Raw genomic sequence first — 56,748 nt, 5'->3', positions numbered from 1 at the left:
CCCGAGCTGGATCGAGACGTCCTTCAGATACGGAATCAGCAGCTCGGTCTCGGCCGGAGAGCCTGCGGTGACATAGAGCGCGATTGCCGCGGCAAAGCCCGCGACGGTCTGCCAGAGATACTTCCAGCGCGCCGCCAATCCGCGCGGGTTGCGCAGCACCAGCTTCTTGTAGTCGTCCACCAGACCGACCAGGCCGAACGCAAGCGTGGTCAGGAGCACGATCCAGACATAGCGGTTGTCCAGATCGGCCCACAACAGCGTGCTGACCGCGACCGCGACGAGGATGAGCGCACCGCCCATGGTCGGCGTACCGGCCTTGGACAGATGGCTCTGCGGGCCGTCGTCGCGTACCATCTGGCCGACCTTGTAGGCGCGCAGACGGGTGATCATCGGTCGGCCGACAAGCAAAGCGATCGCGAGCGCCGTGAGCACGCCCATGATGGCGCGCAGGGTCAGATACCGGAAGACGTTGAATCCGGTTTGAAACTGCGACAGCCATTCGGCGAGGTAAAGCAGCACCTAACTCTCTCCTACGGCGCACAGCGCCTCGACAACCTGTTCCATCCGGGCGGAGCGCGAGCCCTTGACCAGGATACGGTCACCTGCGGACAGCTCGGTCCGGAGCGCGCGCACGAGATCCCCCTGGTCGGCAAAGTGGCGTGCGCCGTCGCCGAAGGCGGACGCCGCCGACGTGCTCAGGATGCCCACGCTGAAAAGACGCTCGATACCGGCGTCGCGCGCGCGCGCGCCGATCTCGCGGTGCAGTGCATCGGCCTCCGGACCCAGCTCGGCAAGATCTCCCAAGACCAGCCAGCGCCGCCCCGACAGGCCCGCGAGGACTTGAATCGCTGCGGCGATCGAGTCCGGGTTGGCGTTGTAGGTGTCGTCGATGACACCGATCTCACCACACCGACGGGGACACAGACGACCCTTCACGGGCATCAGCGTCGCGAGGCCGGCCTGGATCGCGCCCGGCGCGATGCCGAGCGCCAGCGCCGTCGCAGCCGCGGCCAAGGCGTTGCGGGCGTTGTGCTCGCCGGCCAGACGCAGGTCGATCGGGATCGCCTTGCCGTCGTGATGAGCGACGACATGGGTGCCGAAACCCGCCTCGGTCCACTCGACCCGGATCGCCGAGCGATCCGCCCGGAGATCCGCACTACCCTCGAGTGCGAAGGTCAGGACATGGCGATCCTCGGCCAGCTCGCGCCAGAGACCGGCGTAAGGGGAGTCGCCTGCGAAGACGAAAACCCCGTCGGTCGGCACTCCGCGGGCGATCTCGCCTTTCGCGCGGGCGACACCGTCGACGCTGCCGAAGCCTTCCAGGTGAGCGCGTCCGGCATTGGTGATGAGTGCGACATCGGGACGCGCGATATCGGTCATGTAGCCGATCTCGCCGTGATGATTGGCACCCATTTCGAGGACGAGAAAGGTCTCGTCCCGGGCGCTCAAAAGGGTCAGGGGCATCCCGATATCGTTGTTCAGATTGCCGCGGGTCGCGCGGACGCTGCCGACCTGCGCGAGGATGGCGGCGACCATCTCCTTGACCGTGGTCTTGCCGTTGCTCCCCGTGATGGCGACGATCCGCCCGGGGAAGACGTCGCGCCAAGCCGCGGCGAGTGCCCCGAGCCCGGAGCGTGTGTCTTCGACGATCCACTGCGGCAGGTCCACCGGGAGCGGGTGATCAACCATCGCCGCGACGGCACCCGCGGCGCGCGCGGCGGCGACATGGTCATGCCCGTCGAAGCGCTCGCCGCGCAGGGCGACAAAGAGCTGGCCGCTGCAATCGACACGGCTGTCGGTGCCGACCGAGACGAAGCGGCGATCTTCTCCTTCGAGACGGCCACCGGCGCGCGCAACGGCTTGAGCAAGGGACCACATCATCGACAACCCTCCTGCCATTCGCGCAGGGCCTCGACGACCTGGGCACGGTCGCTGAAGCGCACCTTAAGCTCACCCATCTCCTGGATCGTCTCGTGACCTTTGCCGGCCACGAGCACGGCATCCCCGATGCCGGCCAGGGCGATCGCGGTGCGGATCGCGAGACCGCGTCGGCGTTGCACCCGCACGCGGCTCGGATCGAGGACGCCGGCGAGGATATCCGCGATGATCCTCTCGGCACACTCGCCACGCGGGTTGTCGTCGGCGAGGATCAGCTCGTCGCTCAGACGCTCGGCAATGGACCCCATGACGGGGCGTATGCCGGGATCACGCCCGCCGCCGCAGCCGAAGACCGTGAAGATGCGCCGCGGGCCGTGTTTGCGCAGGTTCACGAGCGCCGTCTCGAGTCCGGCCGGTGTCCGGGCCTCGTCGACCACCACGAGTGGCGTATGCTCGCCGCCGAAGCACTCCATCCGGCCCGGCACGCACTGGATGCGACTCGACACCCGTGCAGCGCGCTCGAGCGGAAGGCCCCGCGCAAGCAGTACGGCCATGACGGCGAGAAGATTGGCCACGTTGAAGGCGCCGATCAAACCGAGGGCAAGCTCCGCCTCGGCACAGGCATCCCGCGTTTCGCAGGCAACGCGCAGACCCAGGCCTCTCGGCATCGGGGCGATCGATCGGGCGCGAATGCAGATGTCGCATGCAGCCAGGACGGCATCATCGAGCGGCTCCGCGGTCGGATCCGCGACGAACCCCGCAACCCCCACCCCGACGGGAAGCACGCTCAGGATCGTTTTCGAAAAGGGATCGCACAGATTCAGGACGGCCCATTTCAGACCCGGAGACCTGAAGAGGCGCAGGACGGCCTCGGCGATGGCCGGCGACTCGCCCGCTTCGCTAGGATCGACGCCGCCGAGACCGGTGAAGAGCGCATGGCTGAAGTGAAGATCCTCTGCTCGGGAGCGCGCGAGTGCGTCGAAGGAGACCTCGATCGCGACGGCCCGGGCACCGCGGGAGCAGAGCCCCTCGAGCATCGCCTCGAGGTCGCCTAGGTCGCGTTCGCCTGTCGCCTTGAGGTCGCCGGGAAACCCATGACCGACCGTGGCGATGACACCGCAAGGCCACTCGACGGCCAACACCTGCGCAAGCGCGTGGGCGACACTGGTTTTGCCGCGCGCCCCGGTGATCGCAAAGATCTCCGAGTCTGGGTTCGGCGAGCCGAGGACGCGATCCGCCATCATGGCTTGACCTCGCGTCGCGCCAGAAGCATCGAGGGCTGCGGATCGTCCGGCGGGACATTGAACAGACGCAGGGCGCCTTCCATCACCTTCTGGAAGACGGGCGCGGCGACGAGCCCGCCGTAGTAGGACTTGCCCTTCGGCTCGTCGATCATCACGGCGATCACCAGGCGCGGCGAGCCTGCCGGAGCAAAACCGGCGAACACCGCTTGATAGCGCCCGCCGCCGTAGCCGGCGCGCCCTGCCGATTTTTTGGCCGTCCCGGTCTTGCCGGCGACCCGATAGCCGGTGATGGCGGCACGTTTCGCCGTGCCTTGATCCGAGACCACCGTCTCCATCATCGCCCGCACCTTGCGCGCCGTTTCGGCGCCGAGGACACGCGTCTCCTCGCCCGCAGGCACGGGCGACGCGGGATCCCGCCGCAACAGGGACACAGGTCGCTTGACGCCGTCGGCGGCCAACACGCCGTAGGCTTGCGCCAGTTGCAGTGCCGTGACCGACAATCCGTATCCGAAGGACTGGGTGGCATGCTCGAAGACGCGCCACGTCGAATGATGTCGCAGCACGCCCCGGCTCTCGCCCGGCACCCCGACAGCGGTCGCGTGCCCGAAGCCGAGCTGATCGTAAAGACCCCAAAGATCGCCGTAGCTCATCATCTGTGCGATCTTCACGACGCCGACGTTGCTCGACTTGGTGATGACCCCGGTCACATCGAGGTTGCCGTAATTGCGCACGTCCTTGACGGTATTGCGCCCGACCGCCATCGACCCGCCCCGCGTCGCAATCGTCGTCGTCGGCTTGATCAAGCCCCGCTCCAGTGCGGCAGCCACGACGAACGGCTTGATCGTCGAGCCCGGCTCCATGACGTCGGTCACGGCACGATTGCGGCGACGCTCGCTGCTGCCGCCGCGCTGTGCATTCGGGTTGTAGCCCGGCTGATTGACCATCGCGAGGATCTCGCCGGTCTCGACATCCAAGGCCACCAGCGTCCCGCCGACCGCCTTGTGCTCGGCCACGGCGGCCTTGAGCTCGCGGTAGGCGAGGAACTGGAGGCGTCGGTCGAGACTGAGCGCGAGATCCGCACCCTGGCGTGGTGCACGGACCTGCTCGATCTCCTGGACGATCTGCTGTCGACCGTCGCGAATCACCCGGCGCAAGCCGGGCTCGGATTTCAGCCAGGAATCGTACGTGAGCTCGATACCCTCCTGTCCCTTGTCGTCGATGTCGGTAAAGCCGAGGACGTGCCCGAAGACCTCGACACCCGGATAGAAGCGACGGTACTCGGTCTCGAAGTCCACGCCCGCGAGATCGTGATCGGCGATGACCTGCCGTACCGCGCGGGCTTCCTCGAAGCTGACGCGCCGCTTGAGATAGAGAAATCCGCGCTCGGAGGTGGCGTCGAGCCGTTCCTGCAGCGCCTTCGGCTCGAGCCCCAGCGCAATGGCCAACGGCGGGATCGCATCGCGTCGCTCGGCCAGCTTGCGCGGCTCGCCCCAGACCGTCTCCACCGGGGTGCTCACCGCCAGCGGCTCGCCGTTGCGGTCTGTGATCATGCCCCGCCGCGCGGCAATCTCGCCCACGCGCAGATAGCGGCGCTCGCCCTCGCTGCGCAGATAGTCGGTCTCGACGACTTGACGATAGAAAACCGCCGCCGAGAGGACGACGAAGGCGCTCGACAGGAGACCGACCAACAGACGGCGACGCAGCGCGAGATCCGGCTTGGCGCGCCGCGGCTCGGGACGTCGAGCACGGCGATTACGGGTAGACACGGCCGACCTCCTCGATCATCAAGACATCCTCGAACCTTGGATTGAACATGCCGAGCTGGTCCCTGGCCTTGCGCTCGACCCGCACGTGCGTCGAGAGTGCAGCCTCCTCGAGACGGAGCCGATTCCACTCCACGTCGACGGCGTCGCGTTGGGCGCGCAGCTCCTGCAATTGGCCGAAATGGATTCGCGTCTGGTACTTGGTGTACACCACGGCGATCGCCGACAGGGTCACGGCCAAGACCAGTCCGACCAAAATCCAAAGCGGGCGGGCACTCATGCGAGGCGCTCCGCGACGCGCATGATGGCGCTGCGTGCTCGTGGATTGGACGCGACCTCGGCGGGCGAAGGCCGCACCGGCTTGCCGAGGATGCGCAAGCGCCCGCGCGATTCCTCGGCGGTCACCGGGAGGCCCTTGGGCAGGAGGGGACCGCGCGACTCCGTGCGCATGAAGCGCTTGACGATACGATCCTCCAGAGAGTGAAAACTGATGACGACCAGCCGTCCTGCATGGGCCAAGAGGTCACAGGATTGGCGCAGGCAATCCTGGATCTCCTCGAGCTCGTCGTTGATCCGGATGCGCAGGGCCTGGAAGGTCCGTGTTGCCGGGTGCTTGCCGGGCTCGCGCGTCGGAACCGACCGCGCAACCAGTGCGGCGAGCTGGGTCGTCGTCGTCAAGGGGCTCTCGCTGCGCTGCGCGACGATATTGCGCGCGATACGCTTGGCGAAACGCTCCTCGCCGAAGTCGAACAGGACCTGGACGATCTCGGCATCGGACGCATGCGCCAGCCATTGCGCCGCCGATTCGCCGCGGGTAGGGTCCATCCTCAGATCAAGCGGACCTTCGGAAGAAAAACTGAAACCGCGCTCCGCCGTGTCGAGCTGAGGCGAGGAGACCCCGAAATCCAGCAGCAGCCCGCAGAGGTTGCCTTGGACGCCGATGCGCGCGAGCAGCTCGGTGATCGAGCCGAAGCGCCCGGACACCATCGTGAATCGCCGATCGGCACGCGCAAGCTCGCCCCCCACGGAAACCGCCTCGGGATCGCGATCGATCGCGATCAGTCGACCGGCCTCGCCGAGGCGCGCCAGAACGGCACGACTGTGCCCGCCACGCCCGAAGGTGCCGTCGACATAGATACCGTTCGGATCCACGACCAAGGCGTGCACGCTCTCCTCCAGCAGAACCGGCAGATGTTGTTGCTCAATCAAAGGAATACTCTAAAGCGTCAAGGAACCGAGCCCGGCTGCTGTCGCCAGCTCTCCGATGCCCGCATCGCCGAGCGCCGCTTCGTTGCGCGCATTCCATGCAGGCTCGTCCCAAAGCTCGAACTTCGAGCCCTGGCCGACGAAGGCGACACGCTTGTCCAGCGAGGCGAAATCACGTAGGTACTGCGGCAGCAGGATTCGGCCCTGGGCGTCCATCTCAACCTCCTGTGCGTTGCCGATATAGAGGCGCTGGATCGCACGGGCCGTGTTGTCGAACGCGGGAAGTGCAGAGAGCTTTGCCTCGATCGACTCCCACTCGGGCTCCGGGTAGAGCAAGAGGCAGCGGTCGCGGTCGACGGTGACGACAAGTCGGGAGTTGCACGACATCTGCAGGCGCTCGCGGTACTTTGCAGGAACCGCAAGACGCCCTTTGACGTCGAGATTGACGATGAAGACCCCCCGAAACACGGCCGCCCCCCGTGGTGACTTGCGCCAGGCGACTCCTTCCCCAATTCCCCACTTTCCCCCACTTCAGTCTCATCTTAGAGCTGCCCAAGAGGATCGTCAAGCTGATGCGCAGTTTTAATTCTTCACTGACAGCAACTTAGAAGCGCCGCCATCAGCACAGCATAACCTCTGCGTAAAACATTTTTTTTCATGCAACTAACAGGAAAAGCTGAAGCGGTTCTTCAGGAGAGTCTCAAGCCACGGGGATGCGGCAGCGCGGCTGCCGTCGGTCGGATCCGGGAAGGATCCGGGGAAGGGTCCGGGAGCCGGCCTGTAAGCCGGGTTCTGTCGGGGACAGTCATTCATCTGGGACGTACGTCACCGTACGCCTCGAGCGACCTACCCGGGAGCACGCGCGGGCCGCGCGCTGCAGCTCGGGGCTGCATGCCCCCCTATTTGGTCTTGCTCCGGGTGGGGTTTACCCTGCCGCTGCTGTTGCCACCAGCGCGGTGCGCTCTTACCGCACCATTTCACCCTTACCTCCCGTCACGAAGACGGGGTCGGCGGTATCTTTTCTGTGGCACTTTCCGTGGACTCGCGCCCCCCAGGCGTTACCTGGCACCCTGCCCTATGGAGCCCGGACTTTCCTCCCTCGCCATGAAAGGCGAGCGCGACTGTCCGGCCGACTCCCAGTCAAACAGTATAACGCCAAGCGAGGCTTCCGGTCTCGATCGATCGCAAACGCTTGCCGCACCGGCACGCCTTACGCCTGGTTGTCGGTCGCGACGACGTCGTCCACGCCGTGACCCAAATCCAGCTCGAGGCCGAGGCGGTAGAGCGCATTCTTCTTGATGCCGGTCAGGCGCGCCGCAATCGCCACCGCCTGAGCCAACGGCAGGGTCTCGCCGAGGATACGCAGGACCCGCTCCGCCTCCGCCCGATCCGGATCGCGCGTATCGGCGCTCCCCTCGATCAGGACGACCAACTCGCCGAGGCGCTGCTCGGCGTCTTCCTCGAGACGCTGAGCCAACTCGGACGCGGTGCCGACGAGGAAGGTCTCGAAGTGCTTTGTCAGCTCGCGCGCCAGGACCAGGCGCCGCGTCTCCCCCAGCGCTTCGCCGAGATCACGCAGTGTGGCGAGGATCCGCTTGCCGCTCTCGTAGAGGATCAGCGTGCCACGCTCGCCCTCGAGCTCGCCGAGCCAGGCCAGGCGGTGCGACCGGGTGCGCGGGGGAAATCCGACGAACAAGAAGCGATCGCTCGGCAAACCCGCCGCCGAGAGGGCGCAGATGGCGGCATTGGCGCCCGGCACCGGCACGACGGCCAAACCCCGTTCACGCGCCGCGGCGACAAGGCTGAACCCGGGATCGCTGATCAGGGGCGTACCCGCATCGGAGACGAGTGCGATGCTCCGGCCGGCTTCGATCTCGGCCAAAAGCCGAGGCGCAACGTTGGCCTCGTTGTGATCGTGATAGGCCACGAGCTTGGACGAGATGCCGAAATGCGTCAGCAGCCGAAGCGTCTGGCGGGTATCCTCCGCCGCGATCAAATCGACCTCGCTCAACACCTTACGTGCCCGATCGGTCATATCCCCGAGATTGCCGATCGGCGTGGCGACCACGTATAGTACCCCTGTTGACTGCTGCACCCTGCCTCCCAACGTCTCGAACCGGAACGGATCATGCTCAAGAATCGCGTTGACCACCGTCCCCTGTCCACTCCGATCACAGTCGTCGCTCTCCTCGTTGCCGTTTCACTCGTTGCCCTTTCACTGGCCGGATGCGCGATCGATCCAGCCCGGGACGAGGCGCGCCTGCTGGCGCCGGTCGCGGGGGAGCCGCTGAGACAGGCCGATGCGCTCGCCGCGCAAGGACAGGCGGACGCGGCGGCCAAGATGTATCTGGACATCGCAAATGGAACAACGCCACCGGCGCGCGGGCAACTCCAATTGAAGGCGGCACGCGCCTACCTCGCAGCCGGCGACACGCGGCAGGCACAGCAGACCATCGGCGAGATTTCGCGCCCGGCGCTCACGATCAGGCAGCGCGAGCAGCTCTTGCTGATCGAGGCGGATCTCGCCCTCTTGGACCGACGCCCCAAGGATGCGATCGCGCGACTCCGGGCCGTGCAGGTCCAAACCTTGCCGAAGGATCTGAAGATTCAACGGCTCGGCACACTCGCCGCCGCCCAGCGTCTCGCCAATGATCCCGTCGCCTCGGCCGAGTCGTTGATCGCGCTCGATCGGCTGCTCGACAACGAGGATGCACGTCTGCTGAATCAGGTCTCTCTGGTCACGACCTTGAGCGCACTGAACACCGAGCAACTGCGCAAGCTCTCACGCAGCGCAGGCGGAGCCATGAAAGGCTGGGCGGAGATCGCGCTCCTGGCACGCGACGCAGGCGCGGATCCTGCGACATTTCAGACCCGCTATCGCCAAGAGCACGCCAAACGACTCGGCCATCCGGCCCATCCGGGATTGGCCGAGGCGTACGTCAAGATCCTGTCGGGGGGGTACGCCTCGGGCGACAGCCTGACGGTCATGCTCCCGCGCGGGGGACGCTTCGCGGGCGCCGCCACATCGGTGAAGGACGGCATCGAGGCGGCCAGCCGAGCCGACAGCAGCGGCAACCGACCGGCGCTCGACTTCATCGACAGCACCCAAACGACGCGTGCCCGCGCCATTCACGCGAAGGCCGTGGCGGGCGGCGCGGATTATGTGATCGGCCCGCTCGAGAAGGAATCGGTGGACAGCCTCGCGGCCGGGCCCGCGCTCGCGGTGCCGACGCTGGCCCTGAACCAGACGACCCGCGACAGCCAGCCCGCCGCGAACCTCTTTCAGTTCTCGCTCTCGCCCGAGAACGAGGCGGCGGAGGTTGCCGACAAGGCCGCCGCGATGGGTCTGAAACGCGCTGCAGTGCTGTATCCGGAAGGGCCGTGGGGAGCGCGTCTAGCCAGTGCATTCCGCAACCAATGGCGCCGACTAGGCGGAACGCTGGAGGCCGAAGCCGTCTACAACCCGACAGCGCGCAGCTTCGAGAAGACGGTGACCGCCCTGCTCGGCGACTCGAAGGCGGATGTCGTCTTCCTGGTCGCGACCAACGAGCTCGCACACAATCTGTATCCGCAGATCCGGCTGAGCAGATCGTCGGTGACGGTCATGTCCACGTCGCACGTCTACTCGGGCGTCTTCGATCCGAATCGAGACCGGGTCCTGTCGGGGCTGTATTTCGTCGATATCCCCTGGATGCTGAACAGTCGCGGAGAGGGTGCTCTGTCGCGGAGACGCCTGAGCGGATCCTCGTTCGAGGTCGCCAATCCGCTGGCCCGTCTGTACGCGATGGGGATCGACGCCTACCGCATCGCCCCGCGACTGCCCGCGCTGGCCAAAAGCCCGGGCGCCTTTTATCCGGGACAAACCGGCGGTCTTTCAATCGACGCGCTGGGCCGCATCCAGCGCCAGCTCGCACTCGGACGCTTCGGCGACACAGGCGTGCTCGAGGCGGGTGAGCCGTCCGATACGCCAGCCTCGGAGACCCCTTGAGCGGCGACACGCGTCGCCCGTCCTCGGGGACGACCGACGCAGCAGTCGGAACCCGGGGTGTCGGCGACGCCAAGGAACGGCTCGCCGAGGATTATCTGAAACGCCGCCATCTGCAACCCATCGCGCGCAATCACCGCTGCCGCTTCGGCGAGATCGACCTGGTGATGCGCGACGGCGCGACCCTGGTCTTCGTCGAGGTCAGATACCGACGCTCGGAGCGATTCGGGACGCCGGCCGAGACGGTCGACCGACGCAAGCAACAGCGTCTGACGGCGGCCGCGAGCCATTATCTTCAAGCTCACCCGACCATGTTACCCTGTCGATTCGACGTGGTCGCGGTCAGTGGCGAAGACCGAATCGAGTGGATCAAGAATGCCTTTTCCGTTGAATGATAGAACTCCCTTCGGCCTCTTCACGCGGATGCGACTCGGTCGAATCGGCGTGCTCATGGCGACGATCACCCGCCAACGGCGCGTCGCAGCGGCCCTGCTGCTGCTCGCTGCGACACTCCTGTCCGGCTGCGCGCCGATGCTCTTCGGTGCAGCGGCTGTCGGCACCGCCGCAACGGTCCACGACCGACGCCCGGCGAACGTGATCCTCGACGATCAGCAGATCGAGCTCGAGGCGATGAGCGCCTTGTTCGGCAATGCCGAGATCAGGGGCCGCTCCCAAATCGCGGTCACCAGCTACAACCGCACCCTCTTGCTCACCGGCACCGCCGACACGACCGAGGTGGCACGAGAGGCCACGACGCTGCTGAGCCGCATCGGAAAGGTGCAGCGGGTCGTCGACGAAATCGGGGTCGGTCCCCGCCTCGATCTGACCCGACAAGCCCAAGACACCTACATCACGGGTCGCGTGAAGACGGACCTGATCGGCGTGCGGCTGCCGGGATTCGACCCGACCCGGGTCAAGGTGGTCACCAACAACGGCGTGGTCTTTCTGATGGGTCTCGTGAGCCCCGCGGAGGCCGATGCCGCGGCCGAGAAGGCCAGTTACGTGCCCGGTGTCGAGCGTGTGGTGAAGCTCTTCGAGTATGTCGACGACAACAACACCTGAGTTGTCTTCCGGATTCCTGAAGAGTCTTGCGCGGATCGCCGGCGCGGGACGCTTACTCACGGATCCGGCCGATTGCTGGCCCTATGGGTACGACAACAGCAGACTCCACGCACTGCCCAGAGGCGTCGTCTTCGCCGCCGACGAGGCGCAGGTCACGGCTCTGGTCATGCTCTGCCGCGACGCAGGCGTCCCGCTCGTCGCGCGGGGGCGCGGGACCGGTACGACCGGTGCGACTGTTCCGGACCACGGCGGCATCGTGCTCTCCTTCGAGCGCATGGACGCCATCCTGCGCATCGCTCCGGAGGATCGCCTCGCCGTCGTGCAGCCCGGGGTGCTCAATGAGCAGCTCCAACAAGCGGTCGGCGCCTTCGGGTTCTTCTGGCCACCCGATCCCACCAGTGCAGCGAGCTGCACGATCGGCGGAAATCTCGCCTACAACTCGGCGGGACCGAGGGCGGTCAAATACGGAACGCCGCGCGAGAATACGCTCGGACTCACCGCGATCGACGGTCGCGCCGAGCGACTGCGTACGGGCGTGCTCACCACCAAAGGCGTGGTCGGCTACGACCTCACCCGGCTCATCATCGGCTCGGAGGGCACACTCGCCCTCATCACCGAAGCCACGCTGAAGCTCACCCCGCTACCCGAGGCCAAGCGCACGCTGCGCGCCGCCTATGCGGACATCCACGCGGCCGCGGCCGCCGTGTCGGCGATCATGGCGCAGCCCGTGATCCCCTGCGCCTTGGAGATCATGGACGCCGCGGCGATCCGCACCGTCCGGCGCCATGCGGGGCTCGACCTGCCCGAGGGCGTCGGCGCGCTGCTGATGATCGAGGTCGACGGACCTGCCGCCTGCATCGATCAGTCCGTCACCGCCGTCGCTGCAGCCGCGCAACACCCAGGTCTGATCGAGCTGCGTCGTGCCGAGTCGGCCGCGGAGGTCACCGCGCTCTGGAAGACCCGCAAGGCGCTCTCCCCGGCCTTGCGCCATATCGCGCCGAAAAAGATCAACGAGGATGTCGTGGTCCCGGTCTCGCGCATGGCCGAGCTCATCGATGGCCTGGAGTGGCTATCGCAGGAGAGCGGCGTGCGGATCGTGAACTTCGGTCATGCGGGAAACGGCAACATCCATGTGAATCTCTTGATCGACCCGGACGACCCGGTTGCCGTCGAGAGCGCGCATCGGTGTCTGGACGCCGTGTTTTCGCTCGTACTACAACTCGGCGGAACGCTTTCGGGCGAGCACGGCGTCGGGATTGCCAAGCGCGACTTCGTCGACCGCGAGATCGAGGCACCCGTGCTCACGCTCATGCGCGACATCAAGCGTCAATTCGATCCGGCCGGGATCCTCAATCCCGGGAAAGGCTTTCCGAAGAACGCCCGGGAACCTGAAACGAATCGCTGAACCGAAGCCAAAGGTTTCGGTATCGGCTACTTGCCCGGTCGCACCAAGCCGCCGAGCCCGACCGCCTCGAGCGCATCCAGAAGCAGGCGTCGTACCGACGCCGCATCCTCGCATTGCAGGGCCACCTTGAGCACCTCGCGGGCCCTTGCACGACTGATGCTGCGGATCACGCGCTTCACGCGCAGCAGACTTCCGGCGCCCATACTCAGGCTATGCACGCCCATCCCGAGCAGGAGGAAGGTCGCGAGCGGATCCCCCGCCATCTCCCCGCACACGCTCACCTCGCGGCCATGGACACGGGCGCCCGCGAGGATCTGCAGCAACGCGCGCAAGACCGCCGGATGAAACTCGTCGTAGAGCTTCGCGACGTGGGCATTGTTGCGATCGACCGCGAGTAGATACTGAGTGAGATCGTTGGTCCCGACGGACAGGAAATCGACCCGTCGCGCCAGCGCCTCGCACTGATAGACGGCAGCCGGGACCTCGATCATCACGCCGATCGGCGGCAATCGGACCTGATAGCCCTCCTCGAGCAACTCCTCGTGCGCGCGATGGATGAGCAGCAGTGCCTCGTCGACCTCGCCGACCGTGCTGATCATCGGCAACAGGATCTGCAGGTTATCCAGCCCGATGGACGCGCGCAGAATGGCGCGAACCTGGGTCAAGAAGATATCGGGCTGATCCAGCGTGATGCGGATGCCGCGCCAGCCCAGGAATGGATTGGCCTCGTGCATCGGAAAATAGGGCAACGGCTTGTCACCGCCGATGTCCAGTGTGCGGATGGTCACCGGCCGAGGCGCGAACAGCTCGAGCACCTGTCGATAGTTCGACATCTGCGCGGCCTCGCCGGGGAAGGTATCGCGCACGATGAAGGGTAGCTCGGTGCGGTAAAGCCCGACACCCGCGGACTCCTCGATGCCCAGCGGGCGCGCCTCGGAGACCAGACCCGTATTCAGATAGAGCGGCACCAGATAGCCGTCCGTGGTTTCGGCCGGGAGATGGCGCAACGCCTGCAGCTCGTTGGTCAGGGCCGCGTCGTCTTCGGCGAGACGCTGATACTCGGCACGAACGGCCGGGCCGGGTGCGACGTAGACCCGCCCGCGATAACCGTCCACCACCAGCTCGCGTCCCTCGACACGCCCGACCGGCAGGTCGGCGACGGCCATCGCCGCCGGCACGCCCATACCCCGCGCCAGGATGCCCACATGCGAGGAGCCCGAGCCGGTGGTCGAGACGATCCCCGCGAGCATCTCGCGCGGGACGTCGGCGATCTGCATCGCGCTGATCTCGTCGCCGACCAGGATGGTGTTGGGGACGTAATGGATCGGCGCCGCAGCCAGCTTCTGAAGATGGGTCAGGATGCAGCGACCGAGATCACGCACGTCCGATGCGCGTTCGCGCAGATAGGCATCGTCCATGTCGTCGAACACCTTGGCGTGCTCGGCGATGGTCTCGCGCAGCGCCCCGGGAGCCCAATTGCCGGCGCGGATGCGTGACAAGGTTCCGTCGATCAGTGTGTCGCTCTCGAGCATCAGACGCCAAGCGTCGAACAGGGCCATGTCTTCGGTACTGAGGTGCGCTTGGGTCCGGGCCGCGAAGCGATCGAGATCCTCGGCCACATGCTCCACGGCACCGAGAAAATCCTTGGCCTCGTTGTCCGCATTCTCCGCACGCCGATCCGGAACGGCGTTGAGATCGGCCGGCGGGTAAACCACCACGGCGGTCCCGATGCCGATACCGGGCGAGGCCGGCAAGCCGGGCAAAAAGCGCTGCGGGATCCCGTCGTCCTGCAGACGCGCGAGCTCGCCGTTGGTGCGTGCAAAGGTGATGGCGCCGGCCAGCTGCGATGCGAGGGTCACCACGAAGGTCACCTCGTCGTCGCCGAAATGGCGTTTTTCGCGTTGTCGCAGGACCAGCACACCCAAGACCTTGCGATTCTGGATGATGGGAGCGCCGAGGAAACCGTGATACTGCTCTTCGCCGGTATCCGTGATGCGCTGGTAGCGCGGATGGCTGACTGCATCGTCCAGGTTGATCGGCTCGGCGCGCTCGCTGACCAACCCGATCAGCCCCCGCCCCAGCTCCAACCGCACCCGACCGACCGCCTTGGCGCGCAGTCCGTCGGTGGCATGCAGGACATGCCGACGGTTGTCGAAATCGTTGAGATAGACCGAGCAGACGTCGGCCCCGACGGCCTGTTTGACCCGCTGAACGATGATGGTGAGCGCGCGCTCGAGGTCGGGGGCGTTGTTGACCTCCTGCACGATGCGACGCAGCGATTCGAGCATCGGCAAGCGTTGGCTCGCAGCCGCCGAGGATCCGGCAGTCGACACGCCGCTGTCGAGCCCGACCGACCCTCGCTCGAGGTGCTCCGCGGCGAGACCTGTCATCGTCCGCGCTGATGCATCAAGCCGACCACCCGGGACTGGGCGTCCTCACGGGCGGGCGGACCCTCCGGGTACAGGCTCGGGGCGAGCTCTTCGAGCGCCTGCATGTAGACACGGCGCTTGAAGTAGACCACCTCGTGCAGCGGCTGCCAGTAGCGCACCCAGCGCCAGGCATCGAATTCGGGCTTGTCGGTCCGATCCAGACAGAAGGAGTCCTCGCCGCAATCCACCCGCAACATGAACCACACCTGCTTCTGACCGATGCAGGTCGGACCGCAATGCCGGCGGATGTAGCGTTTGGGAAGGTGATATCTGAGCCAACCGCGGGTGCAGCCGAGGATGGTAACCTGCCGGGGCTGAAGCCCGACCTCCTCCTCGAGCTCGCGATACATGGCCTGCTCGGGCGTCTCGTCGGAATGAATCCCACCCTGCGGAAACTGCCAGGCGTTTTGGCCGACGCGACGACCCCAAAATAGACGCCGGTCCTGATTGCTCAGGATAATGCCGACGTTGGGTCTGAAACCGTCGTGATCGATCAAGGAAACGAGTCCGTGAGGCCATATTGCCTCATTCTTCCACATCCGGCGCATGACCGGCAAGCAGACACCTGCATAAGCGATTGCCACTCAACGGCTTTCGCATGCCCTCGGAAACGGTCTCGAGGCTCCGTCGTCGGGTACCGAGCGAAGGCACCCGCCACGGCTTGAAACCCCGGTATGATTCCGCGACCATCCGACGAGACGACGCACCACGCCGGCATCCGATCAGGACGCCGATGCGCACCGCACCGCGAGACATCAACCGAAGGAAACGACATGGCGCTGGCGATCTTCGATCTGGACAACACCCTCCTGGCAGGCGACTCCGATTATCTGTGGGGCCGATTCCTGGCCGCCGCGGGGATCGTCGATGCAGATGATTACGAGAGCCAGAACGAGCGCTTCTATCGCGAATACAAGGACGGAACCCTGGATATCGCGGAATTCTTGAGATTCTCGCTGCGCCCCCTGCGCGAGCACCCGCGCGCGCATCTCGAAGCACTGCGCGAGCGGTTCGTCGCCGAGCTGATCGAGCCCATCATGCTCCCGGCCGCCAGAGACCTCGTCGAGTCGCACCGCGAGGCCGGAGACACACTCATGATCATCACCGCGACGAACGCCTTCGTCACGGCGCCGATCGCGCAGCGTTTCGGAATCGCCCATCTGATCGCGACGCTGCCGGCCGAGGAGAACGGGCGCTTCACCGGCGAGCCCGCCGGCCAACCGGCATTCCGGGAGGGCAAGGTCGAGCGTCTGCAGACCTGGCTGCGCGAGCATCGGGAGACGCTCGGCGGGAGCAGCTTCTACAGCGACTCGCACAACGATCTTCCCCTCCTGGAACGCGTCGACCGGCCGGTCGCGGTCGACCCCGATCCGCAGCTTCGCGAGACCGCCCGATCGCGCGGGTGGCCCGTCATCTCGCTGAGACCCTGAGGCCGGGTCGCAACGCCGCCCCGCCACTCACCGCGGCGTTCGAGTCGACGTTCACGGCGGCGTCACGCAGCCCACATACGCCCGCAATACTCCGTATCTATGATCGCCCTCTACGCAAAGGTTCTTTTTTCGAGGGCATGCAATGGTTGCGACTGCGTCTGGGTTGATCGCCAAGCGCGAGGAACGCCTCTTCGTCGAGCTCGCCGCGTCCGAGTCGGAGATCCGCGAGGCCCAAGCCCTCAGATATCGGGTCTTCGGCGAGGAGTTGGGCGCAAAGCTGAAGACGGGCTCGAGCGGACTGGACGTAGACGATCTCGATGCCTACTGCCAGCACCTCCTGGTGCGCGATACGCGCACCGGCGAGGTCGTCGGCTGCACGCGGATCCTGACGGACCGCAACGCCGCGCGTATCGGTCGCTTCTACTCCGAGAGCGAATTCGACTTGGGAGCGATCCCCCGGCTTAAGGGCCGTCTCCTGGAGGTCGGCCGGACCTGCATCTCGCCCGAGTTTCGACAAGGCCCGGCGATCGCCGTGCTCTGGTCCGGCCTGGCCGGCTTCATCCAGCTTCACGGCTTCGACTATCTGTTCGGCTGCGCCAGCATGCCGCTCGGCGAAGACGACATCCAGGCCGCGGCCATCATGAACCGCTTGCGCCGACACGCCATGGTCTCGCCCGATTTAAGGGTCGTCCCGCGGGTGCCGCTGCGCACCGCACAGGTGCCCGACGATGTCCTGGATGCACCGCTGCCGGCCTTGCTGCGCACCTACGTGAGGCTGGGCGCAAAGGTCTGCGGAGAGCCCTGTCGCGACCCTGATTTCGGCGTTGCGGATGTGCTCATGCTGCTCGATGTGGATGCGCTGAATCCGACCTACTCGCGACACTTTTTCGATCGTACCGCGAGTCTGTGACGCGATGCGGCACGCGCGATCGATCCGCAGGCTTGCACTCATCCTCGCTCACTTGAGCAAAGGTGCAACGCTCGCACTCTACATCGGTCTGCTTTCGCGACTCGGCCGACGGCCGCCGCCGGTCGCGGCCATGACCCGGCGCTGGCAACGACGGCTCTGCGAGATTCTGGGCATCCGGATTCGCGTCTACGGCCGCGCGCAGCCCGGATGCCTCTTGATCGGCAACCACATCTCCTGGCTCGACATCCCCGTGGTCGGCGCACAAGGCGAGATCGCGTTCCTCTCCAAGGCCGAGGTGCGCGATTGGCCCCTGATCGGCTGGCTGGCGCAGACCGCGGGCACCTTGTTCGTCGAGCGCGGCGCCATCCGCATCGACGAGATTGCCGGGATGCTCCGCAAGATCGGCTGCGAGCAGACCTTGATGCTCTTTCCCGAGGGCACGACGAGCGACGGGGCAGGCGTGCTGCGGTTCCACCCGCGTCTCTTCGCGCTTGCGCAGGAGACCGGGCTGAGGATTCAACCGGTGGCCATCGCCTACCGCGGCCACGCAGAGGAGGTGCCGGACACCGTTGCGCCCTTCATCGGCGACGACACCCTCTTGGCGCATCTGCTGCGGGTGATTCGCCACCCCGGGCTCACCGCGGAGGTCCATTTCCTCCCGCCGGTGGCAATCGACGACGACAACAACACCCGACGTCTCCTCGCCGAGCGCACCCGCACCGCGATCGTCGAGGCCCTCGGCATGCAACCGGATGCCGTGCCGCAACGCTCTCCCGGAGCGCGTCCGGAACCGACCCCGGGCGCGATTGCAGACCCGACGCCGGGCCGCCCGGAATCCATACCGTCGGGTGGAATGGCCCATGTCGTCTGACATCATCCCGCGGGACACCGATAGGTTTTCCGGGCGTCTGCGCATCGCGATCGTCACCGAGACCTATCCGCCCGAGATCAACGGAGTTGCCCACACCATGCGGCATCTCGCCGAGGGCTTGGCCGAACGCGGACACGACATCCAGCTGATCCGGCCTCGCCAGCACGGCGAGCAACGCGACACGGCTGCACCGACGCTCGGCCGAATCGGCGTGCACCTCGTCCCCGGCCTGCCGATCCCCGGTTACCGAGGTCTGCGATTCGGACTGCCCGTTTACTGGCGGCTGCGCCGCCTCTGGGGCGGCGCCGCGCCGGATCTCGTCTATATCGCCACCCAGGGCCCACTCGGCCACGCCGCGCTCTCCGCCGCGCACCGTCGCGGGATCCCGACGGTGACCGGATTTCACACCCAGTTTCAGCAGTACAGTCAACATTACGGTCTCGGCCTCTTCACCCATCAGATCGCCGAGACGCTGCGCCATTTCCACAACCGATCGGATGCGACCCTGGTCCCCACCGCCGAGCTCAAGGCGGAACTCTCACGCGAGGGATTCCATGATGTCCACGTCTTCGGGCGCGGCGTGGACGTCGATCTCTTCTCCCCCGCCTGGCGAGACGAGGCGCTGAGGCGCAGTTGGGGCTGCGACGAGGACACCTTGGCCGTACTCTACGTCGGGCGGATTGCACCGGAGAAGAATCTCGATCTCGCGCGGGACGCCTTTCAGGCGATTCAATCGGCTCGACCGAAGGCGCGTTTCATCCTGGTCGGGGAGGGGCCTGCACGCGAGCATATCCAACGCGAGAGCCCCGAGCTCATCTGTCCGGGGGCCAAAATCGGCGTCGAGCTCTCGAAGTATTACGCCTCGGGCGATCTCTTCCTCTTTCCGAGCCTGACCGAGACCTTCGGCAACGTGGTGCTCGAGGCGATGGCCAGCGGTCTACCGGTCGTCGCTTTCGATTATGCCGCGGCACGATCTCTGATTGATCCCGGGCGGAACGGGGTTACATTACCGTCAGGAGATCGTGAAGCGTTCATCGCTGCGGGATGCGAGCTGGCTCGCGACCTGCCGCGCGTCCGAAAGCTCGGAGAACAGGCCCGCCGCGCGGCCGAGGAGATCAGTTGGGACCGCGTCATCCGGAGCGTCGAGGACCGTCTCTTTCAGGTCATCCACCGACAACGTGGAACGGAGGCTTGCCATGCGACTGTGGCTACAACATCTGAATGAGATCGAGGTATCACTCTGCCGCACCTGGAGCCGCGGCGGTCGGCGCCGTTGGATTCAACGCCCTTTCGCCGTCGTCAGTCGGCTCGGCGACGGGGTTTTTTGGTACAGCTTGATCGCCATCCTGCCGATGACCCACGGATTCCTCGGCCTCAGGGCCAGTGTGCACATGCTCGTCACCGGGGGCGTCGCGCTGGCGCTCTACAAGTCGCTGAAGGTCTATACGCGTCGCGAACGACCCTGTCACTATGCCGCCGAGATCATCGCCCTGGTCCCGCCGCTCGACCGCTACAGCTTTCCCTCCGGCCATACGCTTCATGCCGTGAGCTTCTCGAGCGTCGCCATCTACTATGTTCCCGAGCTTGCCTGGATCCTCGTGCCCTTCACCATGCTGGTCGCCAGCTCGCGGATTATTCTCGGCCTGCACTATCCCAGCGATGTACTGGTCGCGACCTTGATCGGACTCGCACTGGCCTTTACCGGCATCCTGATGGTTGCATGAACCTCGAAGCCGGCGTGCTCAGCAGACCCGCCGGAAGGGTGGACGCGCGCAAGCGAAGGCCAACGAACCCTACGCCGGCCTGACCGCTCCGATCGGCGACATCACCGGGTTCAGACGCGAGCCCGCGGGAAACAAAAAAGGCCGGGCGATGGCCCGGCCTTTTTTGCGGCGGCGCACATGAGGTGCGCCGCCCGATCGGAGGACTTACTTGGCTTCTGGCTGAGCCGGAGCAACAGGCGCCACCGGGGCAACCGGTGCCGCATAGGGGTAGGCGTAGGGGTAACCGCCGCCGTAGTAGGGAGCGCCGTAGCCGTAAGGGGCACCGTAGTAGTAGGGGTTGTTGTAGCCGTAGCCGTAGCCACGACCCAGACCACGACCGTAGCCGCGGCCACTGCCGCCGCCGCTCATACCGAAATTGAAGTCACCGTAGCCGTCGCCGAACATGTCGCTGAAGGCATCGCCGAGACCGGAACCGTAACCGGGGCCGTACCCGCCGTAACCCGGACCCCACCAGGCGGAGGCGGAAGCGGAGGCACCGAGGAGGGCAGCGACGGCAGCAGCAGTAGCAAGCTTGTTCATTCTATTCTCCGAATCGATCTATGTTGTTGGCAGCAAGCGTGGATAGCCGATCGACATCCACGGGTCGCATTATATTAGCAAACGGTTAAATAGAAAATAAACAATATCAATCAGACTGATTTTTATCATTGCCTTTACCGACAACGTTATCTCGCGCCTCGCGCAAGCGCCGCGCAACCTCGACCAAATCCTCCCAGACTTTCACCTTCTGATCGGGCGAGCGCAGCAGATAGGCCGGATGATAGGTTACGCGCAGCGGGATCGACCCCGCCCGAAACTCGAGCCAACGCCCCCTCAAACTCCCCAGCGGCGCATCCGTCTGCAGGACATGCTGAGCCGCCACGCGCCCGACACAGAGGATCGCGCGCGGGCCGAGCAGCGCGATCTGCCGCATGAGATACGCCTCGCACTCTTTGGTCTCCTCGGGGCGTGGATCGCGATTCCCGGGCGGGCGGCACTTGAGCACGTTGGCAATGTAGACCTGCTCACGCGCCAGACCGATCGCCGCGAGCATGCGGTTGAGCAACTGCCCGGCACGCCCGACGAAGGGCTCGCCGGCGCGATCCTCGTCTGCGCCCGGGGCCTCGCCGATGATCAGGAGATCCGCGGTTCGGCTGCCGACGCCGAACACGGTGTTGGTGCGGGTCTCGCAAAGTCCGCAGGCGCGGCAGCCGGACACCGCCGTCTCGAGTGCATCCCAATCCATCTTTGCCGGATCGGGCGACGACAGGCCACCGGACGGATCGGGCTCGCCCGGTCCGGACTCGAGCGGTCCGGACGCGACGGGTTCAGGCACGACCTCGGGAGCGGCGGCACGAACCGGCGGGATCGGGTGCGCGGGCTGCAGGGACGGCGGAACCGAACTCGGGGCGGCTTGCCCCGTCATGGGCGACGCGGTTTCGACGAGGCCCGTCTCTTCGGCGCTATCGACTGCACGCGCAGCGACATGGCGCGACACCCAGACATCGACACCCATCGCGCCTAGGTAGTCCAGGCGTCTGCGCTCGTCCATCGCCATGGGGCTCAGACGTCGCCGGTCTGCGGATGGGCGCGATGGGCCGGCTGGAGGATCTTGTTGCAGGCGTTGATATAAGCCTTGGCAGAGGCGATCACGATATCGGTGTCCGCGCCCTGCCCGTTGACGATGCGCCCGCCGCGCTCGAGTCGAACCGTCACCTCGCCCTGTGCGTCGGTGCCGCTGGTGATGGCGTTGACCGAGTAAAGCTTCAGAACCGTTCCGCTGTCCACGATCGTCTCGATCGCCTTGAAGGTCGCATCCACGGGTCCGCCGCCGCTGGCGGTCCCGGCCAGCTCCTCGCCGTCGAACATCAGCACCAGGTTCGCGCAGGGCGTCTCGCCCGTCTCCGAGCAGACCCGCAGCGAGACCAGCTTGACCCGTTCGTTCGCCGCGTCCAGGGTCGCATCCGTCACCAGCGCCTGCAGGTCTTCGTCGAAGATCTCGTGTTTCTTGTCGGCCAGATCCTTGAAGCGCGAGAAGGCCGCGTTGAGCTCCTCCTCCGAACCCATGACGATGCCGAGCTCCTGCAGCCGCGTGCGAAAGGCGTTGCGGCCCGAATGCTTGCCCATGACCATACGGTTGGCGTTCCAACCGACGTCCTCGGCGCGCATGATCTCGTAGGTCTCGCGGTGCTTGAGCACGCCGTCCTGATGAATACCGGACTCGTGCGCAAAGGCGTTGGCGCCCACCACCGCCTTGTTGGGCTGAACCGCAAAGCCCGTGATGCCCGAGACCAAACGCGAGCAGTTCATGATCTGTGTGGTATCGAGGCGGGTTTGACAGTCGAACAGATCCTGACGGGTGCGCACCGTCATCACGATCTCCTCGAGCGCGGCGTTGCCGGCGCGCTCGCCGAGACCGTTGATGGTGCATTCAACCTGGCGCGCACCGTTGCGCACGGCGGCGAGCGAGTTGGCGACCGCAAGCCCCAAGTCGTTGTGACAATGCACCGAGAAGATCGCCTTGTCGGCGTTCGGGATACGCTCGCGCAAGGTTCGGATGAGGCTACCAAACTGATCCGGGATGTTGTAGCCCACCGTGTCCGGAATATTGACGGTACCGGCGCCGGCATCGATGACCGCCTCGAGCACGCGACAGAGGAAGTCGATCTCGGAGCGTCCGGCATCCTCGGGCGAGAACTCCACATCGTCGGTGTAACGCCGCGCCCGCTGAACGGCATGCACCGCTTGCGCGAGCACCTGATCCGGGCTCATGTTGAGCTTGCGCTGCATGTGGATGGGAGATGTGGCGATGAAGGTATGGATCCGCCCGGCGTTGGCACCGGCCAGCGCCTCGCCGGCACGGTCGATGTCCTTGTCGAGCGCTCGGGCCAGACCGCAGACCCGGCTCTCCTTGACCGTCTCGGCCACGGCCTTGACGGCATCGAAATCGCCCGGACTGGCAATGGGGAAACCCGCCTCGATCACATCGACACGCATCCGTTCCAAGGCCTTCGCGATGCGCACCTTCTCGTCGCGGGTCATGGAGGCGCCCGGACTCTGCTCGCCATCGCGCAGGGTCGTATCGAAAATGATCAAGTGGTCTTTTGCGGTCATGGATGGTCTCTGAGTCGCGCGGCCGTCTGATAAGAAAGGGACCTGGTCTTCGGGAGACTATTGTAGGCGATCCGCGCGCGAGCGGTGCCCCCCGGATCGCGCTCGGGGCAACTCCGAGGCGGATCGAACCCGTGTCTGCCGATGCGGGATCTTGTGACCCGCATCGGTTCCTGTATAAGCTGCCGGCGGCGGTGACGGGACCGCGGATTGCAGCCCCGATCGGCCGGCAGCCGAGGACTCGACGCCCCATGGATCCCGAGGAGGCCATGCACGCGATGATGCCGGACCTGCACGACCTGGAGATTCTGCTGCGCTCGGACACCCCGATCGTCCTCATCGAGTCGATCGAGGAGCCGCGTGTCGTCGAGCTGTTCGCCGGGCTTGCACTGCGTCTCGCCGAGCCGGCCTTTCGCTGGTCGGTCACCGAGGGGCTGCGGCGCATCGAGCTCGAGACCGAGCCGCAAAGTCGCCTGGCCGACCCGACCGAGGCGCTTCGCAATATCCGCTCCACACAGCAACCCGGCATCTATCTGCTGCTCGACTTCCATCCCTATCTGGACAATCCGCTGCACGTGCGCCTGCTGAAAGAGATCGCACAAGGCTATGCAGACCTGCCCCGCACCCTGGTCCTGGTCAGTCACGCGCTCGAGATCCCGCCCGAGCTGCACCATCTGAGCGTGCGGTTCGGACTGCGCCTGCCGGACCGGCAGCGCATCATGGGCCTGATCCGAGAGGAGGCGAAGCGCTGGCAGGATTCCTCCGGCGGGCGCAGCTTCCGGACCGGGCGCGACGCGGTGGACCAACTCGCCCGCAATCTGCTTGGCGTCACCGAGTCCGACGCACGCCGCCTGATCCGCAACGCGATCCGTCACGACGGCGCCATCACGCGGGAGGACGTCGAGACGGTCAAGCGCGCCAAATACGACCTGCTCAGTCCCGATGGCGCCATCAGCTTCGAGTACGACACCCGCTCCTTCGCCGAGGTCGCCGGTCTGGGCAACCTCAAGGCATGGATCGACCGCCGCCGCGATGCCTTCCTGGATCCGGACCGCACAACCGATCACCCGCGCGGCGTTCTGCTCCTGGGCGTTCAGGGCGGCGGCAAGAGTCTGGCCGCGAAGGCGGTTGCCGGACGTTTCCGCGTCCCGCTGCTGCGCCTGGACTTCGGTACGCTCTACGACAAATATATCGGCGAGACCGAGAAGAACCTCCGCAAGGCATTGGCCACGGCCGATGTCATGTCGCCCTGCGTCCTCTGGATCGACGAGATCGAAAAAGGCGTCGCGACCGGCGCGGAGGACGACGGGGTCGGCCGGCGCGTCCTCGGCACACTGCTGACCTGGATGGCCGAGCGCAACACCCGCGTCTTCCTCGCCGCGACCGCCAACGACATCTCGCGACTGCCCCCGGAGCTCATCCGTAAAGGGCGGATCGATGAGCTCTTCTTCGTGGATCTACCCGGCGCGCCCGTGCGGCGCGAGATCTTTGCGATCCATCTGAACAGACGGGGACTCGATCCCGAGCGCTTCGACCTCGCTCGCCTCGCGGAGGCGAGCGAGGGCTTCACCGGTGCCGGCATCGAGCAGGCCGTCGTCTCCGCGCTCTATGCCGACGAGACCGCCGGGGACGGCATGACGACGGGCGACCTCCTACGCGAGATCGCGGACACCCAGCCCCTGTCCGTCGTGATGCACGGCCCGCTTCAAGCGCTGCGCGCCTGGGCACTCGGTCGAACCGTTCAGGCGCACGCACCCGAAGAGCAAGACGACACGGCAGTCATCGCACGCGACCCCGCCGCCGGGATGGCCTCGGGCACCATGGATCCCGCCGGTACGGCGGTCGACGCGCAGCCCCTTGGGTGCCCCGACTAAGTCCCTTCACTTGACCGCGACCCGTGCAATGACCGTCGCCAGCCCATACCTCCCCCCACAACACGAGGTTCACGAGTCCGTGTCGGCCAAACCTTCGAGGCGCTGCGATGGAATACAAGGACTACTATAAAACGCTGGGCGTGGCACGCGACGCCACCCAAGCCGAGATCAAGCGGGCCTATCGAAAGCTCGCGCGCAAGTTCCACCCGGACGTGAGCAAGGAGCCCGACGCCGAGGCCAGATTCAAAGAGATCAACGAGGCCAACGAGGTCCTGCACGACCCGGAGAAGCGTGCCGCCTACGACGCGCTCGGCAGCAGCTGGCACGCCGGCCAGGATTTTCGCCCGCCGCCCGGCGGTGTCCATCACGACTTCCATTTCGGCGCCGACGAGGCAGCCGAGTTCAGCGACTTTTTCTCCAGCATCTTCGGGCGCGAGTTTCACCCGGGAGCCCAGACTCAACGCCGTCGTCGCGGTCAGGATCAAACCGCGCGCATCGCAATCGAGCTGGAGGACGCCTATCGCGGCGCGACGCGGCAGGTGCGCCTCGACATCCCCGAGATCGGGCCGGACGGGCGCGTCAGCTCGCGCACCCGCACCCTGAACGTGCGCATCCCGCCCGGCGTCACCCAGGGTCGCCAGATCCGCTTGGCCGGCCAGGGCGGGCCGGGGATCAACGGCGGTCATGCCGGCGATCTCTATCTGGAGATCGAGATCAATCCGCACCGATTCTTCACCACGGACGGCAAGGACATCCATCTGCGGCTGCCCATTGCACCCTGGGAGGCCGCACTCGGCGCATCCGTCTCGGTCCCGACACTCGGCGGGACAGTGAACCTTAAGGTCCCGCCGGGATCTCAGTCCGGGCAACGCCTGCGCTTGAAGGGTCGGGGGCTGCCCGGCGAGCCGGCCGGCGACGAGCTGGTCATGCTCGAGATCGTCACCCCGCCGGCAACCACGGATGCCGCCAAGGCAGCCTACCGCGACATGGCCGAGCGTCTACACTTCAACCCAAGGGCCGAGATGGGAGTCTGACGCATGACGCAGACCGAGACACGCATTGAAGGGATCGTGCTCGACGAGGGGCTGACGGTCACCCTCGCCGAGCTGACCCAGCTGTGCGGCTCCAGCGGCCGCGTAGTGAGGCTGATGGTGACCGAAGGGCTCCTGCGCCCGAAGGGCCAAGCCCCCGACGATTGGCGGTTCGACGGCTTCGAGGTGCGTCGAGCACGTCGTGCCGTGCGCCTGCAGCGCGACCTCGACCTCAACCTCGCCGGCACCGCACTCGCGCTCGATCTGCTCGACGAGCTGGAGCAGCTGCGCGAACGACTGCGCGCACTCGAGCACCAGCTCGGCCAAAGGCGCACGCGCGAACTCGGTTAAACCGCGCCCCCGCCAGGGGCCGTGGATGCACCAAACGTCGAGCTCACTCGAGAGTGAGCAGCTCGCTCCGGACGCGGTTTAATCCACGAACCGCATCGAGAGATCGACTGCGGTCACGTCCTTCGTCAGCGCGCCGACCGAGATGCGGTCGACACCGGTTTCCGCGATGGCCCGAATGGTGGCGAGCGTCACCCCGCCCGATGCCTCGAGTCGGGCGCGCCCCGCGCTCATGGCGACCGCCAGACGCAAATCACCGAGCGCGAAGTTATCGAGCAGGATCGATTCCGCCCCGCCGTCCAAGGCCGTCTGCAGCTCGTCGAGACTCTCGACTTCGATCTGAATCTCCACGCCGACACCGGCTGCCGCGGCCGCAGCGGCGAGCGCGGCCGGGATCGAGCCCGCGGCGAGGATGTGGTTCTCCTTGATCAGGATCGCGTCGAACAGACCCATACGGTGGTTATGGCAGCCCCCGCAGAGAACTGCATATTTCTGCTGGACGCGCAGACCGGGCAGGGTCTTGCGGGTATCCAACACCGCAACGGGGAGACCGGCGACCGCGGCGGCAAACTCAGCCGCGCGTGTCGCTGTCCCGGAGAGGGTCTGAAGGTAATTCATGGCCGTGCGCTCGCCGGTCAGCAGAGCGGCCGACGGCCCCTCGATCAACGCCAGACGCTGCCCGGGGCGGACGGGGGCGCCGTCGGCGACCTCCCAACGGACGGAGATCCCGGGATCGAGCACGCGAAACACCGTCTCGAACCAGGCGCATCCGCAGAGGACCGCGGGCTCGCGCGTGATCAGCTCGGCCCGAGAGCGTTGATCGCGCGGGACCAAGGCGGCGGTGAGATCGCCGGTACCGACATCCTCCTCGAGTGCGGCTCGGACCTGGGCCTCGATGAGGTGCGGGTCCGGAAGCCGGGCCGGAAGAGCCGTCCCGCGCGAGGGATTCATCTTTTGGTTCAATTCAGCCATCGGAAGGGGCCTTTTGTAGACTCGTCAACATCGCACGCAACCGGAATCGGCACCCGAGCCGGGGCCGAGTGGGAGTGCTTGATCACGCGAATCTCGACGCCGATTGCCGGCCATGTCACCATCATGGCGCGAGGCACGGGGCGGCCGGCAAACCTCGAGGAAGCGATGGAATATCTTGCGACGATGGTAAGCAATGCGGGTAACCGTGTCACCTTGGATCGGCGGACCCGGGGCCGGCTCATCCTCCCTACCCCGGCGCGTGGCACCTCATGAATCCCGAAGCCGATGCCGCCGTCGCCCCCCTCGGGGTCGAATCACCGACAGCGCCATACTCGCCCGCCCGGAGCGATGCAGCTGTGCACGCGCATGCGCTCGGCGACGACCAAGCCGGTGTCTGCGCGGATATCGACGAGGAGGGCTGGCTTGCAGGCGCGGAGCGTCGGCCATCGCCGAGCCGGGACGCCCGCCCGCCGGGTACGGACATCGATCTCCTGGTGATCCACAACATCAGCTTACCGCCGGGCGACTTTTCGGGCGACTGGATCGACGATCTCTTTCTCGATCGTCTCGATCACGCCGCGCACCCCTACTTCAGCGAGATTGCCGGTCTGCGCGTCTCGGCACATCTCTTGATCCGGCGCAACGGCCGACTCCTGCAGTATGTCCCTTTCGAGCAACGCGCCTGGCACGCAGGCGTCTCGCAGTTCGCCGGACGAGAGCGCTGCAACGATTTTTCGATCGGGATCGAGCTGGAGGGGACGGACGCTATCCCGTTTACGGATGCGCAGTACGCGCGCCTTGCCGAGTGCACACGGAAAATCCTGCATCGCTATCCCGGAATCACCGAGGAGCGGATCGCGGGACACGCCGAAATCGCCCCGGGCCGCAAGACGGACCCGGGGCCTGCGTTCGATTGGGAGCGCTATCGGCGATCGATTCGCGCAGCAGGCTGATCGGTAGCGCCGGACGCACCGCCGGACCGCTCCGCTAGCCGGCCCCCGCCAAAGCCAACCGATCCTTCTCGATGCTCGCGGGTTGGGGATAGGCGTCGGTCCAGCGCAGCAGCTCGAGCCGACCGTCGTGATGCTCCACGAGGGCGGTGCAGCTCTCCACCCAGTCGCCGCAGTTGCAGTAGGCGACGCCGGCGATCTCGCGCATCTCCGCGTGGTGGATATGCCCGCAGATCATGCCGTCGACGCGCCGGCGCTTCGCCTCGCCCGCCACCGCCGCCTCGAAATTGCCGATATAGCTCACGGCATTCTTGACCTTGTGCTTGAGATACCCGGCCAACGACCAGTACTCGAGGCCGAGCACGCGGCGAATCCGGCTGACGAGTCCGTTGAGCATCAACAAACCGTCATAGGCGCGCGAGCCGATCATGGCGAGCCACTCGCCGTTTTGAACCACCGCGTCGAACGCATCCCCGTGCATCACGAGAAAGCGGCGACCGTCGGCTGTCGTGTGAATCACCTCTTCGCGCACCGCCACGTTGCCGAAATCCGCGCCGAGGTGCGTGCGGAACAGCTCGTCGTGATTACCCGGCGTGTAGATGACCTCCGTCCCGCGCTTGGCCTTGTCGAGCACCTCGCGGACCACCTGATTATGGGCCTCGGGCCAATAGACACCATTCTTCATCGCCCAGATGTCGACGATATCGCCGACCAGGTACAACTGCTTGCACTCGGTCGATTGCAGAAAATCGAGCACGAGAGAGGCTTGGCACCCTCGAAAGCCCAAATGCACATCGGAGATGAAAATGCTCCGATACTTCAACGGATTCATGCGCTTGATGTCGGTCATCACATCGCCGGCCTCGAGCCATCAACGTCGGGATATGATCTGCGCGCGCGATTGCCGGGATATTGACGAACCGTGAAGATGCGATGAAATCTCGGGGTCCCGCGGACTGCCGAGCTGCCTGCAGCCGGTCGGCGCGGAACTCAGCTCAGTCCGCGCCCCAATGCGGAGTGGCGATCCCGTCGCCGAGGTCGGCGGCGACGAGAAGCCGCCTGATCTCGAGCAGACGCTCGATGAGCGCCGGCTCGTGCGCCTCGTAGGCATCACGGTCGGGAACGCGCTTGACCACGACCCCGAGCAGCTCCGTGATGGCGTTGCCGATCGAGTTCTGACTAATGGTCAGCATCAAGCGGCCGGAGTCATGCCGAAAGAGGAGCTGCTTGAAGGCCGGCTCCCAGCGGATGGAGTTGGCGTAGGCCGGGTCGCCGAGACAGCGCTCGCGAACCCGTTTCGCGGTCTGCATAAAGGCGTTGTCGAAGAGCAGGACCGATTCGATCTGGTTCGGAAAGTAGACATCCGGCAGGATCTCGGCGTTGCGGCTCGACACCTGCGAGAAGAAGGTGCGGTAGAAGTCGAGAAAGCCGCGCAGGATCTCGTCGTACTCGGCCCAGAAGGCGGTGTCGCCGAGGGCCGCGACCCCGCCCTGGATCTCCCAGCAGGGCAAACCCTCCGGATAGCCGGTGAGTGCGAGACGCGACTCGTCCGTATGCACCGTGCGCAGGATACGCAGGTCCAGCGCCTCGTCGAAAAAGCGCCGGTAGACATCGCGCATGTGGGCCTGAAAGAGGCTGTGCTGACCGCCGTCGGTCAGGTTGGGATGGCTCGGATCGGCCGGCGGGGCCGCGCACAGCTGCTCCATCGGGAAGACAATGAAGTGGTTGTGCAGCATGCGGATGCTCGGCACGCCCGGCGAGGTCAGAGGCCAGGTGGCATCCAGACTCGCCTCCCCGGCCATCACCAGTGCCTCGCCCGGATCCGGATAGCGCCGAAGCATCTCCTCGATGATGATCCGATTCATCCGGTTCCAGACGCGCTTCACCGACGGCGAGACCTGGGTGCGGCGAACCGGACGGCCGAGCGGGTTGAGGATGCGTTTGGAGGTGTCGTAGATGATCGAGCAATCCAGCTCGGTGGAATGCCCCAGCGCCTTACGGTAGAGCAGCAGATCCTCTTGGTTGCGCAGCAGACCGTTGTTCTGCACTAGATCCCGAAGGTTCTCGGCGCTGTTGAAGAACTCGTTCGGCGTCAGACCCGCCGGAACATCCAGCGGGATGGGCCGAAAGGGCGTGACGATCTCGCGTGGTCCCGTTGCCATGATGCTACCCGGACGACTCGTTCATGTCTCAGTGTGAACCGCGCCGATGGCGCAGACGACTCTTGCGCAATCGCATCAAGGTCCACACGGGACCCGAAACCGCATAGGTCGTCGCCATCAGAAAGAGCATCAGCGGCGGATTGACAAAGACCACCGCAAAGCCAAGCATCACGGCGACGGCCAGGAGAAAGGGGACGCGCCCCTGGAAATTGAGCTGTTTGAAGCTGATGTACCGAAAATTACTGACCATCAGCAGGCCGGCACCTGCAGTGAGGATGGCCGCGAGCCAGGCGACATCGGCCCCGGCGACCCCCGTATCCGTGCCGAGCCAGACCCCGCTCGCGATGATGGCCGCGGCTGCCGGGCTGGCGAGACCTTGGAAGTAACGCTTATCGGCGATCCCGACCTGCGTATTGAACCGTGCCAGGCGCAAAGCGGCGGCTGCGGTGAAGACGAAGGCGGCGAGCCAGCCGACCTTACCGAGTCCGCCCAAGGCCCAGTGGTAGGCAACCAGCGCCGGGGCTACCCCGAAGGCCACCATATCGGAGAGGCTGTCGTACTCGGCACCGAAATCGCTTTGGGTTTGAGTGATGCGAGCGACGCGCCCGTCGATCCCGTCGAGCAGCTGAGCCGCAAAGATCGCGAGCGCAGCCGCCTCGAAGCGTCCCTGGGTCGCTGCGAGGACCGCGTAAAACCCGGCGAACAACGCCGCCGTGGTAAACAGATTGGGCAGCAAATAGATGCCGCGTCGTCGTTTACGGAAAGCTGGATCGTTGTCCATGGGAGTGATCTCGTTGGCGGCCGTCGGGTCGAATCATGAGTATAGCCGGGAGCCGGGCAGCACCGAAAGGAAGCGCGGCGACACCGAGCGCACCGAAAGTGCGCGCGAAGAAGAACGTCGTCGCGCTATCCATCTGTCATAGACTTGTGGCATCGTTCGATCGCCTCGCCGTCGGCGACGCGATCGCTCGGCAACCATGACCCATTGAATCGGAGGGGAAATGAGTCTGCAGCAAGCCAAGCCGCCACTGCCCAGTGACGACAAGCGTTGGAAGCTCGTCAACGCCACCATGCGCCGAAACGGCTATGCCGACCATGCCTTGATCGAGACCCTGCACAGCGTGCAGGACGCCTTCGGGTTTCTCGACGAGGGCTCCTTGCGGTTTGTTGCCGCAGCGCTCGACCTTCCGCTGAGCAAGGTCTTCGGTGTCGCCACCTTCTATCATCTCTTCACGCTCAAGCCGAAGGGACGTCATGCATGCGTCGTCTGCACCGGCACCGCCTGCTACATCAAAGGCGCCGGCGGACTCGTCGAGCGCCTGCAGGAGCGCTACGACATCAATCCAGGCGAAACGACCGAAGACAACCGGCTGTCGCTGTTGACGGCGCGCTGTGTGGGCGCCTGCGGTCTGGCCCCGGCGATCGTCATCGACGGCGACGTGCTCGGCAAGCTCGACAGCGAATCACTCATTGCCAAGCTCGAGGAGCTGACCTGATGAACCTCGACGATCTGGCCGATCTGGCCGAGCAATACCGTGCCATCGACGCGAACGTCGAGCGCGAGGTCCGCGTCTGCATGGCCGCCAGTTGCCAGTCGTCCGGCGCCGCACCCGTCATGGATGCACTCCTCGCCGGCCTCGGGGACAGCAAACCGGCGTGCAAGGTCAAAGGGGTCGGATGCATGGGACTCTGCTCGGCCGGCCCCTTGGTGTCGATCGCCGACCGGGATGCCTCGCTCGAAGAGTCGACCCTCTATCGCGACGTCACCGCGGATGACGCCGCCGACATCATCGCAAGCCTCGACGGTCCACCCGTGGAACGTCTGCGCTGTCCGACGGATCAGCCCTTCTTCGCGCGCCAGCAAAAGATCGTGCTGGAGAATGCCGGCATCATCGATCCCGACAGCTTCAAGGGCTATGTGGCCGTCGGCGGTTACTCGGCCCTGATCCGGGCCTTGAGCGAGATGACCCCGGCCGATGTCCTGCGCGAAGTGACCGACAGCGGTCTGCGTGGACGCGGCGGCGGCGGCTATCCGACCGGACTGAAATGGTCGACCGTCGCCAAGATGCCCGCGACCCAAAAATACGTCATCTGCAACGCCGACGAAGGCGATCCGGGCGCCTTCATGGATCGGGCGATCCTGGAGTCGGACCCGCACCGGGTTCTCGAGGGCATGGCCATCGCCGCCTACGCAATCGGCGCGAACAAGGCCTATGTCTATGTCCGCGCGGAGTACCCGCTCGCGGTCGAGCGACTCCAAACCGCGATCCGCAAGGCCAAGCGATCGGGATTTTTGGGCAACAAGATCGGCGACACCCAATTCAGCTTGGAGGTCGAGATCCGGCTCGGCGCCGGGGCCTTCGTCTGCGGCGAAGAGACGGCGCTCATGGCCTCCATCGAAGGACTCCGTGGTCAGCCCCGTCCGCGTCCGCCCTACCCCGCCGAGTCGGGGCTGTGGGGCTATCCCACGCTGATCAACAACGTCGAGACCTTCGCCAACATCACCCCGATCCTGCGCGAGGGGGGCGACTGGTTCGCCTCGATCGGCACCGAGCGATCGAACGGGACCAAGGTCTTCGCGCTCGCCGGAACCATCACCAACACCGGCCTCATCGAGGTCCCGATGGGCACCTCGCTGCGCGACATCATCGAGGTCATCGGCGGCGGCATCCCTGGCGGCAAGGCCTTCAAGGCGGTGCAGACCGGCGGCCCCTCGGGCGGTTGTATCCCGGCGCAGCACCTCGACATCGCGGTGGACTACGACAGCCTCAAGACACTCGGGACCATGATGGGCTCGGGCGGCATGATCGTCATGGACGAGACCTCCAGCATGGTCGATGTTGCACGCTATTTCATGGAGTTCTGCATGACCGAGTCGTGCGGCAAATGCATCCCCTGCCGCGCAGGAACACAGCAGATGCACAGCATCCTCGACCGGCTGGCCAAGTCGCAGGCCACGCGCGCCGAGCTGGCCCTTTTGGAAGAGCTCTGCGAGGTGGTGCAGGCGACCAGTCTCTGCGGACTGGGCCAGACGGCGCCGAATCCGGTGTTGAGCACCATGCGTTATTTCCGCAACGAGTATGAAGCGAAGCTCGGCGACGCTTAGCGCGGAACAGGCCTTATCGATCACAAAGGCGCAAAGCGCGACAACGATCACCAGGGTATCGAGCGGCCGAGTCCCGGCGCCGGAACCACGGAGCTCGTCGACGGCGAACAGCCGCAGCAGCGTCAGCTGCGTTGCATCCTGCGCGCCTTTGCGGTTCAAACTGCACAAACGAGGCTGACGGAGCCGATATGCCCCCACCCGCCACGCAACCGAATGTCCGCGTCGTCACGCTCAACATCGACGGCCGGGATCTCTCCGCCCGCGAGGACGAGACCATCATCGAGGTCTGTCGCGAGAATCAGATCCCGATCCCGAGTCTCTGTTATCTCGAAGGTCTCTCGATATGGGGCGCCTGTCGGCTCTGTCTCGTGGAGCTGGCCGGTCAAGGTCGCCTCTTGGCCGCCTGCTCGACGCGCGTGACCGAAGGGATGCAGATCCAGACGAACACCGAGAAGCTCCAGCGCTATCGCCGCACCATCGTCGAGCTGCTCTTCGCCGAGCGTAACCATGTCTGCTCGGTCTGCGTCTCAAACGGTCACTGCGAGCTTCAGTACCTGGCCCAGACATGCGGTGTCGACCATGTCCGCGTGCCCTACCGGCAGGCCAGCTACCGGGTCGACAGCTCGCACGAGATGTTCCGGCTCGACCACGATCGCTGCATCCTCTGCACCCGCTGCGTGCGTGTCTGCGACGAGATCGAGGGCGCCCACACCTGGGACGTCATGGGCCGGGGCACCGAGTGCCGCGTGATCACCGACATGGCGCAACCCTGGGGCGAGAGCGACACCTGCACCAGCTGCGGCAAATGTGTCCAGGTCTGCCCGACCGGCGCGTTGGTGAGGCAGGGCACTTCAGTCGGCGAGATGGTCAAAGATCAACACTTCCTGCCGATTCTCGCCCGCCGGAGACATGCCCAATGAGCACACCGCCCAAGATCACGGTCGCGACCACCTGGCTCGACGGCTGCTCGGGCTGTCACATGTCCTTCCTGGACATGGACGAGCGCCTGATCGAGCTGGTTCAGCAGGTCGACATCGTCTACAGCCCGCTGGTCGACACCAAGACCCTGCCGGACCATGTGGATGTAGGCATCCTGGAAGGCTCGATCAGCTCGGAAGACGATCTGGAAAAGGCCTATGCGTTTCGCAAGCACTGCAAGATCCTGGTCAGTCTGGGCGATTGCGCCGTGAACGGAAACGTCCCGGCCATGCGCAACCACTTCAAGCTCGCCGACGTCGTGGATCACGCCTACCGCGACACCGTGACGGTCCAACCGCAGACCCCGACCCGAGGGGTTCCGGCCCTGCTGTCCCTCGTCAAGCCCATTCACGGTGTCGTCGGCGTGGATGTCTTCGTGCCCGGCTGCCCGCCGAGCGCCGACGCCATCTGGTACGTGCTGAGCGAGCTGATCGCGGGGCGCATGCCGGATCCCAGCTCCGTGACCCGGTTCGGGGCCTGAGCCCATGATCCAGACGTCTGCCGGAAACCAAACGCCGCAAGATCCCGACGCCGGCGTGATCGTCGCACTCCGCGAGCGTCTGCGCCTGCCGCGCCTGCTCGACAGCAAGGCCAAGGTCGACGGCGGCGCGCGACTCGACGGCTTCGATATCGAATTCCTGACCGAGGTCTTCGCCGATGCCGAGGAGAATCACTCCAGGAGGGCGCAACATCCGGAGCGCGACGACATCATCGCCAGGATGACCCATCTGCATCGCGAGATCACCGAGCGCGCCTTAAGCAACGAGGGTGACGACTCGAACGCCACACCGAATTCCAACCGCCAGGGGCCGCATCCATGAGCCGCACCGTCGTCATCGAACCCGTTACCCGCATCGAGGGCCATGCCCGCATCACCCTGCAGCTCGGAGACGCCGGAGAGGTCGAGGACGCCAAGTTCCATCTCACCCAGTTCCGTGGCTTCGAGAAGTTCTGCGAGGGCCGGCCCTATCGCGAGATGCCCGCGCTGACGGCTCGAACCTGCGGGATCTGCCCGGTCAGTCATGTGCTGGCGTCCAACAAGGCCTGCGATCACCTGCTCTCGGTCGGCATCCCGCCGACCGGCGAGAAGCTGCGCCGCATTATCAACCTCGCACAGATCACCCAGTCGCACGCCTTGTCGTTCTTTCATCTCTCCTCGCCGGACCTCTTGCTCGGCTGGGACTCGGATCCGGTCTCGCGCAACATCTTCGGCGTCATGCGCCAAAACCCGGCACTAGCCAAGGACGGCATCCGTCTGCGTCAGATCGGCCAGACCATCATCGAGACCCTGGGCGGGAAGAAGATCCACCCGACCTGGGTCGTGCCCGGCGGGGTCAGCGAGCCGCTGACGCAGGAGAAGCGCGACGCCATGCTCGCCCTGCTCCCGGAAGGGCTGGACATCGCCAAACGCACCTACGCCTTCTTCAAGACACTGGTGCCCAAGTTCAAGGACGAGGCCAGTCACTTCGGCAATCAACCGACCATGTTCCTCAGCCTGGTGAGCCCGAAGGGACACCTGGAGCACTACGATGGCCTCCTGCGGCTCAAGGATGCGCAAGGCCGCATCCTCGAAGACATGGTGCCGCCGCACGAGTACGAGCGTCTGATCGGCGAGGCGGTCGAGGACTTCAGCTACATGAAGTTCCCCTACTACAAGCCGCACGGCTACCCCAAGGGCATCTATCGGGTCGGCCCTCTTGCACGCCTGAACAATATCGATGCCTGCGGAACGCCCTATGCCGACGTGGCACTCGCCGAGTTCCACATGCTTCAGGAATCCGGCCCGATCGCAAGCAGCTTCCATTATCACTATGCCCGACTGGTCGAGATCATCTACGCGCTCGAGATGATGGAGCGACTGCTCAAGGATCCGACCATCCTCGACGCGCGCGTGCGTGCCCGTGCCCGCAGCAACCGCTACGAAGGCATCGGGGTGACCGAGGCCCCGCGCGGGATCCTGATGCATCACTACCGGATCGACGACGAGGGGCTGATTACCTGGGTCAATCTCATCATCGCGACCGGACACAACAACCTCGCCATGAACCAGAGCATCCGTCAGGTCGCCGACGCCTATGTCGACGGCAACAACCTCCAGGAGGGGATGCTCAATCGCGTCGAGGCGGTCATCCGCTGTTTCGACCCCTGTCTGTCCTGCGCCTCGCACGCCTTCGGAGAGATGCCGCTCGCCATCGAGCTGAAGGATGCGACCGGCCGGGTCGTCGACACGCTCAGGCGCGGCTGAATGGATCGCGCGCGCATGGGGAGCAGAAAGGTCTTGATCATCGGCTACGGCAGCCCGATTCGCGGCGACGACGCGATCGGGCCGCTGGTCGCGGATCGGCTGCAGGCCGACGGAGTGCCGGCGGGCGTGGCGGTGATCTCGCGCCACATCCTCACAGCCGAGCTGGTCGCCGATTTGGTGGAGCACGACCGCGTCGTCTTTCTCGACGCCGCAGTCGAGGGCACACCGGGCGAGGTCCGCTGCCGATCGCTCGCGCCCGACGCCAGCGCCATGTCGACCATGGCGCATTTCCTGGATCCTCGCGAACTCCTCGCTTGGTGCGAGACACTCTACGGCAAGGTTCCCGAGACCTTCCTGGTCACGGCGTGCGGGAGCGCGTTCGACTATTCCAACTACGTGCTGACGCCGACCGCCGAAGCGGCGGTCCAGCCGATGCTGGAATGGGTGCGGCGGCTGATCGACCCGAACGGATGCGCATCGCGGCTATCGAAGCCGACCGATGAGGCCGCGACGCATGGCGAAACCGGATCGCCGACGATGATTATTTGAATCTTAAACAGAGTCGACTCCGGCACTCGCGGTTTCAAGCGTGCCGATCCAATCCAAAAACGCCGCATACCGCTCCCGACGCGGTTTAGTCGTCGGCGTTCGTCGACGACTTCACCGTCGCCAAGCCGAGCTGCTCCCACATCTGCATCCCGCCGCGATACCACTTGATCCGATCCGCAGGATAGCCGAGCGCCAGCAAGGCGCGGATATTGGTCGGAGACTGCCCGCACCAAGGTCCGTTGCAATAAAAGACCAAGGTCTTGGCGGCGCTGAAGTTCCAGAGTGCATTCAAGCGAATCGCGCCAAGCTCGAATTCCAACAACTCGGCGATCGCCTCGGGCTGTGCATGCGCCGGATCCAGTCTGGTATAGGGGAGATGGATCGCACCCGGGATCATCCCCTGCGACACCCAGGGCTCGGTGCGCGAGTCGATCACCAGAATCGGCTCACCCTTGCCTGCACGCTCGAGATAGGCGATCAGCTCGAGCTCGCCGATGGTCTCCACGCCGGGCGCCAGCTGCATCGGTTGGATGCAGTAGGGAGGACAGTCGCGGGCGGTCTGCTCATAAGGCGCGACGATGGTGTGGTCGGGCTCCTGATGACGCATCAAGATGACCGGTTTTCCCGCGTGCTCGACCTCGACATAGGGCAGGGTCTCGGTGATCTTCACGCGAAGATCATCCAGATCGAAGAGCCCCTCCTCCGGATTGGCGGCGCCGACGCCTGTCGCCGCAGCGGCGAGCAACACGAGCGACGCCGTCAGGCATGACGGCAGAGTCCATTTCATCGACACCTCGCTTCACCTCCTCCAAACCGCGTTTGCGGCAAGGGTTGTTGATCGAGCCCGGGCCACATCCGCACGGCACCGGCAGGATATGGCACCGGCACGACTCGCGCCGAACGCGGCTCAGCTGCGCCCGAAGAGTGCACGGAACAACGCTTGGTGGTCGTCGTGCAGATAGTGATCGAAAACCTCGGCGAAGTCCGCTCGGGCCTGCTCCTGGCGCCCCAAGAGCTGGCCGACGAGCGCACCCATCGCGAGCAGCGTCTCGGTATCCGCACGAGCCTCGGCCTGCATCTGTTTGGCCCAGTCGAGCAAGTGCTCGGCCTGTACCGCCAAGTCCTGAACCAGACCGAGATGATCGAGCAGCGCTTTCAGCAACTTGATCAGTCGAGCGATCTTGGCACGCGGGTAGAGACTCTGAAACAGCTCCATCAGGTATCGGAGCTTCTTGCAGCTCTTGCGCAGCTCGTGCAGATCGGTGGCGGGCGAGTCCGGTCGAATCGCGAGACCCTCGCGTCGCACGCGTTTGGCCATGCGCCGAATACGCTCGTCGGCGAGCGCCTTGATCGGACGCGCCGCCTTGGGCTCGGCCGGATGCTCCGCGACCGGTGTCTCGAGGAAGATCCGCCACTCCCGCATCAAGTCGGCGAAGGGGGGGGAGTCCATCGCGACGGCAAGGTGGCCCTGCTGCTCGCTGCGGCGAGCCGACAAGAAGGAATGGACGGCGCCGAGAGACGGGCGCAAGCGCGCCGGCAGGGCCTCGCGATAGCGGTCGAAATCCAGAAGATAGACGTCCAGGTCACGGACCGGCCCGGTGATCTGCTGCAGCCAAGCGAACCTGACCTTGTAATCCTCCAGAAGATCGGCCGGAAAGACGCCCTTCGCCTGGCCCAAAACGGACCGCGTGCGGCGGGTGGCGACACGCAGATCATGCAGAAACTCGCTGTCCAGATGCTCTCGCGCACCGTCGAGATTCGCCACCAGGGTCGCGAACAGACTCCTCAGGAGCGCCTTGAGCGCCTCGTCCGATCGCTGATCGGGATCGAGTCGATCCTCGATCTTGGACGAATAGTCGCCCGGGGATCGACCGCACGCCGACAGCGCCTCCGACAGAATCGGTGTCTCGACGGCCTCGAGTCCGAGCCGCTCGGTAAGGAGATCCGCCACCTCCTGCGCGATCTGCTCATGGTAGGGCTCCGCGACGAGGTGGATTCGCGACGCGAGCGGTCCGCAGGTGTCGCCACCGGGGTTGCGTGCAATCATCGCCTCGAGCTCGACACGCAACAGGGTCTCGGCATCGTCGTTGACGAGCCGAAAGACGGTGACATGACTCTCGATCTCCACGCGCGGGAGCAGCCGACGGATCCCGCAAATCGGCAGGATGCGCTCGCGCACCGGCCCGAGCGGAAGATCCGAGGCGAAACCGGGCTCGCCGGCAAGGCTCTGAGACAGCGGCGGCGATGCGCCGTCGAGGTCGCTTCGGATCAAACGCCGGGTCGAGCGCTGCGTGCGGCATTCCAAAGCGCCGCCGTCGTGAAAGATCGCCCAGTCGAAGGTGTCGTAAAACACACGCCTCGTCGTCTCCGAGGGCGCGAGGATGAGACGATAGAGTCCCGTCAGCAGATCCGAGACCTGTTGGAACGGCGTGCCGTCGGGAACCCGAAGCTCCGTTGTCGAATGGCTCATGGGATGTGCGGAACACCTCGTACCCTTGACCCGATAGGTCTTGAGTATGAACGACAAGCGCACGGAGGGCATCCGCTGAATCGACACCGACGAGACCCATCCGGCGGCGAGACCTGCCGGCGCGGTTCTTACGCAGCTTAACGGCGTGCCCCGCTGTCGAGGCGCATCGGCCGCCGGGCCGGATTCGAAATCGTCATCGGATTCCGTTAAGGTCAACCCATCGATGCCGACGCGTCCCAAACGTGCAGAAGGGTGTTGAACCATGAGCAAGCTCGACCAACTCAAGACCATGACGACAGTCGTCGCCGACACCGGCGATTTCGACTCCATCGCCGAGTACCAGCCCCAAGACGCCACGACCAACCCCTCGCTGATCTTCAAAGCGGCCCAGATGCCGCAGTACCGCGAGCTGGTCGAGGACGCCGTCCTTTTCGGCACGCGAGAGGGCGGCAGCGATCCGATGGACCAGGCCAGGGCGACCATGGACAAGCTCGCAATCAACTTCGGCACGGAGATCCTGAAGATCGTTCCCGGACGCGTCTCGACCGAGATCGACGCCCGCCTCTCCTTCGACACCGAGGCCACGCTCAAGCGCGCCGCCGCGCTGGTGGAGCTTTACCAAGCAGTCGGCATCGACCCGAGCACCCGAGTCCTCTTCAAGATCGCCTCGACATGGGAAGGCATCCGAGCGGCGGAGATCCTGCAGCGCCAGGGGCTGCACTGCAATTTGACCCTCTTGTTCAGCTTCGCCCAGGCCGTCGCCTGCGCCGATGCGGGTGTCACGCTCATCTCGCCCTTCGTCGGGCGGATCCTCGACTGGTACAAGAACGCCGACAACGTCCCCGGCTATCCGGCCGACGAGGATCCGGGCGTGCAGTCCGTCACACGCATCTACAACTACTACAAACGCCACGGCTACGACACCCTCGTCATGGGCGCGAGCTTCCGCAACCTCGACGAGGTCCTCGAGCTGGCCGGCTGCGACTACCTCACCATCTCGCCCGCCCTGCTCGGCGAGCTCGCCTCGACCGAGGGCGATGTCCCGCGCAAGCTGGACCCCGAACGAGCGCTCGACATGGAGATCCCGAAGGTCGGCTTCGACGAGCCCGGCTTCCGCTGGGAGCTCAACGAAGATGCCATGGCCTCCGAAAAGCTCGCCGAGGGTATCCGCCTCTTCGCCGCGGATACGCGTAAACTCGAGCAGTTCGCCCACGAGGTCTGCCACAATTGCTGAATGCAAACCGCGTCTCGTGCCTTGTTTGACGCCCGAGCGTGAAACACCCTTCAATGCCATCAACGACCTGAGAGCCGACGCGGTTTAAATGAAAAAAAATAATGACTTAAACCGCGTCGACTTCGTCGCTCGCGGATTGCTCGGATGGCGAATCCGATTGGAACCAGTGCGTATCATGCCGGACACGGTTTAATGGAGCACCGCGCACGCAAACGCTTCGGCCAGAACTTCCTTCACGACCGCCAGGTGATCGACCGTATCCACGGGGCGATTGCAGCGACGCCGGGCGAGCGCGTCGTCGAGATCGGTCCCGGGCAGGGCGCCATGACGCAAGGACTCCTGGCCGCAGTCGGCTCGCTCGATGTCGTCGAGCTGGATCGCGATCTGGTCGGCCCGCTGCGCGATCGGCTCGGCCCGCTCGGCGATCTGCGGATCCACCAGGCCGACGCCTTGAATTTCGACCTCTGCTCGCTCGTGCAGGCGGGCGAGCGATTGCGTCTCGTCGGGAATCTCCCCTACAACATCTCCACACCTCTCTTGTTCCGATTCCTGGAGCAGACCGACTGTATTCAGGACATGCACCTGATGCTCCAGAAGGAGGTCGTCGAGCGCATCGTCGCGGATCCGGGCGATAAAACCTACGGGCGGCTCTCGGTGATGATTCAGACGCTGTGCTCGGCGGATTGTCTGTTTCGTATCGGCGCGGGTGCCTTCACGCCGGCCCCGAAGGTCGAGTCCGCCTTCCTAAGGCTACGGCCCCATCGACCGCTTCCCTACCCCGTCGACGACCCGCCACTGCACGCCCGTATCGTCGCCGCGGCCTTCGGGCAGCGTCGCAAGACCCTGCGCAACAGTCTCTCCAAACTGCTCGATGCGCAGCTGCTGATCGCGACCGGGATCGATCCGACACTGAGGGCCGAAAACCTCGATGTCGCCAGCTATGCGCGCTTGGCGAATGCCGCTTGCAAATCTCCGCTCTTACCCTGAAATTGGCCAGTCCGATTGGGGTATTGTCGAACCGAGGACAGCGAGATGGCGGACGCGGATTCAGGTGAGGATTTAGGCGAGGATTCGGGCGAGACGCAGATCGACGAGGGTTCCGAGATCACGCTCGCGCGGGCCAACGATGTCCTTCCGACACGCATCCCCATCTTGCCGGTCGCCTCGCGTCCCTTCTTTCCCGGCCAGGCCGTTCCGCTGATGATGGACGCGGAGAGCTGGTCCTCGACACTCAAGGCGGTCGGGGAGAGCGAGCATAAGATCCTCGGTGTGGTGCTGGTCCGGACCGAAACCTCCGAAGAGGCGCAAACAACCGATTTCTATCCCGTCGGCACGGCCTGCCGGGTCCACCGCGTCCACCACCAGGACGGCCACCTGCAAGTCCTGGTGGAGTGCCTGCAGCGTTTCAACATCGCCACCTGGCTCAGCCGGGAAGCACCGTTCGACGCACAGGTGACCTATCTCCCGGAGCCGGCAGGTCGACCGAACGAGGAGATCAAGGCCTACGCGATGGCCGTAATCAACACCATCAAGGAGCTCTTGCCGCTCAACCCGCTCTATGTCGAAGAGCTGCGGATGTTCCTAGATCGCTTCGGCCCCGATGATCCGTCGCATCTCTCCGATTTTGCAGCCAGCCTCACCACCTCGACCAAGGAACAGCTTCAGGAGGTTCTGGAGATCCTCCCGCTCCTGCCGCGCATGGAGAAGGTGCTGGTCCTGCTCAACAACGAGCTCGAGCTCGCCCGCGCGCAGCAGAAGATCCGGCGCACGGTCGAGGAGAAGATGCACAAGCAGCAGCGCGAGTTCTTTCTGCGCGAGCAGCTCAAGGCGATCCAGAAGGAGCTCGGTATCGCTAAGGACGACCGTACCGCGGAGATCGACCGCTTCAACGAGCGGATCGAAACGCTCACGTTGACGGAGCAGGCGAGCAAGCGGATCGAAGAGGAGATGGACAAGCTGCGCATGCTGGAGACGGGCTCTCCGGAATACGCCGTGACCCGCAACTATCTGGACTGGATCACGATCCTGCCCTGGGGCAAGCACTCGGCCGACAAGCTGGATCTCAAGCGGGCACGCCGCATCCTGGATCGCGACCACTACGGCCTGGAGGATGTGAAGAAGCGCATCCTCGAATTCCTGGCCGTCGGCATCCACAAGGGCGAGATCGCCGGCTCCATCATCCTGCTAGTCGGCCCGCCCGGTGTGGGCAAGACCTCGATCGGGCACTCCATCGCCGATGCGCTCGGCCGACGCTTCTATCGCTTCTCGGTCGGCGGCATCCGCGACGAGGCCGAAATCAAGGGCCACCGTCGCACCTACATCGGCGCCATGCCCGGCAAGTTCCTTCAGGCCATCAAAGACGCCGGCACGGCCAACCCCGTCATCATGCTCGACGAGATCGACAAGGTCGGTGCCTCATACCACGGCGACCCGGCCTCGGCCCTGCTAGAGGTCCTGGACCCGGAGCAGAACAGCGACTTTCTCGATCATTATCTGGATCTGCGTTTCGATCTGTCCAAAGTGCTCTTCGTGTGCACCGCAAACCAGACCGACAGCATCCCCGGTCCCTTGCTCGACCGCATGGAGGTGATTCAGCTCTCCGGTTATATCGCCGAGGAGAAGCTCCAGATCGCCAAGAAGTATCTGCTGCCGCGCCAGATCGACCGGGCCGGCCTAGCCAAACGCACAGTGACGCTCGACACCAAGACACTGCGCGCCCTGATCGAGGGCTATGCCCGCGATGCCGGGGTGCGTCGGCTGGAGAAACAGCTCGGAAAGATCGTGCGCAAGGTCGCCGTGCGGATGCTCGAAGGCGAGGAGGCGCCGATCAGCGTCGGCGAGACCGATCTGAAGGACTATCTCGGCAGCCCGGTGTTTCGCGACGAACGCAAGCTCTCGGGCCCCGGCGTCGTCACGGGTCTCGCCTGGACCGCCATGGGCGGCGCCACGCTCTCCATCGAGGCCGCCCGGACCCACAGCTTCATGCGCGGCTTCAAGCTCACCGGCCAGCTCGGCGACGTCATGAAGGAATCCGCCGAGATCGCCTATGGCTACCTGGTCGGCCACGCCGCCGAGCTCGGCGCCGATCCGGCCTTCTTCGAGAACGCCTTCATCCATGTCCACGTCCCGGCCGGCGCCACCCCCAAAGACGGCCCCTCGGCCGGCATCACCATCACATCCGCCCTCCTCTCGCTCGCCCGCAACCAACCCATCCGCCGACTCGCCATGACCGGCGAGATCACCTTGACCGGCGAGGTCTTCCCGGTCGGCGGCATCCGCGAAAAGCTGATCGCGGCACGGCGCGCCGGCATCCGCGAGATCATCCTCCCGGAGGACAACCGCGGCGAGTTCGAGGAGGTGCCCGAGCATGTCCGCAAGGGGTTCAAGGTGCATTTCGCCTCGCGCTACCACGACGTCCTGCCGCTCTTATTCGGAGCAGCGTCGAGGGCATGATGCTACGGCCTGAGGTTTCAACGTCAATTTGTGAACCGGAACCGCAAAGCCGTAAGTGCTGTGCAGAGGTGAAAGCGTCGGGGCGCAACGGACTGCAGGGTGGATGTCAGGACGAGAAATGTCGTGTGACCTCATGGATTACGCGCTAACCGACCACGCACGCAAGCGCTGCATTCGGCGCGGGATTCGGGCCGATTGGATTCGGCAGGCACTGGAGCAGCACCAGCATGTCGAAAGTGACGCCGTAGACGAGACACTGGTTCATGTCCTCTATCCCGTTCCCGAGCGTGGCTTTCGCATCCTGCGTGTGATCTACAACGAGACCTTGGAGCCGGTGACGGTGGTCACCGCATATTTCGACGATGGGGAGATACGCTTATGAAACTTGAGATCGATCCGGTCGCCGACGCGGCCTATTTCGAGATTTCTCCGGCGGAAGTGGCGAGTACCAAGGAGATCGAACCCGGGATCATCGCCGACTACGACGCCGACGGGCACCTCGTCGGAATCGAAGTACTCTCGATGAGCAAAAGAGCCAGACTGCCTTCCTTGGAAGCGGTGGCATAAGAAGCACTGTCGGGGGTGCAGCGAGGAACATACACACCCGCAGAGAGGAATCCCTTACGGTTCCCGAGATCGCTGCACCCCACATGCAGCGCTCAGATCAGAGAAAAGATCGGTACCCTAGCATCCCGCAAGGCAGAAGCCCGGGGGCCGGAAACTGCTCAGGTCTTCTCGTCCAGACACTGCTTTAACGACAACCGCCAGTCGGGCATCGCCAGCCCGAAGGTCTCTTGGAAGAGGCCATTGTCCAGGACCGAGTAAAGCGGGCGACGCGCCGGCGCGGGGTATTCGGACGACGGGATCGGGATCAGGTTCGCGTCCAGACCGGCGTTTTCGAGAATCGCACTCGCGAACCCGTACCAGCTGACCTGACCCGAGCCAGTCAGATGATAGAGCCCGCCGACCTTCTCCAGATCAAGCTCACCGCGCAAGACACGATAGAGCACCAGGGCCGTTGCCGAGGCCAACATGCGGCTCCAGGTCGGGGAGCCGATCTGATCATCGACGATCCGCAACTCGTCACGTTCTTTGAGCAGGCGCAGCATGGTCAGCAGGAAGTTCGCACCGCGGATGCCGTAGACCCAACTGGTGCGAAAGATCAGGACATGGGCACCCGAGCTCAGCAACGCCTGCTCGCCGGCAAGCTTGGTCTCGCCGTAGACATTGAGCGGACCCGGGGCGTCGTCTTCCCGGTAGGGCCGATCCAGGTTGCCGGAGAACACGAAGTCGGTCGAGTAATGGACGATCGGCGTCCCGCGCTCGGCCAGCATGGCCCCAAGCTCGCCGACCGCATCCGCATTGATTCGCTGCGCGATCGCGCGGTCTGTCTCGGCCTTGTCCACGGCGGTGTAGGCGGCGGCATTGACGACCGCATCCGGGGAGGCGTCCCGGACAAGTCTCGCCAGTGACGCCGGATCCAGCAGATCGATCGTCGGCCCGTATTCCCCTTCGAGGGAGGCCGGGATCACATCGCCGAGTGTCGCCAGTGTGCGCCGCAACTCCCAGCCGACTTGGCCGTTGGCGCCGATCAGGAGGATACGGGCCCGTTCGGCGGTCGTGCGCTTGGTGGTCATAGGCTGGCCTCGTAGTCGGGAAGGCGTTCGGGTGTGATCTCGTTCAGACAGAGCGCAACCGAGTCCTTTGCAGAGAGTTCCGGCGTCCCTTCGAGCGGCCAATCGATGGCGATCTCGGGGTCGTCCCAACGCAGACTGAGCTCGGTCTCGGGGCTGTAATAGTCCGTGTTCTTGTAGATGAAGAGGGCCGAGTCACCGGTGACCAGGAAGCCGTGGGCAAACCCCGGCGGGATCCAGAACTGACGCCGGTTTTCTCCGGACAAGATCGCACCGACCCAGCGCCCGAAGGTGGGCGAGCCGCGGCGGATATCGACCGCGACGTCGAAGACCTCGCCGTCCATCACCTGCACCAACTTACCCTGAGCGTGCGGATGCTGAACGTGGAGGCCCCGCAGGACACCCCGGCGCGAGTAGGAGAGGTTGTCTTGGACAAAGGGCGCGGGGATGCCGATCTCCGCGTAGCAATTGGTGCGGTAGGTCTCCATGAAGTAGCCCCGCTCGTCGCCGAAAACCTTCGGCTCGAGGATCAACACGCCCGGGATTGCCGTTTCGATGACCTTCATACGTCACCTCGCCGCAGTAGACTCAGCAGATACTCGCCATAGCCGCTCTTCTTCAACTCCTCGCCCATCGCCCGAAGCTGATCCTCGTCGATCCATCCGTTGAAGTAGGCGACCTCCTCCGGGCAGCAGATCTTGAGACCCTGTCGACGCTCGATCGTCTCGATGAACTGCCCGGCCTGCATCAGGGACTCGTGCGTGCCGGTATCGAGCCAAGCCGTCCCGCGGCCGATCCGGCTCACATGCAGCTCGCCCTGCTCGAGATAGCGGATATTGAGGTCCGTGATCTCCAACTCGCCGCGCGGCGACGGACGCAGCTCTTCGGCAAGCTCGCAGACCTGATTGTCGTAGAAATAGATGCCGGTCACCGCCCAGTTGGACTTGGGCTTGATCGGCTTCTCTTCGAGACTCAGGACATGTCCGTTCGCATCGAACTCGGCCACGCCATAGCGCTCGGGATCCGAGACGTAGTAACCGAAAACGGTGGCGCCACACTCGCGCGCACCGGCGGCCTTGAGCTGATCGACTAGACCGTGCCCGTAGAAGATGTTGTCTCCCAGGATCAGACAGGAGGGCGATGTGCCGACGAAGTCCTTGCCGATCAGGAAGGCTTGCGCAAGCCCGCCCGGATGGGGCTGCTCGGCATACCCGAGATCGAGCCCCCATTGGGATCCGTCCCCGAGTAGGGATCGGAACATCGGCAGGTCATGCGGCGTGGAGATGATCAGAATCTCGCGAATCCCCGCCAACATCAGGGTCGAGAGCGGGTAATAGATCATCGGCTTGTCGTAGATCGGCAGCAGCTGCTTGCTGATCGCCCGCGTGAGCGGATAGAGACGCGTGCCGGAGCCGCCGGCCAGGATGATGCCTTTTCGATTCATGATCCGATCCCTCAACCGGCGGCGCCGAGACGCTCGCCGAGATAGCTCCCGTCGGTGACCCGCCGGCACCAGTCCGGATGGTCCAGATACCAGTCGACCGTGCGCCGCATACCGGACTCGAAGGTCTCCGCCGGCTCCCAACCCAGCTCGCGCTTGAGCTTGCCGGCATCGATGGCGTAGCGCCGATCGTGTCCGGGACGGTCTTTGACGAAGCTCTTCAGACCCGTGTGTGGCCGATAGGGTGAATCAGGCAGGCGCTCGTCGAGCAGGGCACAGAGCGTATCGACAACCTCGAGATTGGTCTTCTCGCTGTTGCCGCCGACGTTGTAGACCTCGCCGGGTCTGCCGGCCTCGAGCACGCGCAGGATCGCACGGCAGTGATCGATGACGTACAGCCAGTCACGCACGTTCCCGCCGTCGCCGTAGATGGGCAAGGGCTCGCCGCGCTGCGCCTTCAGGATCATCAGCGGGATCAACTTCTCCGGGAATTGGTAAGGCCCGTAATTGTTCGAGCAGTTGGTCGTCAACACCGGCAGGCCGTAGGTGTGAAACCAGGCGCGCACCAGGTGGTCCGATGCGGCCTTGGACGCCGAATAGGGCGAGTTGGGCGCGTAGGGGGTCGACTCGGCGAAGAGGCCCGTCGGTCCCAGCGAGCCGTAGACCTCGTCGGTCGAGACATGCAGGAAGCGAAAGGCGTCCTTGGCCGCGCCGCTGCGCTTGGCCCAGTGGGCGCGTGCGCAATCGAGCAGGTTGAAGGTACCGACCACGTTGGTCTGAACAAACTGGGCCGGGCCGTCGATCGAGCGATCGACATGGCTCTCGGCCGCAAAGTTCACGACCGCGTCGACCTCGTACTCGGCAAGAAGTCGGGCGACCAGCGCAGGATCGGCGATGTCGCCCTGCACGAAGACGTGACGCGGGTTGCCCTTCAGATCGGCGAGTGTGTCGAGGTTGCCGGCGTAGGTCAGAAGATCGAGATTGACCACCCGCGCGTCCGTGGTCTCGAGGATGTAGTGGACGAAGTTGCCCCCGATGAATCCGGCCCCGCCGGTGACGAGAAGGGTCAGCACAGGCGATGCTCCATGACGCTGATGGTGGAACGCTTAAACCGCGCTCGGCGCGGTATGCGATGTTTTTGCATGAGATCGGCCCCGGCAGACTTGACGACCGTTGGCGTCGGCGCGGTTTAAGATTTTAAAAGGGGATATCGTCGTCGAAATCCGGCGCACCCTGGCTGCTCCCTCCGGAGGACGGCGCCGGAGTCGATGACTGAGTCCGCCCGCCGCCGCGCGACTGATGTGTGGGCACGTCGTCGAACGGCACCGATGATCCGACACCGCCGCCTGAACGGCTGTCGAGCATCTGCATGGTCCCGTTCATGTCGACCACGACCTCGGTCGTGTAACGGTCTTGTCCGTCCTGGCCCTGCCACTTGCGGGTGCGCAGCTTGCCTTCGACGTAGATCTTCGAGCCCTTGTGCACATACTGCTTGACGATCTCGGCGACCTTGCCGAAGAAGACGACGTTGTGCCACTCGGTGCGCTCCTGCCGCTCGCCCGTGTTCTTATCCTTCCAGGTATCGCTCGTTGCGATCCGGACATTCGCCACCGCATCGCCGCTCGGCATGTAACGCACCTCCGGATCGGCCCCGAGGTTGCCGATGAGAATGACCTTGTTGACGCCTGCCATGCAGTCCTCCCGCTCCGCGCCGAGCGCGGGCGATTGTTGTCTCGCAAAAAATGACGCGGCCGACCTCGGCGTGACACCTCAGGCCCTAGCCGAAAACGTCTGCAATGTTGCCCAATCCAATCGGCCACTGTCCACCTTTAGGTAAGCGACGCCCTCGTCGAGCGCAACCACGGCATCCTCCACCCCCGGGATGGCCAGCAGACGCGCCTCGAGACCCAGACCCTCTTCGGCCGGCTGTTCGCCGAGTGAAAGGACATGCGCCGTCAGATTCGCCGGCATCGCCATCGTCGCCGCCAGACCGATCCACACCAGCGATGTCGCGGCCCCGACCAGATAGACGGCATCCGCTCCGAAGCTCTGGTGCGCCAAGCCGCCGAGCAGCCCACCCAAGAAGGCACCCACGAACTGCGAGCTCGAGAAGACCCCCATCGCGGTCCCGCGCGCGCCGGCGCGCGCCGCCTTCGAGACCAGAGACGGCAGGATGGCCTCCATCAGGTTGAAGACGGTGAACATCACCAGCAACAGAAACCCGACGACCCAAATCGACTGATTCAACAGATAGAAGCCCACCATGGACGCACACATCGCCGTGACCGCAGCGACCAGCACGGCCTTCACCTTGCCGCCGCGCTCGGCCATGATGATGAAGGGGACCATCACGACAATGGCGAGCAGCACAACCGGCAGATAGAGCAGCCAGTGATCCACGGGCGCCAAGCCGGCCGACTCGATCGACAGCGGCAGCACCACGAACATGCTCACCATGGTGAGGTGCAGCAGGAAGATGCCCAGATCCAGGCGCAGCAGCGTGGGGTTACCCAACACACCCGCGAACTGATCCATCACAGGCTGGGCCTCGCGGTGGACGCTGGAGCGCTCGGGCTCGGGCACGATATAAGCCAGAACCAGCATGCCGGCGATCGCCAGGAATGCGGTGAGCCAAAAGATCCCCGAGATCCCGAGCCAGCGCGCCAAGGGCGGTCCGACGACGAGTGCCGCGGCAAACGAGAGGGCGACGCTGATCCCGATCGCCGCCATGGCGCGCGTGCGCACCGCGTCGCGGGTCAGATCGGCGGTGAGCGCGATGGTCGCCGCCGCGATGGCGCCACTGCCTTGAAGTACGCGCCCCAGAATGACCAGCTCGATCCCGTCGGCGAGTGCAGCGACGACGCTGCCGATCGCGAACAACACCAGCCCTCCATAGATCACGGGCTTGCGCCCGATCCGATCCGACAGCAATCCGAGCGGGATCTGAAACAACGCCTGCGTCAAGCCATAGGCACCGATCGCCAGCCCGACCAGCAAAGGCGTGGCGCCGTCCAGGTCGTGTGCATAGAGCGCGAAGACCGGCAGGACCATGAAGAGACCCAGCATGCGCGTGGAGAAGATCGCGGCCAGACCGGCCGCGGCGCGCTTCTCCAGCCCGGTGAAGGCGACAAGGGGTTGGTGAGAAGGAGTCAAAGCCGGTGGCCTGCGACGTCGATTCGGCGGAAGACGCGAGTATAAGGGCTTGTCGGCGATCGTGCCCGATCGCGATTTACGGAATAATCGCGGATTGGCCGCCCACCGCCGCAGGTCTCCCAGCCCCATGGACACAATCCGCATCCGCGGCGCACGCACGCACAACCTCAAAAGCATCGATCTCGACCTGCCGCGCCAACGGCTGATCGTCTTCACCGGTCTGTCGGGCTCGGGCAAGTCCTCGCTCGCCTTCGACACCATCTATGCCGAGGGTCAGCGCCGCTATGTCGAGTCGCTCTCGTCGTATGCGCGGCAGTTCCTCTCGGTCATGGAGAAGCCGGACCTGGACCACATCGAGGGTCTCTCGCCGGCCATCTCGATCGAGCAGAAGACGACCTCGCACAATCCGCGCTCCACCGTCGGCACCATCACCGAGATCTACGACTATCTGCGCCTGCTCTTCGCACGGGTCGGCCAGCCGCGCTGCCCGGCGCACGACGAGCCGCTGGAGGCCCAGACCATCAGTCAGATGGTCGATCAAGTCATGGCCCTGCCGGAGGGCGATCGCCTGATGCTGCTCGCACCCGTGGTCTCGGCGCGCAAAGGCGAGTACCAGCGGCTGATCGGCGAGCTGCATGCGCAAGGCTTCGTGCGCGCACGCATCGACGGCGATCTCTACGAGCTCGACGACCCGCCCGAGCTGGACATCAAGAAAAAGCACGACATCGAGGTGGTGGTGGACCGCTTCCGGGTGCGTCCCGATCTCGCCCTGCGCCTGGCCGAGTCCTTCGAAACCGCGCTCAAGCTCTCCGGAGGCATCGTCCGCGTCGCCGCGATCGACGAGCCCGAGCGGCCCATGATCACCTTCTCGGCGTCCTTCGCCTGCCCGGTCTGCGGCTACAGCATCCCGGAGCTCGAGCCCCGGATCTTCTCCTTCAACAACCCGGTCGGCGCCTGCCCCACCTGCGACGGGCTCGGCATGGAGCAGTTCTTCGACCCCGCCAAGGTCGTTCTGCATCCGGAGATGAGCCTGGCCAGCGGCGCGGTGCGCGGCTGGGATCGGCGCAACTCCTTTTACTTCCAAGTGATCCGTGGCCTGGGCGAGCACTATGGGTTCGATGTCGAGACGCCCTGGAACCAACTCGACACCCCGATTCAGGAGCTGATCCTCTTCGGCACCGGCAAGGAGAAAGTCAAGCTCAAGCTGCCGCACGAACGCGGTGCGGCCAAGGTGCGCCCCTTCGAGGGCATCATCCGCAACATGGAGCGGCGCTACAAAGAGACCGACTCCAGCGCAGTCCGCGAGGAGCTGGCGCGTTATCTCTCGCACCAGCCCTGCCCGGCCTGCGGCGGCTCGCGCCTGAACGAAGCGGCCCGCCATGTCTTTCTGGAGACCCACAACCTGCCCGCGATCGCCGCCATGCCGGTCGGTGACTCCCTGACCTTCTTCGAGGCGCTGGAGCTCCCCGGCAAGCGCGGCGAGATCGGCGCGCGGGTTATCAAGGAGATCGCCACCCGGCTGCGCTTCCTGGTCGACGTCGGGCTCGATTATCTGACGCTCGACCGCAGCGCCGAGACGCTCTCCGGCGGCGAGGCGCAACGCATCCGGCTCGCCAGCCAGATCGGCGCCGGTCTGGTCGGGGTCATGTACATCCTGGACGAACCCTCGATCGGCCTGCATCAGCGCGACAACGCCCGTCTACTCAAGACCCTGACCCATCTGCGCGACATCGGCAACACCGTGATCGTGGTCGAGCACGACGAGGAGGCGATCCGCTGCGCCGATCTGGTTGTCGACCTGGGACCGGGCGCCGGGGTGCACGGCGGCGAGATCGTCGCCCAAGGCACGGCCGAGGAGATCGCGACCGCGCCCGGATCCCTGACCGGACGCTATCTCTGCGGTAACCTGCGCGTCGCCATCCCGACGCAGCGCACGGCCAACGACCCGGATCGCCAATTGCGTATCCTGGGTGCCCGCGGCAACAACCTGCGCGCCGTCGATGCAGAGATCCCGGTCGGGAGCTTCGTCTGCATCACCGGCGTCTCGGGCTCCGGCAAGTCGACCCTGATCAACGACACACTCTTCCCCGTCGCCGCGCGTCACCTCAACGGGGCCAGTCTGCAACCGGCGCCCCATACCGCCATCGAAGGGCTCGACTCCTTCGACAAGGTCGTGGACATCGACCAAAGCCCCATCGGTCGGACACCGCGCTCCAACCCCGCCACCTATACCGGACTCTTCAACCTGGTGCGCGACCTCTTCGCCGCCGTGCCCGAGGCGCGCTCGCGCGGCTACGGACCCGGTCGATTCAGCTTCAACGTCAAGGGCGGACGCTGCGAGGCCTGCAAAGGGGACGGACTCATTCGGGTCGAGATGCACTTCCTGCCCGACATCTATGTCCAGTGCGACACCTGCAAGGGCCGGCGCTACAACCGCGAGACACTCGAGATCCGCTACAAGGGCAAGACCATCGACGAGGTGCTCAACCTCACCATCGAAGACGCGCTCGACTTCTTCTCGCCCGTGCAGCTCGTTAAACGCAAGCTCCAGACCCTGATGGATGTCGGCCTGGCCTACGTGCGCCTCGGCCAGAGCGCCACCACGCTCTCCGGCGGCGAGGCCCAGCGCGTGAAGCTCAGCCGCGAGCTCAGCAAGCGCGATACCGGCCGGACACTCTATATCCTCGACGAACCCACCACCGGACTGCACTTTCACGACGTCAAGCATCTGCTCGACGTGCTGCATCGCTTCCGCGACCAGGGCAACACCGTGGTCGTCATCGAGCACAATCTGGACGTCATCAAGACCGCGGATTGGATCATCGACCTGGGGCCGGAGGGCGGACACCGCGGCGGCGAGATCATCGCGGTTGGGACGCCCGAGCAGATTGCCGCGAACGAGCGGTCGCATACGGGGCGGTTTTTGAGGCCGTTGTTGGAGCGGGGGTGGTGAGGGGCGGGATCGTGATTGCGGCCGTTGGGCGATGCACCCTGCGCGGCGAGCTTGCAAGGCGCGCCGGATGCACAGGGTGCGGGTCGTTCCTCGCCGCACATTGCGGACCGCTCCAACGGGAAACCGCACATCATGGGCTTGATGAACAAGCGATGCTCGAATTTCGGTAGGAGCGAGCGCTGTCAACCGACTGGTTCGGGTGTGCAGGGATCGAATCGAAGCTATCGAGTGATCACATCGACGGCTCGCGTCGATACGTGTTTGCCGGACATCGCCATCAGATGAATTGAACCTGACCCCTTAAACCCCCTTAAACCCGACATAGACCAGCATACGAACCGCCATGAAGGGATCAACGCGGCTCTGGAACTCGATGAGGATGTACAGATAAAGCCAATCCTCACCGGCCTTGACTCGCCAGACGACATCGTCGCTACGCCGGCGCAGGTCGTCGGTCACATAGCTCGCCGGGACCTTCTCCAGGGTCGAGTAATCCAGCCCCGCCAGCCAGGCGTCGGGGATGAAGCCCAGCACCAGGTCCCGCACCACCTCGGGGGCGGAAAACAGCAGTTTGTAGCCGGCGTCGTCGGGGTTCATGGGTAGGCTTGTAAACCGAAGTCAGCCCACCGCAGCCAGGAGGAGGAGAGTTGCTATATGCGCAGCGGTCGCCTCGTCAGGATCGGCAGAATCGTTAGGATCGACCTGACCTGGTCGACTCAGGCCGTGGTCGGGCTGAGCCGCCACAACCGGATCGGCCGCGCCTGGCCGCTTCAGGTCATGATCGGGCGAATCCGCCGCAAAACGCTGCGGATAACGGCCTCAAGCTCGTCAAAATCGATCGGCTTCACCAGGTAGGCATCGGCGCCCTCGTCCAGGCCGCGGATACGATCCTCCCGTTCCCCCAGCGCCGTGGTCATGATGATGCCGCAGGGGCAGCGCAGGCGCAGGCGCGCGGCCAGGGTGTAGCCGTCCTCCTGACCTTCGCCCAGCTGGATGTCGAGCAGGGCGACATCCACCGGACCGGCGGCCAGTGCCTGATCCAGGCCCTGGCCATCGGCCAAGACGGTCACTGCGTAGCCCCGCTCGGTCAGCAGGGTGACCATCACCTCCTGCAGGATCGGGTTGTCCTCCACCACCAGAACCCGCAACGGCCCGGTGCTTCCTCCGCTATGGGTGGACGGTACGCCCTCCGGTCCGCCGCCCGCCCCGGTATCCACTCCTTGCGTGCTGGGCAGATCCATCAATCGCACCAGGTCGACCATGGAGCTTAGGCCCAAGCGGCGGAAGATTTCGGCCCGGTGCGTCTTGACGGTGTTGACGCTGGTACCCAGCCGGTCGGCAATCTGCTTGTTCATCAGGCCAGTAGCCATGAGCTTGCAGACCTCACGTTGGCGGGGGGTGAGGAGATCGAAGCGGGCGCTTATATCTACATGAAAATTTGAGTGAAATCCGCTGATCATCTCTGGCCTAGGGGGTGGATTAGACCGACGATGCAACCCCAAAGGGGGTGATTAGCCTATTAGTGTAGCTGCTTTCTTCTTGGCCGAGTCACCCCTAGGGGTGATACCTCATTGGCAAGATGTAGGTGAAAATACGGGGAAGGAGAAATTTTGGTCGATCAGCCTCCACCCTTGGCGATCGACCTCATGCCGGATCGTCATGCACCGCCATGTCAACCCGACCTGAGCGGTAAGGTATTTACCGATACCTGAACAGGTGATTGGGTTCTGACTGTTTTGGGACAGCATGATGGCTGAGTTCCCGTTTTTGCGGGCCAAATGGGCTGCGGATGATGCGTGGGCATCCTGCGAACCTATGCAAATCGTCTCTAACATCTTGAATTCGCTACCTAAAACATAGGGTAAATTCGAGAATATGATTATGAAATCAGGAAAGCTGGGGTCGTCCATTTCAAGTCTGCTGTTGGCTGCCCCGTTGGGCTTGGCAGCGCTGCAAGCCCAGGCTTATCCGTATCCCCCCGACTGGGATGATGGCGAGGTTATCGAGGGTACTTCTCCAATCACGCTGGACGATGATCACGGGGGGCCAATCCATTTCGCTCCTGCTCCATGGCCAGCGGAACCTGACAACCCTGCCGAGTGCGGGGTCCAGTGCGGTGATTGGAAGCCTTATTCCCGCTTCCAGACGGGCGTCAACGACCCCAGGGTGCAGGACCCCTCCAACGGCGGTACCTCGCCCCAGAACTATGTCAACATCGCCTCGTCCTGCATCGACAAGGCCCTGCCCAGCATCTACTACAACCTGCGCAAGGGCGCGGCCTCGGATGGCAGCGAAGACGTCATCATGTTTCGCTGGCGGGTGGAGCAGATCGCCAACACCTATGCCACAGGTCCGAAAGCCGGCAGCTTCAGCACTACCGACCCCTGGAACTCGGCCCTTTGGACCGTTCTTTTCGATCTGGACGGGGATGGCTACCGAGATCTTGCCGCGCATCTGGACGGCTCCTCAGGCGCTCCGGCGACCTCGATCGATCGGCTCGCCGGTATCTGGGGCAATATCCCCACCCAGTCGGTCGACTATCTCAGCGATCCCGGCACCAAGCTGATCGCACACAATCCCACGGCCTTCGTCGGGTCGACCGACAAGATCCTGAATTTTGACGGGAACCCCGCGAATCCGACCGAGAATTGGCCGAACGGCTCGAGCGAGAGTGTCTGGGACTATGGCACCAGCCGCTCGAGACTCATCACCACCAAACCATGCACCGAGTATTTCATCGACTATCAAATCCCGGTGCGGATGCTCGATGCGTCTTCCAGTGGACCGAATCCCAGTCTTAATGGCCCCAGGGTCGATCGCAGTACACCCATCTCGATGCTGTTCTGCACCGCGAACAGCCTCAACAACCCCTTTCAGAAGGACTGCGCCCTCAATGCCGCCTATATCGGCGATGCCTCCAAGCCGGCGCCCTTCGGTGACTATCTCTCCTTCGACAAGGACATCCCCTATGCTCAGCCTATCGTCACCAGTGTCACGGCGAGCGCACCCGCCACCTGCCCGGGCAGCTATGGCCTGACGGCGAAGATTCAAGATACCCTTTTCGTCAACTCGAGCGGTGCGGTCGAGCCCTCGATCAAGTCGGTCGAATTCTCTTAGGTGATTAGCGTCGTGCCTCAG

54 protein-coding genes and 1 other RNA gene (1 of these 55 only partly in view) are annotated in these 56,748 nt (G+C 64.8%); 27 read left to right on the top strand and 28 right to left on the bottom strand.

Translation table 11 applies throughout. The features are described 5' to 3' along the window. The 9 genes from mraY to rsmI form a co-directional block, all read right to left on the bottom strand. Positions 1-519 carry part of the coding region annotated (gene mraY, locus B4N44_RS12545) for a phospho-N-acetylmuramoyl-pentapeptide-transferase (RefSeq protein ID WP_296701290.1) on the bottom strand (this coding region is incomplete at its 3' end). 262 nt of the annotated region lie to the left of the window's left edge, so 519 of the 781 annotated nt are shown. Then, positions 520-1,878, bottom strand: coding sequence for a UDP-N-acetylmuramoyl-tripeptide--D-alanyl-D-alanine ligase (locus B4N44_RS12540; RefSeq protein WP_296701307.1), 1,359 nt, complete (start codon positions 1,876-1,878; stop codon positions 520-522). Beyond that, positions 1,878-3,122 carry a Mur ligase family protein gene (locus B4N44_RS12535; RefSeq protein WP_296701288.1) on the bottom strand — a complete coding sequence of 415 codons (1,245 nt, stop codon included), beginning with the start codon at positions 3,120-3,122 and terminating at the stop codon, positions 1,878-1,880. Before B4N44_RS12535 ends, B4N44_RS12540 begins: the two co-directional genes overlap by 1 nt. Continuing rightward, positions 3,119-4,888 (bottom strand): peptidoglycan D,D-transpeptidase FtsI family protein, encoded by a 1,770-nt coding sequence (locus B4N44_RS12530; RefSeq protein ID WP_296701284.1) that lies wholly within the window; start codon positions 4,886-4,888, stop codon positions 3,119-3,121. Before B4N44_RS12530 ends, B4N44_RS12535 begins: the two co-directional genes overlap by 4 nt. Beyond that, positions 4,875-5,165 carry a cell division protein FtsL gene (gene ftsL, locus B4N44_RS12525; protein ID WP_296701281.1) on the bottom strand — a complete coding sequence of 97 codons (291 nt, stop codon included), beginning with the start codon at positions 5,163-5,165 and terminating at the stop codon, positions 4,875-4,877. Before ftsL ends, B4N44_RS12530 begins: the two co-directional genes overlap by 14 nt. Next, complete coding sequence (gene rsmH, locus B4N44_RS12520; protein WP_296701278.1) at positions 5,162-6,094, bottom strand: 16S rRNA (cytosine(1402)-N(4))-methyltransferase RsmH; 933 nt, start codon at positions 6,092-6,094, stop codon at positions 5,162-5,164. Before rsmH ends, ftsL begins: the two co-directional genes overlap by 4 nt. 9 nt (positions 6,095-6,103) lie before the next feature. After that, positions 6,104-6,559 carry a division/cell wall cluster transcriptional repressor MraZ gene (gene mraZ, locus B4N44_RS12515; RefSeq protein ID WP_296701275.1) on the bottom strand — a complete coding sequence of 152 codons (456 nt, stop codon included), beginning with the start codon at positions 6,557-6,559 and terminating at the stop codon, positions 6,104-6,106. Between the two features lie 297 nt (positions 6,560-6,856). Beyond that, positions 6,857-7,228: RNase P RNA component class A (gene rnpB, locus B4N44_RS12510), an RNA gene on the bottom strand. 73 nt (positions 7,229-7,301) lie between these two features. Then, on the bottom strand, positions 7,302-8,186 hold the full coding sequence (gene rsmI, locus B4N44_RS12505) for a 16S rRNA (cytidine(1402)-2'-O)-methyltransferase (protein WP_296701273.1): 885 nt from the start codon (positions 8,184-8,186) through the stop codon (positions 7,302-7,304). Positions 8,187-8,219: 33 nt separating this feature from the next. On the opposite strand from rsmI, the gene B4N44_RS12500 reads away from it, so the two are divergent. The 4 genes from B4N44_RS12500 to B4N44_RS12485 are packed head-to-tail and all read left to right on the top strand — an operon-like array spanning position 8,220 to position 12,543. Then, the gene (locus B4N44_RS12500) at positions 8,220-10,079 is read left to right on the top strand and encodes a penicillin-binding protein activator (protein WP_296701270.1); all 1,860 of its coding nucleotides are present in this window, start codon (positions 8,220-8,222) and stop codon (positions 10,077-10,079) included. Then, positions 10,076-10,471 (top strand): YraN family protein, encoded by a 396-nt coding sequence (locus tag B4N44_RS12495; RefSeq protein WP_296701267.1) that lies wholly within the window; start codon positions 10,076-10,078, stop codon positions 10,469-10,471. Before B4N44_RS12500 ends, B4N44_RS12495 begins: the two co-directional genes overlap by 4 nt. Beyond that, a complete protein-coding gene (locus tag B4N44_RS12490; protein ID WP_296701265.1) occupies positions 10,464-11,138 on the top strand; it encodes a BON domain-containing protein in 675 nt (224 codons plus the stop codon). The genes B4N44_RS12495 and B4N44_RS12490 overlap by 8 nt, the downstream gene beginning before the upstream one ends. Continuing rightward, positions 11,116-12,543 (top strand): FAD-binding oxidoreductase, encoded by a 1,428-nt coding sequence (locus B4N44_RS12485; protein ID WP_296701263.1) that lies wholly within the window; start codon positions 11,116-11,118, stop codon positions 12,541-12,543. Before B4N44_RS12490 ends, B4N44_RS12485 begins: the two co-directional genes overlap by 23 nt. A gap of 26 nt (positions 12,544-12,569) precedes the next feature. Here the strand turns inward: B4N44_RS12485 and ptsP are convergent, their stop codons facing one another. Both ptsP and B4N44_RS12475 read right to left on the bottom strand, forming a co-directional pair. Then, on the bottom strand, positions 12,570-14,831 hold the full coding sequence (ptsP, locus tag B4N44_RS12480; RefSeq protein ID WP_296701304.1) for a phosphoenolpyruvate--protein phosphotransferase: 2,262 nt from the start codon (positions 14,829-14,831) through the stop codon (positions 12,570-12,572). Positions 14,832-14,929: 98 nt separating this feature from the next. Further along, positions 14,930-15,469, bottom strand: a complete 540-nt coding sequence (locus B4N44_RS12475) for an RNA pyrophosphohydrolase (protein ID WP_296701261.1) — start codon at positions 15,467-15,469, stop codon at positions 14,930-14,932. Positions 15,470-15,745: 276 nt separating this feature from the next. On the opposite strand from B4N44_RS12475, the gene B4N44_RS12470 reads away from it, so the two are divergent. The 5 genes from B4N44_RS12470 (at position 15,746) to B4N44_RS12450 (ending at position 19,907) form a co-directional block, all read left to right on the top strand. Next, entirely contained in the window at positions 15,746-16,402 is a 657-nt protein-coding gene (locus B4N44_RS12470; RefSeq protein WP_296701260.1) for an HAD family hydrolase, read from the top strand. A 142-nt stretch (positions 16,403-16,544) separates the two neighbouring features. Continuing rightward, the gene (locus tag B4N44_RS12465; RefSeq protein WP_296701258.1) at positions 16,545-17,312 is read left to right on the top strand and encodes a GNAT family N-acetyltransferase; all 768 of its coding nucleotides are present in this window, start codon (positions 16,545-16,547) and stop codon (positions 17,310-17,312) included. A gap of 4 nt (positions 17,313-17,316) precedes the next feature. Next, the gene (locus B4N44_RS12460) at positions 17,317-18,183 is read left to right on the top strand and encodes a lysophospholipid acyltransferase family protein (RefSeq protein ID WP_296701256.1); all 867 of its coding nucleotides are present in this window, start codon (positions 17,317-17,319) and stop codon (positions 18,181-18,183) included. Continuing rightward, positions 18,173-19,408 carry a glycosyltransferase family 4 protein gene (locus tag B4N44_RS12455; protein WP_296701254.1) on the top strand — a complete coding sequence of 412 codons (1,236 nt, stop codon included), beginning with the start codon at positions 18,173-18,175 and terminating at the stop codon, positions 19,406-19,408. The genes B4N44_RS12460 and B4N44_RS12455 overlap by 11 nt, the downstream gene beginning before the upstream one ends. Continuing rightward, positions 19,380-19,907: a phosphatase PAP2 family protein gene (locus B4N44_RS12450; RefSeq protein ID WP_296701251.1), complete on the top strand. Its 528-nt coding sequence runs from the start codon at positions 19,380-19,382 to the stop codon at positions 19,905-19,907. The genes B4N44_RS12455 and B4N44_RS12450 overlap by 29 nt, the downstream gene beginning before the upstream one ends. A gap of 204 nt (positions 19,908-20,111) precedes the next feature. Here the strand turns inward: B4N44_RS12450 and B4N44_RS12445 are convergent, their stop codons facing one another. The 3 genes from B4N44_RS12445 to B4N44_RS12435 all read right to left on the bottom strand — a co-directional run bounded on the left by B4N44_RS12445 (position 20,112) and on the right by B4N44_RS12435 (position 23,060). After that, positions 20,112-20,486 (bottom strand): sulfur globule family protein, encoded by a 375-nt coding sequence (locus tag B4N44_RS12445; RefSeq protein WP_296701249.1) that lies wholly within the window; start codon positions 20,484-20,486, stop codon positions 20,112-20,114. 106 nt (positions 20,487-20,592) lie between these two features. Next, positions 20,593-21,498, bottom strand: coding sequence for a uracil-DNA glycosylase (locus B4N44_RS12440; protein WP_296701247.1), 906 nt, complete (start codon positions 21,496-21,498; stop codon positions 20,593-20,595). Between the two features lie 11 nt (positions 21,499-21,509). Continuing rightward, positions 21,510-23,060 carry a 2-isopropylmalate synthase gene (locus B4N44_RS12435; RefSeq protein WP_296701245.1) on the bottom strand — a complete coding sequence of 517 codons (1,551 nt, stop codon included), beginning with the start codon at positions 23,058-23,060 and terminating at the stop codon, positions 21,510-21,512. Positions 23,061-23,338: 278 nt separating this feature from the next. On the opposite strand from B4N44_RS12435, the gene B4N44_RS12430 reads away from it, so the two are divergent. From B4N44_RS12430 to B4N44_RS12420, 3 genes are all read left to right on the top strand, one after another. Then, a complete protein-coding gene (locus B4N44_RS12430) occupies positions 23,339-24,931 on the top strand; it encodes an AAA family ATPase (protein WP_296701301.1) in 1,593 nt (530 codons plus the stop codon). Positions 24,932-25,038: 107 nt separating this feature from the next. Beyond that, a complete protein-coding gene (locus B4N44_RS12425; protein WP_296701243.1) occupies positions 25,039-25,965 on the top strand; it encodes a DnaJ C-terminal domain-containing protein in 927 nt (308 codons plus the stop codon). A 3-nt stretch (positions 25,966-25,968) separates the two neighbouring features. Further along, positions 25,969-26,313, top strand: coding sequence for a chaperone modulator CbpM (locus B4N44_RS12420; protein WP_296701241.1), 345 nt, complete (start codon positions 25,969-25,971; stop codon positions 26,311-26,313). A gap of 78 nt (positions 26,314-26,391) precedes the next feature. Here B4N44_RS12420 and nadC read toward each other — a convergent pair whose 3' ends face one another. Beyond that, positions 26,392-27,282 carry a carboxylating nicotinate-nucleotide diphosphorylase gene (gene nadC, locus B4N44_RS12415; RefSeq protein WP_414718147.1) on the bottom strand — a complete coding sequence of 297 codons (891 nt, stop codon included), beginning with the start codon at positions 27,280-27,282 and terminating at the stop codon, positions 26,392-26,394. A gap of 269 nt (positions 27,283-27,551) precedes the next feature. On the opposite strand from nadC, the gene ampD reads away from it, so the two are divergent. Beyond that, positions 27,552-28,235: a 1,6-anhydro-N-acetylmuramyl-L-alanine amidase AmpD gene (gene ampD / locus B4N44_RS12410; protein WP_296701239.1), complete on the top strand. Its 684-nt coding sequence runs from the start codon at positions 27,552-27,554 to the stop codon at positions 28,233-28,235. A 34-nt stretch (positions 28,236-28,269) separates the two neighbouring features. Here ampD and B4N44_RS12405 read toward each other — a convergent pair whose 3' ends face one another. The 3 genes from B4N44_RS12405 to pssA form a co-directional block, all read right to left on the bottom strand. Beyond that, positions 28,270-29,082 carry a UDP-2,3-diacylglucosamine diphosphatase gene (locus B4N44_RS12405; protein WP_296701237.1) on the bottom strand — a complete coding sequence of 271 codons (813 nt, stop codon included), beginning with the start codon at positions 29,080-29,082 and terminating at the stop codon, positions 28,270-28,272. A gap of 145 nt (positions 29,083-29,227) precedes the next feature. Then, positions 29,228-30,394 (bottom strand): hypothetical protein, encoded by a 1,167-nt coding sequence (locus tag B4N44_RS12400; protein ID WP_296701235.1) that lies wholly within the window; start codon positions 30,392-30,394, stop codon positions 29,228-29,230. A gap of 28 nt (positions 30,395-30,422) precedes the next feature. After that, a complete protein-coding gene (gene pssA / locus B4N44_RS12395; protein WP_296701233.1) occupies positions 30,423-31,175 on the bottom strand; it encodes a CDP-diacylglycerol--serine O-phosphatidyltransferase in 753 nt (250 codons plus the stop codon). A gap of 220 nt (positions 31,176-31,395) precedes the next feature. Between pssA and hoxE the strand changes: the two genes are divergently transcribed. The 7 genes from hoxE (at position 31,396) to B4N44_RS12360 (ending at position 37,272) form a co-directional block, all read left to right on the top strand. Continuing rightward, complete coding sequence (gene hoxE, locus B4N44_RS12390; RefSeq protein ID WP_296701231.1) at positions 31,396-31,890, top strand: bidirectional hydrogenase complex protein HoxE; 495 nt, start codon at positions 31,396-31,398, stop codon at positions 31,888-31,890. Then, complete coding sequence (nuoF, locus tag B4N44_RS12385) at positions 31,890-33,500, top strand: NADH-quinone oxidoreductase subunit NuoF (RefSeq protein ID WP_296701229.1); 1,611 nt, start codon at positions 31,890-31,892, stop codon at positions 33,498-33,500. Before hoxE ends, nuoF begins: the two co-directional genes overlap by 1 nt. Before the next feature lie 188 nt (positions 33,501-33,688). Next, on the top strand, positions 33,689-34,420 hold the full coding sequence (gene hoxU, locus B4N44_RS12380; protein ID WP_296701227.1) for a bidirectional hydrogenase complex protein HoxU: 732 nt from the start codon (positions 33,689-33,691) through the stop codon (positions 34,418-34,420). Next, complete coding sequence (locus tag B4N44_RS12375; RefSeq protein ID WP_296701225.1) at positions 34,417-34,959, top strand: NADP oxidoreductase; 543 nt, start codon at positions 34,417-34,419, stop codon at positions 34,957-34,959. The genes hoxU and B4N44_RS12375 overlap by 4 nt, the downstream gene beginning before the upstream one ends. A gap of 4 nt (positions 34,960-34,963) precedes the next feature. Next, positions 34,964-35,299, top strand: coding sequence for a hypothetical protein (locus tag B4N44_RS12370; protein ID WP_296701223.1), 336 nt, complete (start codon positions 34,964-34,966; stop codon positions 35,297-35,299). Continuing rightward, the gene (locus B4N44_RS12365; protein WP_296701220.1) at positions 35,296-36,723 is read left to right on the top strand and encodes a Ni/Fe hydrogenase subunit alpha; all 1,428 of its coding nucleotides are present in this window, start codon (positions 35,296-35,298) and stop codon (positions 36,721-36,723) included. Before B4N44_RS12370 ends, B4N44_RS12365 begins: the two co-directional genes overlap by 4 nt. A 15-nt stretch (positions 36,724-36,738) precedes the next feature. Beyond that, positions 36,739-37,272 (top strand): hydrogenase maturation protease, encoded by a 534-nt coding sequence (locus B4N44_RS12360; protein ID WP_349681086.1) that lies wholly within the window; start codon positions 36,739-36,741, stop codon positions 37,270-37,272. A gap of 85 nt (positions 37,273-37,357) precedes the next feature. On the opposite strand, the gene B4N44_RS12355 is transcribed toward B4N44_RS12360, so the two are convergent. Together B4N44_RS12355 and B4N44_RS12350 are read right to left on the bottom strand one after the other, a co-directional pair. Then, complete coding sequence (locus B4N44_RS12355; RefSeq protein ID WP_296701217.1) at positions 37,358-38,059, bottom strand: rhodanese-like domain-containing protein; 702 nt, start codon at positions 38,057-38,059, stop codon at positions 37,358-37,360. 120 nt (positions 38,060-38,179) lie between these two features. Further along, a complete protein-coding gene (locus B4N44_RS12350) occupies positions 38,180-39,742 on the bottom strand; it encodes a CHAD domain-containing protein (protein WP_296701216.1) in 1,563 nt (520 codons plus the stop codon). 262 nt (positions 39,743-40,004) lie between these two features. On the opposite strand from B4N44_RS12350, the gene tal reads away from it, so the two are divergent. The 5 genes from tal to B4N44_RS12325 all read left to right on the top strand — a co-directional run bounded on the left by tal (position 40,005) and on the right by B4N44_RS12325 (position 44,996). Beyond that, positions 40,005-40,976: a transaldolase gene (gene tal, locus B4N44_RS12345; RefSeq protein WP_296701215.1), complete on the top strand. Its 972-nt coding sequence runs from the start codon at positions 40,005-40,007 to the stop codon at positions 40,974-40,976. Between the two features lie 192 nt (positions 40,977-41,168). After that, positions 41,169-41,963 (top strand): 16S rRNA (adenine(1518)-N(6)/adenine(1519)-N(6))-dimethyltransferase RsmA, encoded by a 795-nt coding sequence (rsmA, locus tag B4N44_RS12340; RefSeq protein WP_296701295.1) that lies wholly within the window; start codon positions 41,169-41,171, stop codon positions 41,961-41,963. A 45-nt stretch (positions 41,964-42,008) separates the two neighbouring features. Then, on the top strand, positions 42,009-44,429 hold the full coding sequence (gene lon / locus B4N44_RS12335; protein ID WP_296701214.1) for an endopeptidase La: 2,421 nt from the start codon (positions 42,009-42,011) through the stop codon (positions 44,427-44,429). Between the two features lie 133 nt (positions 44,430-44,562). Then, positions 44,563-44,811: a DUF4258 domain-containing protein gene (locus B4N44_RS12330; RefSeq protein ID WP_296701213.1), complete on the top strand. Its 249-nt coding sequence runs from the start codon at positions 44,563-44,565 to the stop codon at positions 44,809-44,811. Then, positions 44,808-44,996: a DUF2283 domain-containing protein gene (locus B4N44_RS12325; RefSeq protein ID WP_296701212.1), complete on the top strand. Its 189-nt coding sequence runs from the start codon at positions 44,808-44,810 to the stop codon at positions 44,994-44,996. The genes B4N44_RS12330 and B4N44_RS12325 overlap by 4 nt, the downstream gene beginning before the upstream one ends. Before the next feature lie 158 nt (positions 44,997-45,154). On the opposite strand, the gene rfbD is transcribed toward B4N44_RS12325, so the two are convergent. The 6 genes from rfbD to B4N44_RS12295 form a co-directional block, all read right to left on the bottom strand. Then, positions 45,155-46,066: a dTDP-4-dehydrorhamnose reductase gene (gene rfbD / locus B4N44_RS12320; protein ID WP_296701211.1), complete on the bottom strand. Its 912-nt coding sequence runs from the start codon at positions 46,064-46,066 to the stop codon at positions 45,155-45,157. Further along, positions 46,063-46,629 carry a dTDP-4-dehydrorhamnose 3,5-epimerase gene (rfbC, locus tag B4N44_RS12315; RefSeq protein WP_296701209.1) on the bottom strand — a complete coding sequence of 189 codons (567 nt, stop codon included), beginning with the start codon at positions 46,627-46,629 and terminating at the stop codon, positions 46,063-46,065. The genes rfbD and rfbC overlap by 4 nt, the downstream gene beginning before the upstream one ends. Next, a complete protein-coding gene (rfbA, locus tag B4N44_RS12310; protein WP_349681085.1) occupies positions 46,626-47,507 on the bottom strand; it encodes a glucose-1-phosphate thymidylyltransferase RfbA in 882 nt (293 codons plus the stop codon). Before rfbA ends, rfbC begins: the two co-directional genes overlap by 4 nt. Before the next feature lie 11 nt (positions 47,508-47,518). After that, the gene (gene rfbB / locus B4N44_RS12305) at positions 47,519-48,577 is read right to left on the bottom strand and encodes a dTDP-glucose 4,6-dehydratase (RefSeq protein WP_296701207.1); all 1,059 of its coding nucleotides are present in this window, start codon (positions 48,575-48,577) and stop codon (positions 47,519-47,521) included. A 124-nt stretch (positions 48,578-48,701) separates the two neighbouring features. After that, a complete protein-coding gene (gene ssb, locus B4N44_RS12300; protein WP_296701205.1) occupies positions 48,702-49,196 on the bottom strand; it encodes a single-stranded DNA-binding protein in 495 nt (164 codons plus the stop codon). A 78-nt stretch (positions 49,197-49,274) separates the two neighbouring features. After that, positions 49,275-50,657, bottom strand: a complete 1,383-nt coding sequence (locus tag B4N44_RS12295) for an MFS transporter (protein ID WP_296701204.1) — start codon at positions 50,655-50,657, stop codon at positions 49,275-49,277. 127 nt (positions 50,658-50,784) lie between these two features. On the opposite strand from B4N44_RS12295, the gene uvrA reads away from it, so the two are divergent. Beyond that, on the top strand, positions 50,785-53,610 hold the full coding sequence (gene uvrA, locus B4N44_RS12290) for an excinuclease ABC subunit UvrA (RefSeq protein ID WP_296701202.1): 2,826 nt from the start codon (positions 50,785-50,787) through the stop codon (positions 53,608-53,610). 300 nt (positions 53,611-53,910) lie between these two features. Here the strand turns inward: uvrA and B4N44_RS12285 are convergent, their stop codons facing one another. Continuing rightward, positions 53,911-54,207, bottom strand: coding sequence for an Rpn family recombination-promoting nuclease/putative transposase (locus B4N44_RS12285; protein WP_296701200.1), 297 nt, complete (start codon positions 54,205-54,207; stop codon positions 53,911-53,913). Between the two features lie 173 nt (positions 54,208-54,380). Beyond that, on the bottom strand, positions 54,381-55,070 hold the full coding sequence (locus B4N44_RS12280) for a response regulator (RefSeq protein WP_296701198.1): 690 nt from the start codon (positions 55,068-55,070) through the stop codon (positions 54,381-54,383). Between the two features lie 706 nt (positions 55,071-55,776). Here B4N44_RS12280 and B4N44_RS12275 point away from each other — a divergent pair. Then, a complete protein-coding gene (locus B4N44_RS12275; RefSeq protein WP_296701197.1) occupies positions 55,777-56,727 on the top strand; it encodes a hypothetical protein in 951 nt (316 codons plus the stop codon). The last annotated feature ends 21 nt before the right edge of the window (positions 56,728-56,748 follow it).

Origin of the sequence: Thiocapsa sp. UBA6158 (assembly GCF_002423035.1) — a bacterium.
In the GTDB taxonomy this organism is placed as follows: Bacteria; Pseudomonadota; Gammaproteobacteria; order Chromatiales; family Chromatiaceae; genus Thiocapsa.
This window is presented reverse-complemented; position numbering and strand designations above follow the sequence as displayed.

What these genes read in the sequence shown, in the direction of transcription:
- B4N44_RS12375 (WP_296701225.1), top strand. Translation starts at nt 34,417, where the DNA reads ATGAGCACACCGCCCAAGATCACGGTCGCGACCACCTGGCTCGACGGC.
- ampD (WP_296701239.1), top strand. Translation starts at nt 27,552, where the DNA reads ATGAATCCCGAAGCCGATGCCGCCGTCGCCCCCCTCGGGGTCGAATCA.
- B4N44_RS12535 (WP_296701288.1), bottom strand. Translation starts at nt 3,122, where the DNA reads ATGATGGCGGATCGCGTCCTCGGCTCGCCGAACCCAGACTCGGAGATC.
- B4N44_RS12325 (WP_296701212.1), top strand. Translation starts at nt 44,808, where the DNA reads ATGAAACTTGAGATCGATCCGGTCGCCGACGCGGCCTATTTCGAGATT.
- B4N44_RS12430 (WP_296701301.1), top strand. Translation starts at nt 23,339, where the DNA reads ATGCCGGACCTGCACGACCTGGAGATTCTGCTGCGCTCGGACACCCCG.
- lon (WP_296701214.1), top strand. Translation starts at nt 42,009, where the DNA reads ATGGCGGACGCGGATTCAGGTGAGGATTTAGGCGAGGATTCGGGCGAG.
- B4N44_RS12420 (WP_296701241.1), top strand. Translation starts at nt 25,969, where the DNA reads ATGACGCAGACCGAGACACGCATTGAAGGGATCGTGCTCGACGAGGGG.
- B4N44_RS12285 (WP_296701200.1), bottom strand. Translation starts at nt 54,207, where the DNA reads ATGAACCCCGACGACGCCGGCTACAAACTGCTGTTTTCCGCCCCCGAG.
- rfbA (WP_349681085.1), bottom strand. Translation starts at nt 47,507, where the DNA reads ATGAATCGAAAAGGCATCATCCTGGCCGGCGGCTCCGGCACGCGTCTC.
- rfbC (WP_296701209.1), bottom strand. Translation starts at nt 46,629, where the DNA reads ATGAAGGTCATCGAAACGGCAATCCCGGGCGTGTTGATCCTCGAGCCG.
- B4N44_RS12485 (WP_296701263.1), top strand. Translation starts at nt 11,116, where the DNA reads ATGTCGACGACAACAACACCTGAGTTGTCTTCCGGATTCCTGAAGAGT.
- B4N44_RS12540 (WP_296701307.1), bottom strand. Translation starts at nt 1,878, where the DNA reads ATGTGGTCCCTTGCTCAAGCCGTTGCGCGCGCCGGTGGCCGTCTCGAA.
- ftsL (WP_296701281.1), bottom strand. Translation starts at nt 5,165, where the DNA reads ATGAGTGCCCGCCCGCTTTGGATTTTGGTCGGACTGGTCTTGGCCGTG.
- B4N44_RS12450 (WP_296701251.1), top strand. Translation starts at nt 19,380, where the DNA reads ATGCGACTGTGGCTACAACATCTGAATGAGATCGAGGTATCACTCTGC.
- pssA (WP_296701233.1), bottom strand. Translation starts at nt 31,175, where the DNA reads ATGGACAACGATCCAGCTTTCCGTAAACGACGACGCGGCATCTATTTG.
- B4N44_RS12440 (WP_296701247.1), bottom strand. Translation starts at nt 21,498, where the DNA reads ATGGACGAGCGCAGACGCCTGGACTACCTAGGCGCGATGGGTGTCGAT.
- B4N44_RS12400 (WP_296701235.1), bottom strand. Translation starts at nt 30,394, where the DNA reads ATGGCAACGGGACCACGCGAGATCGTCACGCCCTTTCGGCCCATCCCG.
- B4N44_RS12350 (WP_296701216.1), bottom strand. Translation starts at nt 39,742, where the DNA reads ATGAGCCATTCGACAACGGAGCTTCGGGTTCCCGACGGCACGCCGTTC.
- B4N44_RS12455 (WP_296701254.1), top strand. Translation starts at nt 18,173, where the DNA reads ATGTCGTCTGACATCATCCCGCGGGACACCGATAGGTTTTCCGGGCGT.
- B4N44_RS12465 (WP_296701258.1), top strand. Translation starts at nt 16,545, where the DNA reads ATGGTTGCGACTGCGTCTGGGTTGATCGCCAAGCGCGAGGAACGCCTC.
- B4N44_RS12280 (WP_296701198.1), bottom strand. Translation starts at nt 55,070, where the DNA reads ATGATCAGCGGATTTCACTCAAATTTTCATGTAGATATAAGCGCCCGC.
- B4N44_RS12360 (WP_349681086.1), top strand. Translation starts at nt 36,739, where the DNA reads ATGGGGAGCAGAAAGGTCTTGATCATCGGCTACGGCAGCCCGATTCGC.
- rsmA (WP_296701295.1), top strand. Translation starts at nt 41,169, where the DNA reads ATGGAGCACCGCGCACGCAAACGCTTCGGCCAGAACTTCCTTCACGAC.
- uvrA (WP_296701202.1), top strand. Translation starts at nt 50,785, where the DNA reads ATGGACACAATCCGCATCCGCGGCGCACGCACGCACAACCTCAAAAGC.
- tal (WP_296701215.1), top strand. Translation starts at nt 40,005, where the DNA reads ATGAGCAAGCTCGACCAACTCAAGACCATGACGACAGTCGTCGCCGAC.
- ssb (WP_296701205.1), bottom strand. Translation starts at nt 49,196, where the DNA reads ATGGCAGGCGTCAACAAGGTCATTCTCATCGGCAACCTCGGGGCCGAT.
- B4N44_RS12365 (WP_296701220.1), top strand. Translation starts at nt 35,296, where the DNA reads ATGAGCCGCACCGTCGTCATCGAACCCGTTACCCGCATCGAGGGCCAT.
- B4N44_RS12425 (WP_296701243.1), top strand. Translation starts at nt 25,039, where the DNA reads ATGGAATACAAGGACTACTATAAAACGCTGGGCGTGGCACGCGACGCC.
- B4N44_RS12435 (WP_296701245.1), bottom strand. Translation starts at nt 23,060, where the DNA reads ATGACCGCAAAAGACCACTTGATCATTTTCGATACGACCCTGCGCGAT.
- hoxU (WP_296701227.1), top strand. Translation starts at nt 33,689, where the DNA reads ATGCCCCCACCCGCCACGCAACCGAATGTCCGCGTCGTCACGCTCAAC.
- rfbD (WP_296701211.1), bottom strand. Translation starts at nt 46,066, where the DNA reads ATGACCACCAAGCGCACGACCGCCGAACGGGCCCGTATCCTCCTGATC.
- B4N44_RS12470 (WP_296701260.1), top strand. Translation starts at nt 15,746, where the DNA reads ATGGCGCTGGCGATCTTCGATCTGGACAACACCCTCCTGGCAGGCGAC.
- hoxE (WP_296701231.1), top strand. Translation starts at nt 31,396, where the DNA reads ATGAGTCTGCAGCAAGCCAAGCCGCCACTGCCCAGTGACGACAAGCGT.
- B4N44_RS12370 (WP_296701223.1), top strand. Translation starts at nt 34,964, where the DNA reads ATGATCCAGACGTCTGCCGGAAACCAAACGCCGCAAGATCCCGACGCC.
- B4N44_RS12355 (WP_296701217.1), bottom strand. Translation starts at nt 38,059, where the DNA reads ATGAAATGGACTCTGCCGTCATGCCTGACGGCGTCGCTCGTGTTGCTC.
- nadC (WP_414718147.1), bottom strand. Translation starts at nt 27,282, where the DNA reads ATGGCTGAATTGAACCAAAAGATGAATCCCTCGCGCGGGACGGCTCTT.
- nuoF (WP_296701229.1), top strand. Translation starts at nt 31,890, where the DNA reads ATGAACCTCGACGATCTGGCCGATCTGGCCGAGCAATACCGTGCCATC.
- B4N44_RS12445 (WP_296701249.1), bottom strand. Translation starts at nt 20,486, where the DNA reads ATGAACAAGCTTGCTACTGCTGCTGCCGTCGCTGCCCTCCTCGGTGCC.
- B4N44_RS12405 (WP_296701237.1), bottom strand. Translation starts at nt 29,082, where the DNA reads ATGACCGACATCAAGCGCATGAATCCGTTGAAGTATCGGAGCATTTTC.
- B4N44_RS12330 (WP_296701213.1), top strand. Translation starts at nt 44,563, where the DNA reads ATGGATTACGCGCTAACCGACCACGCACGCAAGCGCTGCATTCGGCGC.
- ptsP (WP_296701304.1), bottom strand. Translation starts at nt 14,831, where the DNA reads ATGCTCGAATCGCTGCGTCGCATCGTGCAGGAGGTCAACAACGCCCCC.
- B4N44_RS12500 (WP_296701270.1), top strand. Translation starts at nt 8,220, where the DNA reads ATGCTCAAGAATCGCGTTGACCACCGTCCCCTGTCCACTCCGATCACA.
- B4N44_RS12460 (WP_296701256.1), top strand. Translation starts at nt 17,317, where the DNA reads ATGCGGCACGCGCGATCGATCCGCAGGCTTGCACTCATCCTCGCTCAC.